We start from the raw sequence: 57,671 nt of genomic DNA, 5'->3' as shown, positions 1-57,671 counted from the left end.
GACGGCGAAGTCGCCCCAGTTGAAGTCGTCCTGGTGGGTGAGGGCGTAGATGCCGCCGCCGAGGACGCCGCCGATGGCTGCGCCGATGCACATGGGGCAGTCGCCGGAGGGGTCGGACTCGTCGGCGGGGTCGTTGTCGGCGTAGTTGTAGTCGGAGTGGTTGGGGTCGCCGAGCCCTGCGGGGAGGGGGTCTTGTGTGGTGAAGCGGCGCTGTGAGGGGTCGTAGCTGCGGTCGCGGAGCTGGAGGCGGCCGGTGAGGTATTGGTCTTTGTATTGGCCGGTGTAGCCGAAGATGCTGGTCTGTCCGCCGGTGATGGTGGCTTTTCCGGTGGAGGTGCCCCAGGCGCTGTAAGTGTAGCGGTAGTTGTCGGTGCCGGCTGCGTCGTAGACGGTGCTGACGGAGTCCTGGCGGTCGTGGGTGAGGTAGTAGGTGCTGTCGCTCTTGTTCAGGGCGCGGGCGGTGCCGTTGGGGTCGTACTGGTAGTCCGCGAGGAGGCCGCCGGTGCTGTCGGTGTCGGTGGCGATCTGCGGGAGCGCGTTGTTGATGTCCCAGCGGGAGGTGCGGGCGAGGGTGCCGCTCTTGTTGGTGGTGGTGCGGTTGCCGTCGGCGTCGTAGCCGAAGGTGTAGGCGCTGGTGCCGATGGTGGCGGATTTGACGCGGCCCAGGGGGTCGTAGCCGATGGTGTCGGCACCGTCCTTGGTCTGGTTTCCGTCGTCGTCGTAGCTGTAGCTGGTGGTGGTTGTGCCGGAGGCGGTGGCGGTGAGCTGGTCGGCGTCGTTGTAGGTGTTGGTGGTCGTGGACGTCGAGGTGGCCGATGTGGCGAGGTTGCCGACCTTGTCGTAGCTGTAGCGGCTTCCGGTGGTTCCGGCGACGCATGAGGTGGTGGATGTGTCGGTGCACTGGCGGTTCATGCGGCCGGCATCGTCGTAGCCGTAGCGGACCGGGTAGCCGGTGCCGGGCTTGTCGGCGGTGAGGCGGCCGTTCTCGTCGTAGCTGAAGCTGTGCGTGCCGGCTGCCGGGGTGGTCATGGTGGCCAGCTGGCCGGCGGTGTCGTACGTGCGGGCTTCGCTGCGCGCGGTGGTGGTGGGAAGCGTGACCGAGGTGAGGTTTCCGGCCTTGTCGTAGCCGTAGCCGGTGGCCTTGCCGTTGGTGGTCTGGGACTTGGTCCGGCCGTCCTTGTCGTAGGCGTAGCCGGTGGTACGCCCGTCGGGGTAGGCGCGGTTGAGCAGGGTGTCGTCGGAGTTCCAGTTGTAGGTGAACGGCTTGGTGGCGCCTGGTGCCGTGATTGTTTTGATCTTGTCGTCTTCGTCGTACGTCACGGTGCGCGAGCCGGTTGCGTCGGTGACACCCGTGATGCGGCTGGCGTCGTCGTAGCCGTAGCTGACGGTTGGTGTGCCGTCGGAGTAGGCGACCTTGGTGGGCAGGCCGCGGGCGTCGACGGTGGTGGTGATGGTCTGCTTACGCGCGTTGGTGACCGTGGTGCGGTTGCCGTCAGGGTCGTAGCCGTAGCCGACGGTCTTGCTCAGTGGGTTCTTGACCGACTTCAGACGGCCCTCGTCGTCGTAGCCGTAGGTGGTGAGGTGGGTTTTGGCGTCGGTGCTGGTGTCCAGGAATCCGGCGAGGTTGTAGGTGGTGGTGGTGCTTCCGGTGTCCGGATTGGTGACCTTGTTGGGACGGTTCAGCTCGTCGTACCCGTACACGGTCTGCTTGCCGCGGGCGTCGGTGGTCGAGTCGATGTTGCCGACGGCGTCGTAGCCCGTCTTGTGCTGGTGGCCGAGCGGGTCGGTGACCGAGGTGGGCTGTCCGGCCGGGTCGTATCCGTAGGTCCATGTGTACTTTGCCGGGTCGGCGCCGGCGACGTTGCCGCGCGGGTCGACAGTGGTGCTGTGATTGCCGTCGTCGTCGTAGCCGTATGTCGTGCGCTCGTCGGTCTCCGGGGCAACCTGGGCGGACAGGTTGCCGTCATCGTCGTACTCGTAGGTTGTGGCTTAGCTGTACTGCGTCTTGGACGAGGCGAGTCTGTTGTCGTCGTCGTAGGCGAGGGTTGTGCCGTGATTCAGCGCGTCAGTGGTTTTGACGACGCTGCCGTTGTCGTCGTAGGTGACGCTGCGCGTGTGGTTCAGCGGATCCGTCGTGGACAGAGGCGGGTTGTCGGCGTCCCAGGTGAATGCGGTGGTCTTGGTGCGCGGGTCCGTGACCGTCTTGCGATTGCCGACCTTGTCGTATCCGAAGGTCCAGGTGAACGCCTTCGCGTCTGCTCCGGTCGCGTTGCCGCGGGCGGTGACCATCGTGAGCCGGCGGCCGGCCTTGTCATAGGTGTAGGAGGTCTTGCCGAGCGTGCGGTCGGTGACCGAGGCTATGCGGCCGACCTCGTCATAGCCAGTGACGGTGGTCTTCTTTGCCGGGTCGGTGACCGTGGAAAGACGCCCGTTGTCGTCGTAGTCGTAGAGGGTGACGCGCAGCTTGGCGTCGGTGACCTGGTGCAGGTTTCCTGCCAGGTCGTAGTCGAAGACGGTCTTGTGCTGCTTGGCGTCGGTGACGGTCTTGAGGCGGTCGGCATCGTCGTAGGTGTAGACGGTTGTGTACTTCGTCGGGTCTCCACCGCTGACGTTGCCGCGCGGGTCTACCGACGTTTTGAGACGACCGTAGTCATCGTAGGCGTATGTGGTCTTGTTGCCCTTGGGCGTCGTGACCGACTTCAGCTGGCCGGTGGTGTCATCGACGTCATAGACGGTGGTCTTCTTACGCGCGGAGGTCGCCGTCTCGAGCATCCCGCTGGTCGGGTCGTACAGGTACGTCGACGTTTTCTGCAGCGGGTCCTTGACGGAGGTCAGCTGGTTGTTCGTGTTGTATCCGAAGATGGTGGTGTTGTACTCGCCGTCCTGGTGCGTGGCGACGTTGCCGTTGGCGTCGTACGTCCATGCCTCGTCGGAGGCCCCCGTGGCCCGGCTTCGCATCCGGCCCGTTGTGTCGAAGTCCCACTTTGTCTCACGCATCTCCGCATCGATAGCGCTGGTGCGGTTGAAGTGCTGGTCGTAACGGAAATACGTCTTGTTACCGAGGGGGTCTATCTGGGTGAAGAGGACGCTCTTGTAGTAGAGGTCCGTCCACACGCCTTCGTCCGCGGCGGTGGTGTCGACCTGGTCGAACTGGCCGTTCTTCGTGTACGCGAACTTCGTGGTGTGCTGCAGCGCGTCGGTCTGGGTAGAGACGCGGCCCTGGGTGTCGTACACATTTTTCGTGACGTCCTCGCTCCGGGCGTCCGTGACCTTGTTCAGAAGTCCGGCTGTGTCATACCCGTAGTGCTCGGTGGCGCCATCGAGCGCCTTCACACTGCTCAACTGGTCGTTGGTGTAGTCGTAGTCGACCAAGCGGCCGTCCGCGAGTGTCACCGTGTCCAGCCGGTCCCCTACATAGGCCAGGACCGCAGCATGCCCCGCCGCATCCGTGATCTTCGTGGGCTTCGTGCCCGTGTAGGCCAGGGACAGGCCACGACCGGTACGGTCCTTCAACCCGGTCAGCCGGCCGCCGGCGTCGAAGCCGTAGGTGGTGTGGTCGGCCGTGGTGAGTCTGTATCCACTGCCGTCGACGGCGAGTGTCGAACGGACCTCACCGGGTGCGGTGAACGCTCCCCCGGAATCGTTGGTGTACGTGTGGCGTGCTCCGCCTTCGCCGGTCAGGACCGCGTCCCCGTCAGCTTCGATCTGGAGCCTCGTCTCCCAGGGGAGTTGCCAGCCCTTGCCCAGAGCGCCGGTGGTCGTGTTGTCCGAGGAGTACACGCGCGATGCGGCGAACGGCACGCCGGGGGCGGGGACCTGCGCATCGGTGAAGGCCTCGCTGAAGGCGCCGGTCGCGGTGTTCACCGGGTCCGCACGGGTGACGGTCGTACCCGGTGCGCCACTCGCGTCCCCGCACAGCGACCCGCAGGCCGCGCCCTCGGGGAGCACAGGGACGATGTAGAACTGGTTGTAGGAACCGCAGGACTCCGTGTCCGCAGCATCATCGGTGACTGTCGTGCAGACATAGACGAAGTACGACGGGGACGGGTTCGTACAGCCAGTTGCCGGGAGCGTGACGGAGGCGTTGGCCACGGGGAACGTCCGGCCGGTATTGAGCGTCGGAGCCTGAACCGTCTGCCCGAAGTCGAGGATTTTGTCGGCCGCGTCGGTGCAGTAGTCGACGACCTTCCAGCGCACCTTGACCGGATGCACCTCACTGTCGGCGCCACCGGTCTGCCAGATCGCAGCCGACAGTTGCAGCGGTTCGCCCGGTACCGCCGCACCGATGTGATTGCCCAACGACTCCAGGAACCCGCCCTGCTGCGCCGCCGCGTTCCCAAACGGATCCGCTGTGACCTGGTACAACGCACCACTGGAATAGGACCCGGCGGCAGCGGTCTGCGCCGCCGCGGACAGCGTATTCGCAGCCGTCCGGCGAGGAGCTGTCGCGGCGTTCGTCCTCAGACCGACAGCCTTCATCCGCTGCTGATCCTTCGTCAGCAACGCCAACTGCTTCGCCGTTGCGGGCCTGCTCCGTGCGGACGCCAGCGCATGCAACTTCGTCGCCTTGGCCCGATCCTTGGTCTGCGCACGCCGCTCTGCGAGCGACACCGGCCTCTGATGCCCCGTCGGCCGCGGCCCACTCACCGCACTGGCCGTCGTCGCCGCCACAGCCTCATCCGATGAAACCTGGACCAGCCAGCCACCAGCCGCGACTACAGCCAGCACCAACACCATGACCAGCACACGCACACGCGCCGACGCAGCCGAAAGCACAACTCCCCCTCAACGCCACCTTCCGGCGACGCCCCCCGAACTTCTTCACACATAGCAAGAATCTGTGACGATCCGTGAAGACCGCGAGATGAATATATGCATGCGCCATCGCAAGATCAAGAGTCTCGAGCGGACTTAAACCAAGAAAGCGGGACTTAAAGCGGCTAAGTTGGACATAATACATAAATAACCTAAAGAATGCCTCTACGGGCGACGCTACGGTGCAGCGAATGCGTCAAATACCACGCAAGGTTGCCCATTCATGCCTTATGCACTTCAATCGCTCCAAGCAATCACCCCAGCACAACGAGTGATACAGTCACGTCTTCTGTACGCTATGTACACGAACAACTGAAATCGAAACTCCTGTACGCTCTGAGCGGAAAGCCACTATTGCCCGAACTCACCACTGGAAAACGTGGCCATTGCCGCCATATTCGCGAAGACGCCGCGCTACGAAGCTTTCACATCGGCGAAAAAGCTGCTGGGCGAACTAGACGTTGCGCCAGAAGCATCAGACACAGGCTCTCTCCAGTGGCCGCCAAAGGGTCGCTGTCGCCCCTGCGCTGATCAACAAGCCATCGCTGCTACTCGCCGACGAACCCACCGGTGCCCTGGACACAACTGCCCGCCACGCGGTCGCCGATCTGCTCTACGCCCTGCCGGAACGCTGGCAGTGCGGGCTGGTCCTGGTCACGCACGACGACATGGTGGCATCACGCGCACAGCGCCAACTCTGACTGCATGACGGCCTGCTGTCGCCCTGCCAACAAGGCGCGGAAGCGGGGACAGACAAGTGAAGCACCGAAGCTTCGCCCTCCAACTTCTGCGCGCTGGGCTGCAACAACGATGTCAGCAGATGGAGGACGCCTGCGGTTCTGGGGCATTTTTCTTGCAGAATGTTTCTTCACGCTCGCACTGGCGAGCCCCGTGCTCGCCCACGCGACGTACGGCGGACGCGAGATGCGCGGTGCGCACCGGGCCCCACTGTTCCTACAGAACAACCAGGGGGGAGGCGATCGCCCTGTGGGCGTGGGCACCGACGACGTCGCCGGGCGCCAGCATTCAGTGGTCTACATTGAGCCCGAGACAGCCACTGCACCCCCACCGCCGGGCCTCACGCACTGGCCGCGTCCTGGCGAGGCTGTACTGTCCCCGGCTTTGCTCAAGGCCGGAGACCGCGAGGGAATCCAGCACCGGTACGAACACCTCTCAGGCACAATCGGCGAGGCTGGTCTAGAAGCCCCTGAGGAGCGCTTCGCCTATATCCGACCTCGGGTGGCCCGCCTCGATCGGGCAGATATGCATCCCGTCCGGTCCTTCGGCGCGCCGCGCGACAGTACAGCACCTTTCGGTGAAAGCATGTTCATTCCAGCCTTTCCAATCTTTACAGTCGGCCTAGCGGGCCTGATACTGCTACCGGCTGGCGCGCTCGTGATCGCCAGCGTACGTACGGGCTCGGCCGCCAGGGTGAGAGGGCTGGTTCTCTTCGAGGCGCTGGGAGCAACGAAGACCGCACGCATCTTCTTCACGGCAGGGGAAGCAGCTGTTCCCGCGGCGCTTGGCCCTGCCGCAGCATCCGCGCTCATCAGCCCTGCATTCCTTGTCGATCTCCCTTTCCCCTGGGTCGATTGCACCCTCAGCAAGTACGACGTACGCAACGCAAGCTGGCCACTGGCAGGCGCTGGTCTGTCGCGCCGTGCACCGTCATAGCCGCAGCCGTACTACTGCACCCCGGCGTCCTCACAGACACGGGAACACGCAGCCCACCGCCAGGTTCCAGCGTCAAAGGGCCTGGCTTCCGTGGCTGTTCCCCCTTGCCCTGCTCCTGGCCGTGCGCGGCTCGGAACTGGCAAGCGACGATCTGCGGCTGCCGGTCTACGCAGTCGGGGTAGCGGCTGTGCTGGCAACTCTGCCCTCCGTCATCGCCGCGCTCACAGGCTGGAGCGGAGTGCGAATCGCTGCAATAGGCCGAACGGCCGGTCAACCGGGCATGATCATTGCAGGGCGCCGACTGGCCGCCCAGACACGAGTCGCGGCCCGCTTCGTCGCCGCGCTGGTCGTGATGATCGGACTGGTTGCACAGATCCAGCTCTGGACCGGGCTGCTCGGCGAGAACGCAGCCAACGCGCTCTCCACGCAGGGACGCGTGGGGTCCTCCCTGGTCACCCTCTCCTCCCCCACGCCATCCCGCATACATGACTTCGCCACCGCACTTCCCGCTGAGATCGAATTGCTGCTCGCCAGCAGTGATCAAGCCGGAGCAACCGCCTTCACCGGCTCCTGCTCAGCCCTCAATGCAGTGAACCTGCCGTACGCGAAACACGCCGCAGCGATCAACCCCATGGACCGCGATAATCGGATCGCTGAACTCCTTCGCTGGGCCGTCGGTGGCAGCCACGGTCCCGTCACGGCACGAGTCGCGCCGATCGAGAAGACAACACAGAACGCGCCTGACACATCAAATTCTGATCGCCGTCTCCGTTACCGGCGACGATCTCTCAGTGCCTCAGTTCAAAGCGCTGGCCCATGCACATCTCGGCATGCGAGCGACAGCCGAGCCCCTCGGCAACAGCTGGCTCCTCGGATCCAACGACCTGGCCTCCTCAGCACAATGGGTTCGCCTCCTCGGCCTCATCGGATCAGCCATCACGATCCTCGCCATCGGTTTCAGCGTGCTGGCAGAGCTTCTGCGACTGGGACGCGACGTCACGCCTCTGTCAGTCCTCACCGACGGCCACCGGACCTACGGGATCATCGCCGGCTGGTACGTGCTCTTCCCTTCTATGCTCGCCAGCGCTGTCGGAAGCTTTATCTCTGTCTGTCTCACCGCCCCCATATCCGTCGGCGGCAGACAGCCCGTGCCCACAAGCCTCTACGTCGTCCTCGCCAGCGGGGCGACAACATGCACTCTTCTGCTCTGCCTCTGGGGCTGGCGCATGGCAAACACCGCAGCCACTCGCTGGCGCCCAACCGCCGACTAAGAGGTCCTGACAGAAGTCACTGATGGTGTGACTGCCGAAACTGGCTGCTCGTTTGCCTGTACTTGGACAAGAGGGAGTCGCGTCCGTGGGTCGTTTCGGATGAACTGTGGGCGATGATCGAGCTGTTGTTACCGGAGCAGGGGCCGAAGCTGATGGCCGGTCGGTCGAGGGTGCCGGACCGGCAGACGCTGTGCGGGGTGCTGTTCGTGCTGCAAACCGGGATTCGGTGGGAATACCAAGCCACCTCTCGCCTCGGCGGAGATAGCCGTACGCGAGTGTCCGTCTTCCGGGACTGCAAAACGAACGGCTGCGCTCCGTACGACGGGCGCCTGACTGACCGCCATGTCCGGTTTCCGTAATCGGTGTCCAAAGATGGGCGAGTTGCCCGTAATATGAGCGCCTGCCAGGACCTATGGGGGGTGCCTGGCCCAAGCTTCGAGGAACGCTTGATCCGTAACCGCGCTGTCGCTAGTCGGCGGACGCGGCGACAACTTCCCCATCGAGCACCACACCTGCGGCAGGCCCGACAGGGCGTCGATCAGTTCAGGGAAACGGGAGCGTGCCCCGCCGCGCATGCCGTCCTTACGGGGCAGCACATTGGGCCGGGGCCGGCCGCATCAACACCACCGGCCCATCCCACACTTCAACCAACTGGACCGGACACCACGCGGACGCCCGGCGGCCCGCAGGTCAGCGCCGCAGCCCACAACGTGCGCATGGGCCGGCCCGGCCCTATGGTCGGGCCCGACCACGCTGGTCAGCTCACTAGTTCTGGCGGAGGTCGGCTGCGCGCCGACGATTCGAAACCCGTCAGCCGTCGGGGCAGGCACGCTCGGAGCCGGCCCCGGAATTCGGAGCCACGGGCGGCGCCTGGCTCCTCACAGGCCGCCAGAACGGGCGGCCGCGCACAACGAGGGCCAACTACACCTCGCCGGTGGCGAACAGCTCAAGGTGCCCGCACTTGGGGCAGCGGAACGCCTCTATCTGCCGCCGAGGCCGGCCCATCCGCTTGGCACCCCCGAAAACCCCTCGCTCCAACGCGCCCTCGATCCAGCGCGCGTAGCCGCTCGAGTGCTCTCCGGCGTCCTCGATGAATCCATCCATCAGACCGACAGTGCCGCAATGGGTACACGTGTAGTTATTCATCCCGTGAGTGTAGGAGTATCAGACGCGCCTCCAGGACCCGGACTCACCGAAGGGCAGGAGCCCCACACCAGGACCGCCAGCGGATCTCTTCCCAACCCACACGATCCCCTCCGCGCACCCCAAGTGGGCATTTCCGGCCCGCGACATGGTCAGTAAAGCCCTCAACTGGTGTGTACAGCAAACAGTGGGGCCCGGTTGGGCGGTGGCGGGGCTGCGCCGTACAGCTTCGCCCTTTCCGGGAACAGGTGGGCGACTTGGGGGCTGATGGAACCGGGGGGCTGGTCAGCCATGCCTGGATAGCCGGAGTCTCGTAGGTGCCGTACCCATGTCCTACATGGTGAGGTTGAGGAGCCGTTTGTAGGACATGGTCTAAGAACTCCTAACGAAATGATCTTCCAGGTCATTGGATCACTTCGGGAACGTTGATCCGGGGGTGTGGGATGGCTCGGCCGAAGCCATGGGACGTCGATGACGAGCTGTGGGCGGTGGTCGACCCGCTGTTGCCCAAGGTGGAACGCAGGGTATGTCATGCGGGGCAGGGGGCATCCGGACCGGCTAGTGGTCCAGCGGATCCTGTTCGTACTGCATACCGGGATCGCCTGGGAACACTTGCCGCAGGAACTCGGCTTCGGCTCGGGCATGACTTGCTGGCGCCGCCTGGCCGAGTGGACCGAGGCCGGTGTGTGGCCCCAGCTACACGAGGTTCTCCTCGCTAAGCTCCGCGGCGCCAACGCCCTGGACTTTTCCGGGCGGCGGTCGACGGCTCCTGCATCCGGGCCTTAAAAGGGACTCCAAGACGGGAAGAAGCCCTGCTGACCGGGGCAGAGTCGGCAGCAACCACCACGTGATCACCGACGCTTCCGGCATCCCACATGCGGCCACGCTGACTGGCGGGAACCGCAACGATGTCACTCACTCATCCCGCTTCTGCAGGCCGTACCGCCCGTGCGCGGCAAGCGCGCCCGACCGCGCCGCCGACCAGAGGTTGTACTCGGGGTCCGCGGCTACGACCACGACACGTACCGCAAGCGTGTCCGGGACCTCGGCGTGAAGCCGGTCATCGCCCGCCGCGGCACCGAGCACGGCTCCGGGCTCGGCACCCAACGCTAGGTTGTGGAGCGTGCCTTCGCTCGCCTGCACTGGTTCCGCCGCCTACGGATCCGCTGGGAGATCCGCGACGACATCCACGAAGCCTTCCTCACCCTCGGATGCGCACTGATCTGCTGGCTACGCCTGACGACGCTCTAGCCTCAATCGCTGCTGTCCAAGGAGGCGCTGAAGCCATGGTCCTGAAGCACCGGGAACGTCTGCACTGCGCCGGCTAGCCATGCGTCCATCTCTTCGTGGGACGACCTGATGGCGCTGATCAGTTCCATCACGACGTCCAGCTTCTGCTGGCCGACATTCAGGGCCAGTTCCGCAACCGATACCTCCTGGTACGGCATGCTCAGCTGCCACCAGAAGCGCATGAGATATCGAACCTCCTGCGGCTCGCGATCATCCGCAAGGCGACTGGCAATCATTGCCTGAACACACTGCCGCTGCTCAGCGTCGCGGAATCCGTCTCCAAGGTCCGTCAAAGTCACTGCCGGACAGTACCAAGCGCGCTCACCAGCCAACCCAGTGAGGTCATTCCGTTAGGGGTTCTAAGACCCACAGCGTGTGCGTAGCGCGAAATGCTCGCACTGATTGCCGCAGTTCGTGAGAGTCCGGCATCGTGGCCGGCCGTCGGGGTGAGAACCTCGATAAGGCCTTCGGCTCACATTGTTGGATCTGTTATGTGGCCATCGCGGGGAGTCAGAGGTACGCGACATCGGATGGTTGATGTAGCGCAAATCCGTTGGCCGCTCGGCGGATGCGCGCCTGCGGAGCCGAGCGGGCCCGCAGCAGCCACCTCCTCCAGTACCTCGTCACCCGCCTCGGCTGAACCACATGCCCCCATTCCGCCCCAGGAGGTCCCGTGCCCATCGAGGACATCAACACACAAGCTTGGACCGTCTACGGCCAGCGCCAGCTCACACGCGCCTACACCCCGCCCGTCCCCCAGCAGATGAACTGGGCACCCTGGGAGGGTGTTGGCCCGGGGATCGAGATCCTCGGCGATATCGCCGGCCGGCGGGTCCTGGACATCGGTTCCGGAGCCGGACATCACGCCGTACACCTCGCGCAGGACCATGGTGCGCACGTGACAGGGATCGAGCTGTCGCCCACACAGCACGAGCGCGCCACCTCTACCCACGCGCACGTAGCCGGCGCGGAGTTCGTCGAGGGCGACGTGGTCGACTACCTCGCAAGCACCGAACCCTTCGATGCCGCGTACGCCATCGGCACCCTGGCCTTCCTCGACCCGCACCGTGTCCTGCCCGCCCTCCACGCCGGCCTGCGCTCCGGAGCGCCGCTGATCCTCTCCCTCCTGCACACCGACCTGCACGACCGCGGCCCGTCCACAACGGTCGAACCGCGCGAGCAGATGATTCTGCTCCGGGACGACCCGCCCCTCCCCACCCAGATGTGGGTCCTGGCACCACACCTATGGGACGGCCTCCTCACCGAGTACGGCTTCCGCGTCGAGGCCATCGACCTGCTGCACCATCCCGACCAGAGCGCGCCCGTCGTGCAGCAGCTGATCCGTGCCCGCCGCCTGCCCGCACGGCCCACGCGCCTCTCCAGCCGCCCCCGCACGACGCGCCCGCCCGTGCCGCACGCCGCCATCGGCGTAGGCGCCATCGTCCTGAGCGAGCAGGGCGTACTGCTTGGCCGCCACCACCGCGGCACACTCGAACTTCCGGGCGGCACCGTCGAACCAGGCGAGTGCCTTGAGCAGACCGTGGTCCGCGAACTCGCCGAGGAGACCGGGCTGCACGCCCGGCTCGAAGACGTCACGCTCCTGGGCACGCTCGTCGATCATGTCGAAGACATCGTGCGCCTCACCGTCGGCGCTCTGGTCAACGTCTGGCAGGGGAAGCCGTCCACCCAGCCGGACGAGACGGTCGGCGACTGGGCCTGGTACCCGCTCGACCAGCTCCCCGACGGCCTATTCGTGTGCAGCGCCCAGATCCTCACCGCCTGGCGACCGAATCTGCCCATCGACCACACCCCGGCACACTTCACGCCCTACGCGTACAGCACACCTGCGGCAGCGACTGTGGCGGACGGCAACGCATGACCTCCGTCAGGCCAACCTATGGCGGCGGCACCGCGACCTCCGGCACTACTGGACCAGCCAAGCCAGCGACGTGCGCGGCTCCTCGCTCAGCTGGGTAGCCATTCCGCTGGTTGCGGTCATCACATTGCTTCCCACGACCTGGCAGGCCGCCGTCCTCTCGGCCATGCAGCGGACGCCGCCCCTGCTGTTCTCGCTGCCCGCCGACGCCTGGTGTGACCGTGTCACGAAAGGCCTTGATGATAGCCACCAGTCTGCTCTGTGCGGCGGCGATGGGACACATCCCATGACAGCCACACACGGCAGCCATCAGCCCGCCGTCGGTGTGTTCGAAGGCGAGCGAGCGGGTCAGGCCGCTGCTGTGGAGACGCAGGGGGACGACAACGTGGCCGGCGATGGCAGGCTGAGACCACCGGGCAGTGGAGATCCCCCAGGCGCCGACGGTGACGATGATCTCTCGTATATCTTGCCGCTCGGGTCACCGAGGGCGCCGTCGCCGCAGACCACCTCGACCTGGTCGTAGCCGGCGGCGGCCAGGCCGGTGCGGGCGGCGCCGAGTGAGGTCCTCGTCGCGGTCCGGTGGTCACCACCGAACCGCAGGCGGGCTATTTGACAAGTTTCCATTCACCGGTCTGATCGGCGAATCCACTGTCCATGGTGAACTGCATCGTGACGATTCTCGAGTTGCTCGGGACTTGGAAGACCGCCCAGCCCAGCGCCTTCTCCCCCTTCGAAAGCTTGACGCCGGAATCCAGCGTAGGTCCGGCCGCCAGCTCCGCTCCGATCCACGTGTCGAAATGCTGGCCCTGACTGTCGGCGACCTGCATGCCGTTCGTAGGGCTGTCGGAGTATTCGGCACTGCCGGTGTTCTTCAACTCAACTTGCGCTGCGACCCACTTCTTGCCGGGCGACGGCTTGTTGAACTCGTCGGCGCCGACGGCAGGCGCTCGCCACTGCCTCAGAGTGACGGTGATCTTCTCGTTGTCCTTCATACCGTGGAGAGTGAGCGTGTCGCCGATCTTCACCTTGCCTGAACCGGGGGCTGTGGCGTGCGGAGCCGGTTGGTGGGCGGCGGCGGGAGCGCCGCTCCCGCCGACAAATACCGCCCCAGACAGCACAGCGGCCGCGGGGAGTACTGCGAGTCGGTAGCGCATGGCGGCCTCCGCAGACCGGGGTCGGTGCCCGAGTAACCCAATTGGACCACCGCTGTCCAGAGAGCGCACGGTGAAACCGCGACGGCCGCTAGAAGCCCGCGTCCGCGCCGCCTGGGGGACGGATGGTCCTGCTTTGCCGGTGCCTCAGCTGACACCGCCGCAACGGCCCGCTGGCGAGCCGTGAACGCCCCCCCACCTCGTGGCACTCGTTCGGCCGGAGCCCAATGCGAACGCGGCTACGTCGTCGAACGCCCCGAGACCTACGGCATGAACAATTTTAAGGCCTCAAAGGCTGCTCAGAGGGGACCCGCGGGATCAAGCATGGCGGCTGTGCTTCCAAACCTTGGCCCTGCTGGCCACGAGCCGGTTGGTTGGAAATCAGCAAAGTACTACCGGCCGGGCGGGACCCGGTTGGACGTAGATGCGCGCGACGGCCTCACCGGCATAGGCAGGGAAGACGGTAAGCACGCCATGGCCGCGAGCATGCGACGCCAGGGCCGTCATGACGGCAGCGCCTAAGGCTTGAAACCGAGCTGCCAGTGGCCGGCGTCCAGCTGAACCACACTGCCGTCTACGCAAGCGACCGGCACCTGCCTGCCGAGTTCCTCGCCGCGCTCATGGGCTTGAAGGTCGGCGCCCCGTTCGGGCCGTTCCTGCCCCTCGAATGCGACCACCAGAACGAGGAGCGGCGGTCAGCCTGGACCACAAGCGAGCAGCCCGCACATGGGACGAGTCGATCACCGCCCTCGACCGGTCGAGCTGCTTGGCCGCCCGGAGTCTGGCCAGCAGCACGAGGAATTGAGGAACGCTACCTGCACGCACCCTCTTACAGATCCCACGGTGCCGAGGCCTAGTGCGGACCTGCCCTGATGCCCGAACGCACCCTGTCGGCCCGGCGCTGCCTACGGCGTTGCGCACGGGCGAGGGAGCGGAGGCCGTCTAGTCTCGGCCTGTGGGACAGCCCGAGAAGCGCGCCGACGGCGCGGGACCGTTCACCACCCGGCTCACCTGGCACCCGCCCGGCGGCGGCACTGCCATCTGGGAATCCCGGCTCGCCCGGCGCCGCGGACTCATCGCCGTCCACCCGCGCGGAGCGGCCACCGCCCATCACACCAGCGCCGACACCACCGCCGTCGCTCGCTTGCGCAGCCTCAACGCGATCGCCGCCACCGCCTTCATCATCGGCGGGGCACTCTTCGCGGCCGGCGCCGCCGTCGCCCAGTTCGGCTCCGGCGACGCCACCACCTGCGCGTCGATCTACTTCGCCGGCGGCCTGTTCTTCAACATCGGCGGGTACGTGTCCCTGCTCCAGGTCATCAACGCCCCGCGCCCCGTGTCAGGGGGCGAAGGCGCCCTGGTCACCCGGCGCTGGCGGTGGTGGAGCTACGAGCCGAAACACGTCGACTGGCTGAGCGCGTTCGTCCTGTTCGCCGGCACCCTGGTGTTCGCCGTCAACCTGCTGGACTCCTTCCTGCAAGGCCTGACCGCCCAGCAGATCAACCGACTGGTCTGGTCTCCCGACGTGATCGGCTGCGTGCTCTTCCTCATCTCCGGCCACCTCGCGTTCGTCGAGATCTGCCACGGGCGGCCGTGCATCCGACAACGCAGCCTCGGCTGGTGGATCGTCGCCGTGAACCAGTCCGGCTCCGTCCTGTTCCTGGTCTCGGCATTCGCCGCCTACACCCGCCCTGCCACCGGCAGCCTGATCAACGCCGACATCGCCAACTGGGGCACCCTCACCGGCGCCCTCTGCTTCTCACTCGGCGGCATCCTCCAGCACGCCGAACACCCCTGACCTGGCGCCGTGACGAACAGGTCCGAGGCCGGTTCCTCTATCACCGAGGTTCCGCCGGCCATGATCACGCAGCCGCCGTTGGACCCCGGATAGTGCCAGGCGGCGCACGAGGTGCCGCCGCTGGCGACGCGTACTTTTTCCCGTTGCTTGAACGCGGGCACTTGGGCCTCCGTGGTGGATCCGTCGTTCTCGAGGTGCTGTGAAAAACGGGGGCCTGCAGCGTCGTCGCACCGCAGGCCCCCATCGCCGGACCGCCGGCTGCCGCACTGGACGTGCCGGCGGTCAGGCGGTCAGGCGGTCAGGCGGTCAGGCGGTCAGGCGGTCAGGCTGGGAAACCAGATGCGCGGGTCGAGGATCATCGATTGCTCCTTCCGTAGCTCGGGTCCGCCGACGTTCGTCAGGGACGGGCGGAGTGGATGACATCCATGCTTGGGGCCTTGTCCCCGGATCGGCTGCCACAGGGCGACGGAATGGGCGAAACTTGTCTTCATGGCGCGCACATCGGCGGATCCCGTACTGAACCTCATGGATCAGCGGCTGGTGGCCGCGTTGCAGTGGGACGGTCGCCTCACCGCGGAGCGGGCGGCGCACGTGCTGGGACTCAGCCCCGCCACCGTGCGCCGCCGCCTGCACGCACTCGGAGCAGACGGCACCATGCGTGTAGTGATCTCACCAGTCGCGCGACCGCGCAACGGAGGATCGGCCGGGGCCCTGTTCCTGCGCATCCGGGTCCTGCGGGGAAAGCTCGACACGATCGTGGCCGCGCTCGCCGCACGCGAGGACATCCCCTTCATCGACGTCACCACATCGGGCGACGAGATCTTCGCCGTCGCCCGCACCGAACCGGGCTCACGTGACCCGTTGGTCTTCCGCCAGCTGCCCTCCACTCAGGCGGTGACGTCCCTGGAGAGCGCCACGATCCTGCACGTCTTCCGGCTCACCTCCGAGTGGCGCCACCAGGTACTGACCGCGCCCGAACGCGCGGCGCTGAGCTCCGGTGGGCGGGCCCCCGGGCCGACCGCTTCCGGTGCCCCGGGCCCGTACGGCGTCGACACCGATGTTCTGGAACAGTCCCTCGTCGACGCCCTCACGCCCGACGCGCGCCTGACCGCCGCGGCCCTGGCCGCGCGCACCGGCCACCCGGAGAGCACGGTGCGCCGGCGCCTCACCCAACTGGCCGCCCAGGGCCGTCTGATCACTCAGGTCCTGGTCGATCCACGCCGCCTCGGGCTGGCGATCGAGGCCAAACTCCTGCTGCACGTGGCCCCCGACCATCTGGCCGCCGCCGGGCAGGCGCTGGCCGACCACCCCTCGGTGCACGGCGCGTTCGCGACATCGGGGCCCTCGAACCTGCACGCGGCTGCGTACTTCCGGGACCTGACGGCCCTCTACGGCTTCCTCTCCCGCGACCTGGTCGGCCTGGGCATCACCCACGTCGAGACGTCCATCGTCAGCCGAGCCGCGAAACGCACTCCTGTGCCCGTCCAACCCGTCCCATCGAGGTAAGGGCACCGCCGTGAGGTCGACTGCTCCGACCCCACCCGGACGTCTCCTACAACGGCTTCGGCCGCACCAAGTCCCGCGCCGATGGGCTGGTCTGGGCCGCAGCGGCAGACCGTCGTCCGCCGTCGGGTGTCCGTGCAGCGGGCCACAGTGCAACGTCGGCGCGTCCGTCCAGCAGGCGGTCGCGCTGGTCGTCGGCGGTGCTCACGGCCCGGGCCGGAGCCGCGGGCGGAGTGGCGGCCGGTTACAGCTGCCGTGCTGCCTGGCGAGGACGGCATGCGGGACGGTGGCGGCATCCGGACTTCTTGACCTGCAGCGCACCAGCCAAGCACGGAAGGCGGCCGGGTCCACTGTGATGCGCAGGTCGACCCCGTCGAGGAGGAGCTTGTCGCCGGTACGACTTACGCAAGTGAGCGTCCACGGCCTTCGCCGCAGGACGATCCCAGGTACGAACGACCCGCTGCCTGGCCGGCGACTCCGTTCCGTGCGTGACCAGCCTGCCGGCCGGCGGCATCAACTGCTTCGTTACCCTCAACCTGCAGTATCAGTGACATGTGCCCCTGGCCGTGGAGGATGCAAGTGTCGAACGGCCGAGGGTTTGGCGATCGATCGAGGATCGCGGAGCGCATTCAGCGGGACTGGGGCATCGAGTTGCCCGATTCCATCTTCCGGTTCTGGGAGTTCTGCGCCGTTGTGGGGCCGGCCGAGCAGCAGGCTCTGGCGGACATCTCGGTAGGGCCGGCGGGGATCCTGGATCTGTTCGCGGATGATCTGCAACCTCGTGCGGGTCTTGATGTTCGGCTGCACGGCCGCTTCTACCGGGACCCGCCGGAGTTCCTGACATTCATGTACGGCAACTCCGACGGCCTGCACTACGGGTTGTGGACCGACGACGGGCGCACCTGCGACGCAGTCGCGTCGTACTACACCCATGACGGCGGAGGGATCGACAAGCGAGCCGAGACGCCCCTGCAGACGGTCCGTGCCATCCTGGAACGCTGCTGGACCGACGTGGCCGACGACGACCAGGAGGACATGGAGGTGGCTGCGAAGCTGGAGCAACTCGGGTTGCTGCGCCGGGCTCTGGCCGGCTACGAGAGCGAGCACCGCCCTGAGATCGGGATCAGTTACTCCCACCGGTACGACTTCGTCCGCCAGGCCGTCGACAAGAACCGGGTCACGACCCTGGACGATGCCGGCGCCCTCGTGTCCGGCGCGACCGCCCTCGACCGGCCGGCACACAACGCGGCCGACGAGGCCCGCTTCGCCACCTACATGCACAGCGTCTTCGAGGACCCGGTAGCCCTGGAAAGCTGCGCCGCGGAAGCGCGACGTCGCTGCGCTGCGGGAGACCCCGCGGAGGCCCTGGTGCTGGGGCGCGATCTGCACTGGGCGTCGGGCGACGACCCCGTCCGTGAAGCGCTGGCCGCCGAGCTCCTCGGCGCCGCCTACCTCGCCCTCGACCGGCTGTCTCTGGCCGCGACCGCAGCCGCTCATCACCGACATCGGCACCTGTCCAACGTTGAGATTCTGCAGAGGGGCAGCGCCTGAGCCAATCTTCGGATCGCGTCGGGCCGCTCCTCACTGGTGGTGGCATCCAGGCGGGAAGCCCGCATCCCCGCCCGCCGTGACGAACTCGCGAACACCGAGCAGGTGAGCCGACCACCGAGACGACGGTGCCGGCCGTGTCCATGCGCCGGATGTCACAGACAGGTCCTAGCCTCCTCCTCGAGAGACCAACGCCTGTACCCGGAGGGCAGCACCATGGCGTCAATGCCACAGAAGATCACCACTTTCCTCATGTTCGAAGGCAGGGCAGAGGAAGCACTGACCTTCTACACGTCGCTGTTCGAGGACGCCGAGATCGTCGACATCTCCCGCTACGGCGCCAACGGCCCCGGCGCGGCAGGCACAATTGAGCGCGCCACGTTCTCGCTCGCCGGACAGCGGTTCATGTGTATCGACAGCTACGTCAAGCACGACTTCGGGTTCACCCCTGCGGTGTCGCTGTTCGTCGAGTGCGACACCGAGGCCGAGATCGAGCGCCTCTACGGTGCCCTCGCCGAACGGGGCACGGAGCTCATGCCACTGGACTCGTACGGCTTCAGCGCCAAGTTCGGCTGGATCAACGACCGCTTCGGCGTCTCCTGGCAGCTGAATCTTCCCGAGTGACCATGGCTCAGGCTGACACCGTCACCAGCGGTCTTGCCCTGGGCACCTGGGCCGCACAGATGCGATCCCGTCATCGCCACCGGTGGGCCTGGCGAATCGAACCGTGATCGCGCGCTGTCAGTCGTGGTCGGGCTGGAGTCGGCGATTGGTACCGGAGCGGCCGATGTCCAGGTCCAGGAAGGAGGTCAGGGCGGTGCCGCTGTTCCAGAAGCCGAGCAGGTTGACGTCGATGAGCGTCAGGTGCTGGCGGGCGGCGAACTTGCGGGCGGGATCGGTGAAGACGCAGGAGGCGACAAAGATCGGGACGTCGGCGCCGTGTTCGGCGCGGGCGGTGCCGTTGAACGTCTGAATGTCGCGGCTGCCGACCGTCCGATGCCTGGCGTAGCGCTTGCACTGAATGACGATCTTCCGCCCGTCGGGCAGGTACCCAATCACGTCCGCGCCCAGATCACCAGCGCCGCCGACCCGTTTGACGTCGGTACAGCCGTCCCGGCGGCACAACTCCGCGATGTACTCCTCGAACTCCCGGTCGTCCATTGCCCAGACCGCGTCCAATGACCGACGCGCGTGCCGCCGCTCCTCTTCAGCGAGCCGCGCTTTCTCGGCCAGTGCTTCGCGTCGCCCTTGCGCGTACCAGGCCCGTGACGACGACCGCGGCGCCCAAGGCGGCCAATGCCATCAGCAGCGCTGTCCCCATGCTCCCCTGCCTCCACTGTTACGGCGGTATGACGCCTTGTTGCTCCCCATCCGACGGCGGGTCAATGCAGCGAGGTTGGCCAGGTAAGAGCAGCCGGCGTTCCACGGAGTGAATTCGACGCCGAAGCCAATGTGGTGGAGGAGGACGAGGTTCCGGCGGCGTGCACGGTGTCGCCGGTGTGGAACAGATCGGGGGGGCCAACTGGCTTGTCCAGAAATATGACTTAGCTGATGCCCTGACAATCCAATTAAGTCCAGATGGCTGACGGCCCGAGCGCCGCGCTGATACATCGTCGTCCGCGGTGGCGCTTCAGTTGGCCCGGTCGGCCAATTGAAGCGCCAGGAGCCTCTTGCTGGAGCCGAGGTGCCAAGGGAAGGGGTGTAGTTCTTCGGACGAATGGGCTGGGTTGACCCGGCACATCGGCCGGGCCGGTCGGCCGATGGTTTTGGCAGCACGGGGACCGTACATCCGTGCCGGTCGGCGGAGCGGGTTGCGAAGCTGCGCAGGTCGTCGCGGTTCTGTGAGGTGATGCGGTCTGCCTCTCTCGCCGATACCACGCATCCACTCCCTGACTCCCGACAACCCGGTAGCTCCAGGACAACGGCGCGAACGCGCGATCCTTGCCCTGCTGACCCGCCGCGGAAGGGAGCCGACGTCGCGCATGCCATGCCAACGTCTGCGGTCACGCTTCGTCACCCCCAATTATGGGGCAGAGCCGTTGACTGGACAGTCCCCCAGAGGTTGGCCTGCGGAGCCGTCAACTGGGCGTCATGGCGGTGCTGGTCGGGAGCACTGCTGCGGCGAGGCCAGGCCGGCGACCAGGGGTTCCGAGATGACGGAAACAAGTCCGAGAGGTTCGGTGTGAAAGCGGGTCGGTTCACGGCGGGGCGGAGGTCGCGGGCCGCCCAACCAATCACGAGAACCCTCGGCCTGGAGTTCCGACCGGGTCCCCACGAGTGGAATCCCCGGGCGTACTGTCGAAGGTCGGCGAGCGGTGTGGCCAGGCACACGGACGAGTGATCGCCGGGGCCGACCCCGCTCGTGTGACTCGCACGTGGTGTCGGAGCTGCTATCACGGGGGCGAGAACGAAGGCAACGCCGCGATGGACGGCGAAGCAGGCGACAGAATTGATGAGGAACACGTCATGACGCATAAGATCTGGTTCATCACCGGTGCTTCACGGGGTTTCGGGCGCGAGTGGGCGACCGCGGCGCTAGAACGCGGCGACTCGGTGGCTGCGACAGCGCGCGATCTGTCCACGCTGGACGATCTCGTCGCGACCTACGGAGAGCGATTTCTTCCCCTGCGACTTGACGTCACGGACCGAGATGCCGACTTCGCCGCCGTGCGGCAGGCCCACGAGCGCTTCGGGCGCCTCGACGTGGTGGTCAACAACGCGGGCTACGGCCACTTCGGGATGGTGGAGGAGCTCACCGAGGCAGAAGCCCGCGCGCAGTTGGAGACCAATCTCTTCGGGGCACTGTGGGTGACGCAGGCAGCCCTGCCGTTCCTGCGCGAGCAGGGCAGCGGTCACATCCTGCAGGTCTCCTCGATCGGTGGGATCAGTGCCTTCCCGCTGGTCGGCATCTACCACGCGTCGAAGTGGGCGCTTGAGGGGATCAGCCAGTCGCTTGCCCAGGAGGTGGCGGGGTTCGGCATCAAAGTCACGCTGATCGAGCCCGGCGGTTTCGCCACCGACTGGGCCGGTTCCTCATCGCGCACTTCGGCAGAGTTGCCGGTGTACGCCGACTACCACCAGCAGGTCCAGGAGCAGCGCCGCAAGCGTGTCGGCGCTCCTGGTGACCCGCAGGCGTCCGCCGCCGCCGTGTTGAAGATCGTGGATGCCGACGAGCCGCCGCTGCGGTGCTTCTTCGGTACGGCACCGCTTGGCATCGCGAAGGCCGACTACGAACAACGCATTGCGACGTGGGAGAGGTGGCAGCCGGTGGCGGAGTCGGCGCAGGCCTGAGCCCACGGTCTGCTGCGGGCCGCCGGTCGGCCAGGGGCGAGACACCCGCAGTCGCTTTCACGTCTCCACGCCCGCGGCCGGCCCGCCGGGGCCTGTTTATCGGCACCGACCGATCCGACCGTGCCGGCAGCTTGGCGGCCCCGGACCGGATCGCTCAGCGGCGCATTGAGTGCCGCATGAGCAGGGCCCGGACTTCCCCGGACCACCTCCACGCCAGCGGGGCCCTGCATGCCCCAAAACCGGCGACCGGCGAACAACTGCCCCCGAGCCCCTGACAACAAGAAGGCCAGGAGCCGGCAGACGGCCGCTGGCCACGCCCGACCTGCAGCGGTCGCCCCGCCACCACGTCCCACCTCGCGGTCCTGAGCCCGGCGGCGGCAAGCTGGCGACCCCCTGCGTTTCACACCGGTGGTGAAGCGGGTAACGCTGTGCCCGTGCTCACACTGCCCTCACACCCCGTACCGCTACGCATCCGCTTCGCAGAGACCGGCTACCTGCCGCTCCCCGGCCTCCTCACGAGCCGAGGGCTGCAGACGCTGCGCGAGGAGACAGACCGGCTCGAGGCCGCAGCAACCCGCCGCGACTTCCGCATGGAATGCATGGACGACAGCCCCCGGCACATGACCACCCTGGGCGGCCACCACATCGCCCAGGAGTCCACACTCATCAGCACCCTGTACCGCGACACCGCACTCCTCGCGCTCCTGGCCGCCGTCCACGGCACAGACGTGCTGCCTGTGGAGGAGGAGGTGGAACGGCACGTGCTGAACATCCTCCACAACCCGGGCGACACCCACGGGGCCCATACCGACGACTACCCCCTGGCCCTGGTCCTCTTCATCGCGGCGCCACCAGAGACCGCCGACGGCGGTCTGCTCGAGTTCAACCCCGGCCACCAGGATCTGACCGCACTGGACGAGCCCGGAACACGGCAGATCCACCACCAAGCGGGGGACGCCTACCTGCTGCGCAGCGACCTCACGGCCCACCGCGTCACACCCCTGAACCGCCCTGGCTCCCGCCGGACCGTCCTGAACTTCGCCTACACCACCGAAGACCACCAGGCGCCGGCCACCGACTCCGCACACCGTCTGTACACCTGACAACGGACGCGGGCCGACAGCGCACTGCCCCCGATCGACAACCTTGGCCGGCCGCGGCCGACAGGCCTCGGATGAGCCGGACCGCAACGTCCCGGTGGTGATGCACGACAAACTGCCAGCGCGGGTCGCAGGAAGACACCGGCCCCGGACCGGACCGGGGCCGGTGCTGCTGGGAGCTACTGCGCTACCGGTGCCTCCCGGATACAGCGATACCGGCCTGGCGGAAGTCGTCCACGGCCGCGGCCGTCGTGTCCGGTGCGACACGGACCGAGTAGTCCAGACGTACGCGGGCGCGGAAGCCGGCCTTCACGGCGTCCAGCGCCGTGGCGCGCACACAGTGGTCCGTCGCGATGCCCACCACGTCGACGTCCTCCACCCCCCGCTCGCGCAGCCAGTCCACCAGATCGGCGATCTTGGTGGCAATCCGGGCGCCTCCCGCCACGGGGACACTGCCTCCCTCGCAGAAGTCTTTCTGCACATCCACGACGATCAAGCTTCAGGATGAACGGCGGGTTCTGCCACTCGTCCTCTGCCTCCGCCTCGTCGTCAGCCTCTCGGCCGGCTGCCGCCTCGTCGTCGGAGGCCTCGCCCGGTTCCGCGCCGCCGCCCCCGGTGAGCGCGTCGACCTGGGCCGTCAGCTGTGCGAGCTTCGCCTTGCGGTCTTCGATGTCCTCGAACTTGCCGACCGGCACGTCGAGCCGTGGGGTCTTGTCCGGTTCATCGGGCATCGCGGACCGCCTTTCGCTCCTCGTACGCCGCGACGGCGCGCTTGGTGATGGCGTGCTCCTCGTCCTTCATCTGCGCGCCGATGTGCGCCATCAGCCTCTCCGCGTACCAGGGGCGCAGGCCGATCTGCGCGACGGGCATGCCGGTGGCCATCAGCAGGGCCGTGCCCTTAGAGACGTGTCGCAGTCCGGACAAAGTCGGCGACGGCTCTGGACCGGCTGTGCGGGGGCCAGGCGATGACGGTGGTGACTTTCGGCGCGTCCAGCACGGGCACGGCGGCGAGGTCACTGTGCAGTTGGGCTCGGCACGACTCCGGTGAGACCGCGCAGGCCCGGCCGAGCGCGACGAGCTGCAGCAACTGTGCGTGGTCGCGGACCTGCGGGCCGGGGCCGGGCGGGTAGGTGCCGTCGGGGTCGGGCCAGCGTGGCAGAGGCAGGCCCGGCAGGCCGGTGATGTCGGCCATGAGTACATGGGCGCGGACGGTGAGCGGATGCCCGGCCGGCAGGACCACCACCTGGCTCTCCGTGCTGAGCTCTTCGGTGTGGAACCCGGCTGTCGAGTCGAACGGCCGGTGCAGCAACGCCACGTCGGCCCGGCCCTCGCGCAGGAGTCGTTCCTGCTCGGCCGGGCCGCACAGGATGACATCGACGGGGACTGCGCCGGGTTCGGCGGCGTACGCGTCGAGCGGTTTCGCCAGCAGTTCACGGGACGCGCTGGCTTTCGTCACCAGGACCAGGCCGGGACCGCCGGTCGCGGAAAGGGCGGCGCGGCGGGTCCGGCGCTCGGCGGCGTCGACTGCAGCGAGGGCCGCCCGGCCCTCGACCAACAGCACTGAGCCGGCCTCGGTCAGCGTGACGGTACGGCTGGTCCGATCCAGCAGCGCTGCCCCGAGTCGGCGTTCGAGTTGCTGGATGGCCCGTGACAAGGGCGGCTGCGCGATCCCGAGTCGCTGCGCTGCGCGCCCGAAGTGCAGCTCCTCGGCGACGGCGACGAAATACCGCAGTTCCCGGGTCTCCATGAAGCCACGCTACCCCAGTTCAATACCCTGTCGGTATCGTTGACCATCCGATCGGTCTTGGACCCCCGGCGGGGTCCGAGGGCAGCATGGCCCCTATGAGCGAACGAACGATTGCGCTGGTCACCGGTGCGAACAAGGGAATTGGCTACGAGATCGCCGTGGGCCTGGGCGCCCTCGGCTGGAGCGTTGGTGTCGGTGCCCGAAACGATCGGCGCCGTGAGGCAGCGGTGGAGCAACTGCGCGCGGTCGGCGTCGACGCGTTCGGCGTACCCCTGGACGTGACCGACGACGCGAGCGTGACCGCCGCCGCGCGGCTGATCGAGGAACAGGCCGGGCGCCTCGACGTGCTCGTCAACAACGCCGGTATCACCGGCGGGATGCCGCAGGAGCCCACCCGGGTCGATCCCGTCACCATCCGGACGGTCGTGGAGACCAACGTGATCGGCGTCATCCGCGTCACCAACGCGATGCTGCCTTTGCTGCGCCGCTCTGCCTCGCCGCGGATCGTGAACATGTCCAGCAGTGTCGGCTCCCTCACCCGGCAGTCAGGAACCGCCGCTGAGCTGACGACGGGGCCGGTGGCCGTGGCATACGCGCCGTCGAAGACGTTCCTGAATGCCGTCACCCTGCAGTACGCCCGGGAGTTGAGCGGCACGAACATCCTGATCAACATGGGCTGCCCCGGCTACGTCGCGACCGACCTCAACGGCTTCCGCGGCGTGCGCACCCCCGAACAGGGCGCGGCGATCGCCATAAAGCTCGCGACCCTGCCCGACGACGGACCGACCGGCAAGTTCTTCGAAGACGCCGGCGTAGTGCCCTGGTGAAGCGCACGGCGGTCATCACCCGCCGGGGTGAGGCGCCTTCGCTCGCGCGTCTCGAACAGGTCTATCGACACTGATTCGCACATGAATGGCAATTCACCGCGGGTTGCGAGCAGCGTGACCATGGTTCCAACAAGCGTGACCTACGGGATCCGGATCGCAAGGACACCACACCCCCATGGTTCCAACTACCGTGTCACGGCACAGAAGTCAGCGCGTGCCGTCTCGACTGCCTCCGGGTACGCCTGGGGCTTCTCGTGCTCGGCCAGCGCCCGGTAGATGCTGGCGAGGGATGGGGTTCTGTCCCTTGCGCTTGCCGGTGGGGATGATCAGGTCGGGCTGGATCTGCTCGACGGACTCGACGGACTCGCCGCCTGCGCGGCGCCGGACGCTACCTGCACCCCGAGGTGGAGGAGCTGGAGCTGTACGCCGAGATGCTGTTGGATCCGGAGCAGTGCCACATGCTGCTGGTGTTCACCGCCGTGCCCGGTTCCCCGAGCCACGGCAAGCTTCAGCGGGCATGGTTGCAGTCGGATCGGACGTCACCGTACATGCAACCGCCGAAGCCGCCGTCCCGGCGGACTTGTGTGGTCACAGCACTAGCCAGGGACAACTTGTCCGGGGTTAGAACTGCCCTTCATCCGGTCTCCGGTTCGCGCCAAGATCGTCCTGTCGAACAGAGGAGGTCGGACGATGGACCGGGCGTTGCCGGCGGATTTTCTTCGAGCGCGTCGTGCGGCGTTGCAGCCGGAGGATGTCGGGCTTCCCCGCGGGCAGCGGCGCCGCACCGGCGGGCTGCGGCGCGAGGAGGTGGTGGTGCTGGCCGGGATGTCGGTCGACTACTACAGCCGAATCGAGCAGCGAGCAGGGCTACCGTCGGGGGCATCTGCAGCAATGCCTCGCCGACCCGTGACAGCACGATGGCGGGCATGTCCGAGAGGAGGGCGACGATCCGCGTCATCGTGGGACCGATGAGCGCGGCGACGGTCTTCCCTAGATTGATCTTCACGGGCGATGACCGGGACGGTGTTGCCGCCCGCAGAGGCCAGCAGCTCGCCCGCCGGTAGCGCACGCTGTTCGTGCTCCCCCGCCGGACGAGCTGCTGCAGCTTCCGCCCCTCGTAGTCGGCGCTCCTGGGACTTGAACTCGTGCTGCCACCAAGCCTCCTGACGCTGGATCGGGTCGATCGAACCCACCCAATCGCATCGGCAGCCAGACAGGACACCCGTGAACCGGTGAACCTTCCCGGTCGCAGCACAATCGTGTTGACCGCCCCCGGCAGGCAGTGCTTGAGTCGGCGCGTGGACAGCATTTCTGCCAACCGGCGGTTCTGGAACCAGATCAGCGGCGCCTACCAGCACGAGCACGACCCGCAGATCGGCGCAACGCCCCGGCTGTGGGGCACGTACGCCATCCCCGACGCGCACCTGCACGCCCTGGGCGACATCACCGGCAAGCGCGTACTCGAACTCGGCTGCGGCGCCGGCCAGTGGTCCAGGGCGCTCGCCGCTGAGGGCGCCACCGTGGTCGGGCTCGACCTGTCCGAAGCTCAGCTCGCCGCGGCAGCTCGCGCGATGGGAGCGGCCCGCTACCCGCTGGTGCAAGGCGCCGCCGAACACCTCCCGTTCGCCTCCTACAGCTTCGACCTGGTGTTCTGTGACTACGGCGGGCTTAGCTGGGCGCCCCCGCACCTGGCTGTCCCGCAGGCCGCACGCATCCTGCGCCGCGGTGGGCGCCTGGTGTTCAACGTCGCCAGCCCATGGTTCGAAGCCTGCTACGACGAAGCCGCCAGCCGCGTAACCACGACGCTGCACCAGGACTACTTCGGGCTGGACACCATCGCCGAAGGCCAGGGCGCGGTCAGCTATCAGCTCACCTACGGCGACTGGATCAAGGTCCTGCGCGGCGCAGGTCTCGTCATCGACGACCTCATCGAGCCGCGGCCCGAACCCGGAACAGCCAACGGCTACAACCAAACCGACCCGCCTGACTGGGCACACCGCTGGCCAGCAGAAATGCTCTGGGTAACCCACAAACCGTAGCGCCGACGCACCGAGACGTGAGGGTATCCCCTCCCCGGTTGGCCCCAGAAGGGGTCCTCGAAGTTGACGTTTTCGCGATGCGTAAGGCGGGCGAGGTCATGTAAGGGGCCTGAGCCACCACACGAGGAAACCACCGAGCAGGAGGATCAGACACACGGCGAGGTTGGTCCGCCGGTAGAGGACAAACAGTGCGACGAACTCACGGATCGTCGCACTGGGCCAGAAGTATGCGGCCGTCGGCGCGCCCACTACGTGCCCCCTTACCCCTGCCCGGCGGGCGGACACGGCAGCGCGAAAGGCGTGGTAGTTGCTGGTGACGATCACGCATCGGTAGTTCGGATTTGCTCTCTCCATGATCGTCGCACTGAAGCAGAGATTCTCGTCGGTGCTCGTCGACCGGTCCTCGCGCTCGATCGCGGCGGCTGGGAATCCACGCTCGACGAGGTAGTCGGCCATGGCGTGCGACTCGGGTATCCCCTCGTCGGGCCCCTGCCCACCGGAGACGAGAAGTACAGGCCGTCGGCCCCGTGCCGCGATGCGCTCGTAAACCTTGCGGCCCCGGTCGAGCCGGCTCGTCAGCAAGGGCGGCGGCGTCGCTCCGCCGACCAAACCCGATCCGAGAACCACCACATAGTCGGCCTTGCGGGTGATGTGCAGCTGTCCGTAGACAAACGCATACACGAGATAACAGAGGAACAAGAAACCGATGTAACTCGACAGTGCGGCAGCCGTCGCCGCCACGACCAGCAGTGTGCGCTGCTGCGTGATCGCCGCTGTGACCAGAAGGGACAGCACGCACACCAGTGCTGTCCCGGAGAGCAGGGACAGCAGATTCCCCGGGCTCGCCCCCTCCTTGCGCACCATGACCACTCCGTTGGCCAGCAGGCAACAGGCAAGCGTGACTACGCCCAGCGCCAGCAGGGCAACCAGTGCTACCGCGACATGCTTCGCGAGGACGGGATGATCCCGGGAAAGCTCGATCAGCCACGCCGCAAGGGCGAGGACGAGCAGGAGCCCGAACAGAACGGCGTTGCCGATCCGGCGGCGGTCCCCCAGCACCCGGGCGCAGAGCAGGAGGAGGAGCAGTGCCACCGGGGCATAGATCAGCATGCCCACAGGGTATGCGGCGTGACTGAGGACCCGGAAATAGGACTGGAAGCCTTCGCGCGCAGGAAGGGATGTGGAGTTTTCTCAGGCGACCGCGGTGACTGGGAGCTACTCGGGCAGGACGACAAGGAACGAGTCGGATTCCAAGTCCATGACCACTTCGGCGGGAATCCCCTCACCACGTCGCTCGGCTGCATAGGCTTCCGCTGGCCATGCGCCACGCGGAGCCCGCGCTGGGAACTTCCGAAGGACGTTTCCACTCATGACCAGAGCCCGACTCGTGGATCTCCAGTACGCCAGTACGGGGCGGGTTCAGGCCGATTCACCTGCCGCCACGTAACCGCCGGCCCGCTGCCCCGGCGGATGGTCCGCAGCAGGCGCTGTCCCTCGTCGTCATCGCTCTCGCGGACGCGTACTCGCCCAGCCACCAGCACAGCTCCCTGACGCGCGCTGACGACGAGTGTCATTCCGTCGGCGTGCCGCCGCCCAGGGCGAACCTTGCCTGATGCGGCACTGGGTCGGCTGAAGTCCGAGCACGAGCCGTGCTCCACACTGCGGCCGCGCCTCAGAGCCGCTCTCGCTCGGGGTTCTCAGCGTCGCGTGAGGGCCGGGTCGCCGGCCGGCGCTCTGTAACGCCACCGCGCTTGTCGTCCTACATCGACGGCGCCGACCGCATGGCAACAGCGCGGTTCACTACAGCGGGGCGGCCTGGGCAAGGTCAGTCTTGGGTGAGAAGACCGTCGCGGAGCCTGGTGATGATGCGGCTGAGTATGCGTGAGACCTGCATCTGGGACACTCCCAGGCTCGCGCCGATCTCGGACTGGGTCATTTCCTGGCCGAAGCGCATCTGCACGATGGCACGCTCGCGCTCGTCCAGGGTCTCCATCAGGGGGGCCAGTGCGTGCAGGTTCTCAACCAGTTCCATACCGGGGTCACAGCTGCCGGTGATATCGGCGTAGGTGCGGCCGGCTGTGCTGGGACCGGCGTCGCTGCCTCCCTCGATGGGCAGGTCGATGGAGCCGGCAGTGTAGCCATTGGAAGCGATGAGGCCTTCGGTGACGTCCTCTTCGCTGATCTCGAGGTACGCGGCCAGTTCGGCGATCGTGGCGTCCCTGCCCAGGGTGGTCGCGAATTCCTCCTTGGCCTTGGCGAGGGTGACACGCAGTTCCTGCAGGCGCCTGGGAACGTGGACGGACCACGTGGTGTCCCGGAAGAATCGCTTGATCTCACCAACAATGTAGGGGATCGCGAAGGTGGTGAACTCGACTTCGCGGGTGAGCTCGAACCGGTCGATGGCCTTGATGAGTCCGATCGTGCCGACCTGGACGATGTCTTCCATCTGGCCGCTGCCGCGGTTGCGGTAGCGGTTGGCCGCGAATTGCACCAGTGACAGATTCATCTCGATCAAGGTGTTGCGCACGTACTGGTATTCCGCCGTACCCTCTTCGAGGACCTGCAGCTGGTCGAAGAACAGCTTGCTGATCGCGCGGGCATCCTTCGGGGCGATCTTCTGCGGATCCGTGACCTCTGGGAGGGTTGCCGGAAGACCGGTCTTTGCCGCCGTGGCCTCTACAGATATCGCCATGGTGATCGTGTTCCTCCAGCTGACAACCGCTACGGATCTGCACGCGCGACGCGCCGTCTACCCGGGCCTCTCCGTCTCACACCTGTACGCCGACAAAGGAGCTTAGCTCTGCGGCCGAGCTTCGGTACCAGTGGCAGGAGCAGAACCCCTCCGCAGTGCTGCCGAGGGGGGCCGGGCCTGGGGTTCCGTCAGAACTGCGCCATCCGGGCGTCTGCTGCCACCCTCGAGCCGCGGGCAAAGGTCGAAGACCGGCGGTGGACGTCCTGGGTGGTTGCGGCATACCAGCGGTACCGGCGGCCGCGTCGTTTACCGTCGGCCCTCGTGGGACGGATCACGAAGCCAAGAAGCCAACGATGAGGGCGATGAGAGCGATGATCACGGTCCACGAGGTGAGCCTGCCCGGCTGGGCGCCCCGAACATCCTGATCCCCATCCCTTACGCAGTTCCTACAGGGCGTGGATTTCGGAGCGCGGTGTTTGGATGCGGCGATGGCGGTGAGGCGGTGGTTGTTCCTGAAGTCGACCACAGCAAGGTGTGAGTGACATGGCTGCCAACGAGAAGACCCAGGCCAAGACCGAGCAGGCCAAGGGCAAGGTCAAGGAAGCCGCCGGCCGCACCGTGGGTAACGAACGTCTCACCGCCGAAGGCCGTGCCGACCAGGCCATGGGCGACGCCCGCCAGGCCAAGGAGAAGACCAAGGACACCTTCAAGCGCTGACCTCAGCGACTCCTGCGGCCGTGCTTTCCCGAGGCCGTGTGATGTGTGTGGCCCGGCACCCGTGCCGGGCCACACCCTTGTCTGCTGGCTGGTAGCCCACCCGCGCCCCAGCCCGAGCGGGCATCAGTGATGCGTCCGCCCCGCTACTCAGGTTCAGACGTTCAGGACAGCGCCATCGTGGGGTCCGCGCTCAAGGGCATCCAGCCCTCCCAGTACCAGGAGAGATACGCCTTGCTGTTCGGGCGCGCCGAACTCACCCAGGCCGCCTGACCAGTCCCCGGCCCGAGAACGTCCGATGTCGTCTGCTGGCGGTGACGGCGTTGAACATGACGGGGCTCCGACGATGACATCGTCGGAGTCCTGCCTGCGGGCTGCTGTCCGCCAGCCCGGGCGCCCTCCTGCTGGAGACGCCGTCACCTCACTGCTGGCTGTAGCGCGAGCACCTGGATTCGACCGGGGCGAGGAAACGCTGCGACGCGGGGGCCTGCGGGGCGTGCACGGTGCTCGTCGACGAGCACAGGCAGAACGCCTGCCTGACCCTCGCGGTCCGGCTGGAGGTGCGCCACGGTCGCCACGATCGAGGGCCTGACCGGCAGCGGCCAACTCCACCCCTGCAAGCAGGCTTTCATCGACGAGAACGCCTTCCAGTGCGGCTACTGCCCCCCTGGCCAGATTGTCTCCGACGTCGGCTGCATCCAGGAAGCCACACTCACTCGCCGGAGGAGGTCCGGGAGTGGATGAGCAGTTACAGGAAGTAGCTTCGGACGCCCCTTTCGGCTGTAGCGTCGGGGTCAGCGAGTCACCGCGGCGCGTGGCTTCGACGGCGCGCGGGCTCGGCACACTGACCGGCAGCACCGGCTCGAGTCGCCTGTCCATGTCGAGACGAGAGGTGTCGGCCCTCTCGACGTCGGTCCCCGCCGGTGTGTCCGCAGCGCCTGCAGGAACTAGCCCTCGGCCTGTACGTGCAGCGGTAATCAACGCCCTCGCCCCGGCGCAGAGAACTCAGTCCTGAGCGAGCATCCCCTTGCGGAGTTTGGTCAGCGTTCGGGTCAGCAGCCGGGAGACGTGCATCTGGGAAAGACCCAGTTCTGCGGCGATCTGGGACTGGGTCATTTCCTGGCCGAAGCGCAGGGTCAGGATGGTGCGGTCTCGTTCGTCGAGCGTGGTCAGGAGGGGGGCGAGTGCCTGGAAGTCCTCGACAAGTTCGATTGCTGGGTCGCACGCGCCGACGACATCGGCCAAGCCCTGTGTACGGCCCGAGGGCCCCTGGTGCTGAAGGTTGTTGTCCTGGGGCAGGTCCAGCGACCCGGCGGTATAGCCGTTGGATGCGATCAGCCCCTCGACGACCTCCTCTTCGCTCAGCTTCAGATGCGCGGCGAGCTCCGCCACTGTCGGCTGGCGGTTCAGGTCAACGGAGAGGGAATCCTGCGCCTTGGCCAGGTCGACGCGCAGCTCCTGCAAGCGGCGCGGGACGTGGACGGACCAGCTGGTGTCGCGGAAGAACCGCTTGATCTCGCCCACGATGTACGGGACCGCGAAGGAGGTGAACTCGACTTCGCGGGACAGGTCGAAGCGGTCGATGGCCTTGATCAGACCGATTGTGCCGACCTGGACGATGTCCTCCATGGCGCCGCTGCCCCGGTTACGGAACCGGGAGGCCGCGAAGTGAACCAGGGAGAGGTTCATCTCGATGAGTGTGTTCCGGGCGTACTGGTACTCGTGCGTGCCTTCTTCAAGTACCTGCAGCCGGTCGAAGAACACCTTGCTCAGGGCCCGCGCATCCTTCGGCGCAACCTTCAACGGGTCTTCGACTGGCGGTAGTTCGCCGATCACAGGGCTTGAGACAACTGAGGAGGCGGTCTCAGCCGGCGGTACGGGCAACGACTCTGCGGTCAGCGAGGACGACACGAAAATCACTCCCTAGACGGCTCGAGGTAGATCGCGCGTGCCCAGCTCGTACGCAGGCGCGCCTACCGCTTTCTATAACCCTCGCGACGCCCGGTTGCCCAGTTCGCGAGTGACTTCCCGATCTTGCTCCCGGTCATACTTGACGTGCATGCCCTCGCCACTTCACCTTCTGGCACCGGCGGCGCTGTGGCAGCTGTCCTTGTCGGCGTGATGTACCGCGGGTGGGCGCAGGAAGTACACGAGAAGCTCCGGCACTTCGACGCCGACTCCCCCAACCAGCCCACGGATGTTCCGTTGCCCTCAAACGAGGCCGACGGTGACGCCCTGTGTGTCTGCGGTGGGTGGGCCGGGTGCTACGAGGGCAAGGATCTGCCTCGCTGCGGCTGGTGCCAGTCGGCTTCGCGGATCCGGCCACGTACAGGACCGTGGTCCAGTAAGAGTCGCCAGTAGCGGTGCTCCCGTCAGCCAGTGACCCTGCTGCCCGAACTCTGCGCGCAACCTGCGAATGTGCGGGTCGAGCTGGAGTCGTGGGTGGTCGACGCGGACAGGGCTCCGACGTCCCCGCCGGAGCCCCCGTACCGTTCAAATCCGCCCCGGACACAGCAGCTGCCGCTACAGGTTCCCGCCCGAAACGGTCATGCTGCCTGAATGAGTTCCGCGCGGCCGAAGAGCAGCGCCCATCCGGAAGGGAGTTGCGCAAGGATACGGTCCATGAGGCCAGGGCCGGCCAGGTGGCCGACGGCGGAGAGGACGGCCCCGGTGTCCCAGCGGGTGGTTGCCGGCGTGCCGCCTGTGCGGGTGGCCAGGTCCTTGACGAAGCCCCAGCCCGTGAGCGGCTGGCTGTCGGGGATCTGGCCGGTGAAGACGAGGGCGGCCTCGACGGGCAGGCAGGCGGCGAGGTCGACGCGTTCGTCACCGGTCAGCTGGCGCCCCAGCGCGGCCAGCACGGCGCGTGTGACGTCCTCGGCATGTTCTCGGGTGGGATACGCGCCTTCATAACGGACTCTTTCCAGCATCTGGTGAAACGTCATGTCCGTCCGGGCGGCGGCCGGTTCACGCAGCGGGAACATAGCGGAGTGATCGCCTTTCTCATTCAAGGGCGTTTTGCTGCCAGGAAGGGTTACTGGCACTCGTGTCTGCCGTCCCGGCTGATGCCGGTTGGGCTGTCGCGCCTGGGCTCGGGTGCGCTGACGGGCGGCCGCAGAGGAGGCCGTAGCCCGGGGGCGTGAGCAGGTTTCGGCGGACGGGTTCCGCACCTGGTGCGCGGAACGGAACGCGGAGGACGGGATCAGAAGGGGACAGGGAGCGATGCCCGTCCTCCGGCGTCGGCGTGGCCGGGGAGCCGGCTTCTCAGACGCCGATCTCCGTGTGCGCGGGTCGCCCGCCGATCGAGATCTTGCGGGGCTTGGCGCGCTCGGCGATCGGGATGCGCAGCGTCAGCACCCCTGCGTCGTAGTCGGCCGTGATGCGCTCGGTGTCCAGGGTGTCGGCCAGCACCAGCTGACGGGAGAAGACACCCAGCGGCCGCTCGGAGAGCTCCATCTGCACGTCGTCCGCCTTCACCGCCGGTCGGCGCTCGGCCTTGACGGTGAGCATGTTGCGTTCGACATCGATATCGATCGCGTCCTTCGCGACACCGGGCAGGTCGAGGGCGATCACGTATTCCTCGCCCTCCCGGTAGGCGTCCATCGGCATCGCCGAGGGCCTGGACCAGGTACCCGTCACGCCCGTCAACTGCTGGGCAAGCCGGTCGAGTTCGCGGAACGGGTCAGTGCGCATCAACATCGCGAAAACACCTCCACAGGTCTGGCAGAAACTGCCAATGCGCTTCGTGTGCCACTGTTGTAACATGTCATCCAGACGATGACAAGTTCAGTGTCACCCAAAGGGCGACAACTGAGAAGAGGCCCCGTGAACGCATCCCAGTCCTCCAGCAACCCCCCTTCCTTCCTCGCAGCCGCGGAAGCGCTGGACGCGATCGACGAAGCCGTCCGCAGCGCCCAGAACGCCCGGCCTCCGGCACGCCCAGAAGGCACTCAGGCCAGTTCGGAGGAGACCCTGGCTGCCCTGCTCATGCTGCGCGAACTCCGCGAGCAACTCGCCGGATGGGAGCCCGGACTCATCGAAGCGGCCCGTGACGCGGGCACCAGCTGGGCCGACCTGGCCCACCCCCTGGGCGTCGCCAGCCGGCAAGCCGCTGAGCGGCGCTATCTCCGCGTACGCCCGGGAGCTCCCGGCAGCACGGGCGAACAACGCGTACAAGCCACCCGCGATGACCGCGCCGCCGACCGCAGCGTCACCGCCTGGGCCCGGGACAACGCCGCTGACCTGCGACAACTCGCCGGCCAGATCACCGCACTCACCGACCTCCCCGCGCCGGCGCACACGCCCCGGGCGAACCTTGCCGAGGCACTCGCGGACGACGACGCCGCCAACCTCATCAAGCCGCTCGCCGACACCCACACGCACCTCGCCGGCCACCCCGACCTCGCCGCACGCATCGACACCATCACCCACAATGCCGACCGGCTTCGCCAGGCCGGCAGGGGCGGCCGCTGAATCAGCAGAGCTCTTCGAGCCCGTACGCACCGAGCCGCTCGGGGAAGCGCACCGGACCTGACGCCGTGCTGGGACGGTGCGCCTCGCACCCCTTCGCCCGTCGAGGACGACTGCCCACCCATCGAAAACCCGGACATCTACTCCGGCCGGAGTAGACATTATCGCCATCGCGGTAGTCGTCTTTTTTCGCGAACGTGATCATACTGTTCTTCTGCAACGTTGCGCTCCGGGAGGATCAATAGCTATGACCGCGACGTGAGGGTTTAGGATGCCATGCTGGGAGTGTTCTTATCGCAACGAACGGATGGAGTTATTTAATGCGTCCATGACGCTTTGGCATGCTACTGTCGACCGCAGTTGTGGTTCCCCAAGCGCCTCCGACGGTACATTCGCCGCTGGAAGCGCTTTTGCATTTCCGGTCACTTTTCGGTCGGGGCACCATCGCGGCGACCCGGTATCCGCAATTTACGGCGCCGGCACACTGCCCCAAAGGAGATACGTCATGGCGTCTGGCACCGTGAAGTGGTTCAACGCAGCCAAGGGCTTCGGTTTCATCGAGCAGGATGGCGGCGGCGCTGACGTCTTCGCCCACTTCTCGAACATCACCGCCCAAGGCTGCCGTGAGCTGCTTGAAGGCCAGGTGGTCACCTTCGATATCGCGCCGAGCCAGAAGGGCCTGACCGCCGAGAACATCATTCCCACCTGATACAGCATTGTGACTGTGGTGCGGCACCTCTGGGGTCATCACGGATTTCAGCTACAAGCTTTTCCCGCACTGGCCTCAGCCACGGGATCACTACTATCCCGGGACCTGCACCATGGATGCGAGCCGCTCCAAAGATACACGCAGCTAATTCTTGATATCTGATCCGCATAACGCCACCCATTTAAGCATCTACATCCGCACCGAATTCACCACAAGACAGATTTTCTTTCGCATTCCATTACGGCCCGTTCTTGTGATTACCCGCACTTCCCCTCCGCTGCGGGACCCTTCCTTGATACGTGCCGTATCAAGGAAGGGTCCCGAATGAACCCCACACCTACGAACGATCGCGACACCCGCAGCGGGACCGGCGGCCCCGCTGTCGGCGCCGGCGCCGATTCGGGCCGGGGCGGCCACCCCGGCCCGCCAGCCCCGAGCAGTGGAAGACTGCAGAGCGTGGATATCCGTCGCAGGAATAACGTCACCGTCACCGGCCGTGCGGACGGGCCGGTGCTCGTGCTTGTGCACGGGTTCGGCTGTGATCAGAACATGTGGCGCCTGGTCGTCCCGGCACTGGCGAAGGATTACCGGGTGGTGCTCTTTGACTACGTGGGCTCAGGCCGCTCGGATGCTTCGGCGTGGAGTGAGCAGCGGTACAGCTCACTGGGCGGGTACGCCCGGGATATCGTGGAGGTCCTCGAAGAGCTGGACCTGCGGGATGTGGCGCTGGTGGGACATTCGGTCAGCGCCATGGCCGGTGTGCTCGCGGCGGCCCAGGCGCCGAAGCGGATCTCCCGGCTGATGATGATCGCTCCTTCCCCCCGCTACATTGACGAGGACGGCTACCGGGGCGGGTTCAGCGCCGGGGACATCGATGAGCTGCTGGAGTCGCTGGAGTCGAACTACCTCGGATGGTCGGCGGCGATGGCTCCAGTGATCATGGGTAACGCGGACCGGCCGGAACTGGGTGAAGAGCTGACCACGTCCTTCTGCGCGACCGACCCGGCCATCGCGCGGGTCTTCGCCCGCACCACGTTCCTGTCCGACAGCCGCAAGGATCTTCTCAGCGTGGCGGTACCGACGCTGGTACTGGAATGCGTACAGGACGTGATCGCCCCGCGAGAGGTGGGCGCCTACGTCCACGCCGCGATCCCTGGCAGCCGACTGGTCACGCTGGACGCAACCGGGCACTGTCCGCAGCTGAGCGCACCGGAGGCCACGGCAGAGGCGATCATCGGCTTCCTGGGTGAGTGCCGGTGATGTGCCGCACCGGCCAGGAGCCCAACGAACCGAGCACGGGTGAGGACGTAGCCGCTACCGACGTGGCCTTCTCCGCCCTGCTGGAGGACAGTGCGGAGGAGCTGTACGAGCAGGCTCCGTGCGGCTACATGTCGACGCTGATGGACGGCACCATCGCGAAGATCAACACCACCTTGCTGGAATGGCTGGGCCTCTCCCGGCAGCAGGTGGTGGGCCGGATGCGGTTTCCCGATCTGCTCACCGTGGGCGGCAAGCTCTACCACGAGACGCACTTCGCCCCGCTGCTGCAGATGAACGGCGAGGCCAGCGGTATCGCCCTGGACATCAAAGCCGCCGACGGGCAGCGGATGCCGATGCTTGTCACCTCGAAGGTGAAGACCAGCGATGCCGGGGAGCCGATGCTCATCCGCACCACGATCTTCGACGCCCGTGACCGCCGCGCCTACGAGACCGAGCTGCTACGCGAACGCCGGGCAGCCGAAGAAGCGCGACTGCAGGCCGAGGCCGACCGCCAACGCCTCCAGGAAGCTCTCGCCGTCCTCCAGCAAAGCCTGCTGCCCGCCGAGCTGCCCACGGTTCCGGGCCTGGAAGCCAGTTCCTACTACCACATCGCCTCTCCGGATCTTCTTGGCGGAGACTTCTACGACCTGTTCCCGCTCGGTGCCGGCCAATGGGCGTTCTTCCTCGGCGACGTGTGCGGCAAAGGTCCCCAGGCCGCCGCGGTCACCTCCCTGACCCGCTACACCCTGCGGGCGGCCGCTCTGCACGACCCAGACCCCGTCACCGTGCTGACCACCCTGAACACCGTCCTGCACGAGCGGTACGCGAGCGGCGAGGCCCGCTACTGCACCGCGATATTCGGCGTCCTGCGCCCCGGCAGCGACGGTGTCAGCGTGCACCTGGCCTCCGGCGGCCACCCCTCCGCTCTGATCCAACGCGCCGACGGCAGCGCGCACTTCCTGCCCACACCCGGCGGCATGCTCGTCGGCGCTCTGCCCCAGGCACAGTTCACGCCCGCCAGCACCGCGCTCGCCCCCGGGGACACTCTGCTCCTCTACACAGACGGTCTGACCGAAGCGAGGGTCGGCCCGGAACGCGACCTCTATGGTGAGGATGCCTTGCACGCCTTCACCGCTGCCCTGGCCCCGGCCGGCCCCAAAGACCTGGTTTCCGCTCTGAAAGGGCTGCTCACCAGCTTCGGCGACGGACTCGACGACGACACCGCGCTCCTCGCCCTCGGCATGCCCGCCTCGCTGCCTATCCCTGCGGGTGAAGACCGGATATGAGCCTGCTGACCGTCACTGATCCTGCAGCTGCTGGGAGCACACCGGGCCCGGCGGTGGTTGCCGCCTCTGTGCCCGTGTCACCGGGCACAGAGAGGAAACACGGGCACCTTCCAGCAAGGTCGAGGTCGGCCAGCGTCGCTGCTGCACGGGACGCGAGTGCGGAGCCGGGCTGCACCAAGGGAGAGCGCGCCCGAAACCAGGCTCGTGCGGCAATAGAGACCACGAACCCCCCGGCACTCGATCCGGCAGGCGCACCGGGATTCTGAGTGATCGAACCACCAGCTCGCTATTAGGCGCCCACATTCCCACGGCCTCCCTTAGCCCATCACACGCTTCGGCAAGGCAGTCAAGTCGGCGGAAGCGGCAGCCATGATGTGCATCGGGGTGGGAACGACTCCGATGCACCCTCACTACGCAGAGGCCCGGTGTCTTTCCTGGTCGGCTTCGCCAGTCATCATCGGGCCGGCAGAAGGCGCGGTCTCAGAAAGGTGCGGGCCCGCTTCCGAGTACGCCCATCGCTGTTTGGCCCGGTGCGAGCTTGCCCTCCAGTACGAAGCGGCCTTGCTTCCCGTCGGGAAGGCGCATGAGGGCCGAGTCCGAGGCAAGCACCTTGAACATGTCGGCGTCTTCGTAGTCGGACAGGCGACCACCCCAGTGGCCCTCCTTTGCAACGGACAAGTCAGCTTGCATCGTCACATCCACGTCGTCAGCCACTACGGTCACAGGCCCCTGGTAGGTCGTCATACCCCATTGTCAGCCTTGGAACGCCAAACCCCGGCGCGCACACAGTCGTGGCGGTCCCCCGGATGTGCGTGCAGTCGTCCCGAGAGCCGGAGGCCGACAGGCACAGCGACTCCCGCGACCGGGCAGATAGTCCAGTTCGTGCTGCACGCATTCCAACCCGGCCGTCTCGCACCGAATCTCTTCGGGCCGGCGCCTTGACCTCGTTCACCAGTAGTGCCTGCGCCCTCCAACCGCGCGGCCCACCGCACCCAGAATCCACAGGGCCACCCCGATAACCGCCAGGATCATTCCGATGGTCCACAGAATGCCCAGCCCAGTCACCAGACCGACGATAAGGAGAATGACTCCGAGAATGATCACGCCGAACCTCCAATCACGGATCGCCCAGTCAATAGAATGGTAATGCACCCATTTTCAGGTCGTGCTGGCCGCGCAGGACGGGCCCCTGGATACATCTCAGCTGAACGGACACTAGGGCCGGGGATGAGAGAAGCCCGCCTTGGTCCGTTCGTAGTGAGCCTGTGCTTTTTCAGCCCTCAGTGCGAGGCCTGCTGTTGTGCGGCGTGGTCGACGCCGTGCTGCAGGACGTCGCAGGTGTACTGGAATTCGTCCGTCAGCCGGGCCGCTTCCGCAAGGAGGATGCCGTAGGGGCAGGACGGGTCGCTGACGCGCAGTGAGCCGGCCTGTGCGTCCTGGGCGAGCTGTTGGTAGAGCTCTTGGGCGTCGCTCGCGGTCTTGCACAGTTGCCGGGCCTGGTCCTTCAGCCGGTCTCCGTCGATGTCGCTGAAGAGGCCGGTGATCCGGGCGAGGGAGGCCAGCAGGTCTCCGTAGGCGTGGTAGAAGCGCCGTTGCTCGTGATCGGTACGCTCATCCTCACCCTGCTCCTGGTCGAGGCTTCGGGTCATCGACGCCACCTGGTAGGACACCCGTTCCAGGGCGTCGACCACTGCCTGGTAGCCGTCGAAGGTCACGTGGTGGCCGTGCTTGCGCCGCAACACGTGGCGGGGGTTGTAGTAGATGCTCTCCCTCGCGGTGTTCATCGACGATTGCGCCTGAGTGACGATGGAGCCCAGCGATGCGGCACGTTGCCGCCATTGTGCGGTGCGCTCCTTATCCAGCCCCTCCTCTTCTCTCAGGGCGGGGTAGATATCGCTGATCAGGTCGCACAGCGACTGCGCAAGGGTGTGAACCCCGTATTCGGCGCTGCGGTAGCGCAGTGGCGGCAGCACGAGCAGGTTCACCAGGACGCCCACGCCGCATCCGATGAAGACGAGCAGGATGATCTGGCCGAGCTGCGTGAGTGCTTGTCCCGAACTGGACGCGGATACGTAGGTGGAGAAGGCGAAGAGGGCCGCAGTGGCTACCTGGGCCCCCTGGGAGCCCAACGGCCGCCACCGGCCGATACTCAGGGCGACGAGCGCCACCAGCGCGAACGTCAGCACATCAGGGCCGGCCAGCAGGCCGAGCACGGCCTGCAGTGCCACACCCGCCGACACTGCGCAGACGTAGCGAAGCGCCTGTGTCACCGACTGGTACACCGTGACCTGCATGATCAGGATCGCTGAGAACGGGGCAAAAGCCGGGGACGTCGCCTGCATCACGCCGTAGGCGATCACCCAGGAGATGGTGGCGGCAAGGGTGCTTTTCCCGATCAGCTCCAGGGTGTGCCGCTCATGTCCGTCCGAACCCGCAGCCCGGCGCAGCCACTGCCTCGCCCGGGCGGCCCGTCCAAGCGCCGCTGCCCGCGTCCGTGGCGGCGATGCCGCTGACTGTGTCATTCCTGTCTCCTGACCAACGCCGTACTCCGTTCAGTCCCCGCCTGCCCCACTCCCCCGTTCGCAGCCATACGTAAACAGCACCCACAACAGCCCCATGCGGCACGATCCAGTTGAACAGCTCTGCCCGGCACTGCCCGCGATCGTGCCGCGCAAGGCGGCCGGCTAAGGGGGCGCGAGGGGTGAGCATGGTCATTGGTCGTGGGCTGTCGTGGAGGCGGCGAACGCCGACGCCATCCGGGCCTGTCCCGACGGTTCGATCTCCGGCCGGGCTTCGGTCAGCCGCATCCGCAAAAGCCCTGTGCCAGTAGTGCGGGCCCGAGGCCGACGCTGACACCCGGGCCCGCACATCCCGAGCAACAAATCGGGCCGGCCGAAGGTACGACCAGCTCTCGCCGGGCATCGGGCAAGTCGCTGGGATATCAGCGACGTTCACGTGTGATTCCGAGCTGCCCACCCGAGGCCCCGCCGGCCGGGGCGCAGACTCCGGCGCCCGAATACACGGCACGCAACCTGGCGCCGTGGCGCAGGAGCAGCCAGGCTCCGCCGGACGGGGCGGCTGTGGTGTTTGCGGCGTCGAGGTCGCGTATGGCCTGGCCGGAGTGGGTCCGCTGGGCGCCTGTTCCGTGGCCGAAGCCGACTATCTCTCCACCCGAGCTTCAAAAATCTATGTCGGCTGGAGTAGACATTGGGTGGTGGTGTGGTTATGGTTTCTCCCGTAGCCAGAGAGACCGCAGGGTCCGGCAGAAACGAACTGCCGGGCAGCAGTACCCGTAGTTGCAGTGCGCAGGACGGTGCGGTGGTGGAGTTTCGAAGCCAGGATTGCTGCAGGACGGCGACGGGGCTGACGACCGGACCGGGTGGCCCGCAGCGATCAGGGGCTACCGACAGCAGTACCGCAGCACCCGCAAGTGCAGTACCCAGCAGTGAAGTCACGTGAGCAGCACCTTGGTGAAGGCGTCGGCTGCGGGCGCGCGCACCGGGAGGTTCGGCAGCGGGGTTCCAAGCCAGGACAGACGCAGGACGGGCGACGGGGCTGGCTGACGGAGAGTGGCGCTTTTCGCAGGCCACAGGGCAGTACGCGGAAGAGCAGTACCAGGCATGTAGTTGATCAAGAGGGAAGAACGGAGGAGTCAGGCGCCATCAGGATCGCCCGGGCAGAGTCTCGAGCCCGGGTACCGCAGGACATCGACAGTGAGGTGGTCTCCGGTCAAGCAACCGCGATCCCCGCATCCCACACCCTCTCCCGGGCGGGCATGCGGAAACAGAAGGCCGGCGCAGTACCAGGACCGGCAGATGGTGTAGTTCCTTCGGGGCCCTGGTGCCATACGGCACCAGGGCCCCTCCAGCGTGTTCCACAGAGAGGTGCAGGGACAGCAGACGACTCGTTCGGTCGTCTGGATGACGCCGACTACCCCGCCAACACCATGGGCCGGGCGGCCGACACGCCCGGCACCACCCAGGATTTCATCCGCGCTATCGGCGAAGCCCGACTCAGCGGCAGGGTTAGCCTTTGGGGATGGAGATCCGAGTGGGCCAGGTGGTGGTCCACTACGTGGAGCACGGGGCCGGTCGACCCGTGCTCGTCCTGCACGGCGCCGGCGTCGACCATCGCGAGGCTGAGGCTTGCTTCGAGCAGGTTTTCGACGGCGTTGCCGGGCTCCGGCGGATCTATCCTGACCTCCCTGGGATGGGCCGGACATTCGCTCCCGAAACGCTGCGCAGCGCCGACGACGTCCTGGAAACCATGCTCGACTTCACCGACGAGGTCACTGGCGGGACTGCGTATCTCCTCATTGGTCACTCGGCTGGCGCGTACTACGCGCAGGCGATGGCCGCGGCGCGACCGGGGCAGGTCGCTGGTCTGGCGCTTGTCTGTCCGTTGTTGCCGGGACTGCGCGATGTCCCGGAGCATCACGTTGTCGCCGGGTCGGGTGAGATCGGCGATGACGTCTTCCGAAGCTATTTTGTGATCCAAACCCTGGAGATGCTCGAACGGTACGAACGTTACGTCGCCCCAGCCGCCGCGCTCGTCGACCAGGCCGCGCTCGGGCGAATCGGCGAACGGTGGGCGCTCACGACCGATCACGCGCCGGCTTACGCGGGCCCGACACTGGTCATGGCAGGGCGCCTGGACTCGACGGTCGGATATGCCGCCGCTGCCGACCTCGTCGACCACTACCCGCACGCCTCGCTCGCCGTGGTCGACGAAGCGGGCACGCCCTGCCCCACGAGCAACCGGAACTCCTGCGCACCCTCCTCGTTGCGTGGCTCGCGTGCGTCGAGCGCTCGAGCTGACTCGAAACAGGCTTGACCCGGATCAGCGTGGTTACCGAGATCAGCGCGGTTGGAATGTAGGGGCCAGCACCTCGGTCGCCCGGGCTGGGCACAGGGAACGCGCTGGTGGTCACGCTGCTGGTGGAGCTCGGGGTGGTGGCGGTAACGGGGCTGCTGCACTGCGGCTGCCCCGGGTAGTCGGCCGAGACGCGGGTGGTCGGCCGAGAGCTGAGCGTATCGGCCGCGCCCGGTACGGCAAGCAGGGCCCGAGCCGCGCGTTGCGGTCCGGACCCTGCCCCGTGCGGCGCCGCCCTGCGGCGGCGGTGCGTCAGCTCTGTGCGGTGTCGTCGCCCGTCTGCCCGGAGCCCTCGGCTGCGCCCGCCTTCTCACGCATCTTGCGCACCAGCTCCGCCTTCTGGTCGGCGGCACCCTGGCGGTCGAGGTTGCGGTGCGGACCGTTGTTCTGCCGCTCGGCGCGGGACAGCTTCTTTCGCTGGCCGCCGCCCATGCCCACGGGGTTGTTGATGTTCTTGCTCACGGTTCTCCCGGAATGATGTGAAGCGATCTACGGATTCGTCGGGTGGGGGACGGGCGGGGCGACATCGAAGGACGTCAGCAGGGGCCCATCACGCTCTCACTCGTAAATCGGAGTCTGGAAGAACATGACCAAGACGATACCCGGTTCCGTCGGCCCCGCACACCAGCTCTTCCGCCGTCCCCGCGTCGGCCGGACCTTCGGCGAGCACCCGGGGCCAGCCGTCTCCTACCAGCAGTCTCAGCGCCGCCAGCACCCGCCGGTGATCACCGCCCGCCCAATTCGACAGGGCGGACCTGCACCCGATATCCGCCCGACGCTCGCCGACCTGGGCCGCTTCCGCTTCACCGCCTAGGCCAGGCCGCGGAGGCGCTGATCGGCACCCGCTTCCAGACCTCCGCCGAAGCCTTGGTCCACCCGCCCTCAGGTCCAAATCGTGCAGGTAGACACCCTCGGGACCAATCTGCTCGCCCTGGTGGTGCCATGTCTGGCGACAACGCGGCTCGGCGCCCGACGAACTCGACACCCCCCGCAAGACCCTCCACGACTATGCAGGCACGGTCCGGAAACCTGGCGCCGAAGCCAGGGAGAACAAACTGTTGGCGCTGCACACCTTCCACCCCACCGACGGACACCTCACCCCCGCCAAGACGCCCTCTGGGTCGGCATGAGGCGAGCGCTGCGGCCGGGCCTTCCAGGCGGCCTTGATGTGCTCATGATGTTCTTGAAGGTCGGCGATCGGGCCTCCGGGGAAAGGAAGAAAGCACGGGGCCCGGCTAGCGAAGTTCCCGGTGCTCTCGCCGTGGCCGGCTCTCGGACTGCGCGGAGGCCCGCGCGAGGTCGGCGGCCTTGTCCCTGTCTCATGCGCTCCTGGCCATCAGCGGACAGCGCCCGCTCCCCCGCAGCCAGCAAGATCACGATCTACAGCTGGAGTAGTGACTGCCCGTCATGTCCGGCTCCACCCGTCACCGGTCAAGCTCCAGCGTGCAGCACTTGACGCTTCCGCCGCCCTTCAGGAGTTCGGACAGGTCGACGCCGATGGGCTCGAAGCCACGGGACGCAAGCCGTTCGCCCAGGCGGGCCGCGGTCTGCGGCAGGACCACGTGTCGCCCGTCACTGACCGCGTTGAGACCCAGCACCGAGGCGTCCTCGGCGGTCGCGATCAGAGCGTCGGGGAAGAGCCGCTCCAGCACGGCCCTGCTGCCGGCCGAGAACGCCCCCGGGTAGTACATGATCTCGTCGCCGTCCAACACGGCCAGCGCGGTGTCGAGGTGGTAGTAGTCCGGGTCCACGAGCCGCAGGCCGATCACCGGTCGGCCGAAGAACTCCTGCGCCTCGACGTGGGCCTCCGCCGTGCTGCGGAAGCCCCGTCCCGCGAGGATCCAGCGGTCGGTGGCGAGGAAGTCGCCCGCACCTTCGTTCACCTGCTCGGGCTCGTGCAGCGTGGTGAACCCTGCGTCCTCCAGCCGGCCCAGGTAGGCGGGGCCCTCGGCCGCGCGCTCGGCGTTGCGGAACCTCGCACCGAGCACCTTGCCGTCGAACACCGTGGCACCGTTGGCCGCGTAGACCATGTCGGGCAGTCCGGCAATGGGCGGTATCAGGTCCACCCGGTGCCCGAGTTCCAGGTAGAGGGCCCGCAGCCGCTCCCACTGGACGACGGCCAGTGCGGTGTCGACCGGCTTCGAGGGGTCCATCCAGGGGTTGATGGCATAACTGACCGTGAAGTGGGTCGGCCGGCACATCAGATAGTGGCGCGGGGTCGCGGTCCGGCCGGTGGTACCGCCGTTGGCGGTGCGGGCGGGCGAGGCGGCGTTCATGGGGCTCCGTTCGGAGGGATCGGAATGTTCGGAGTTTCGGAGTTTCGGAAGTTCGGAAGGCAACGACGGAAGGGCAGAAGAATCAGGCGCGAGGCCGGCGCGCCGTGCCGGGCGGCGGCGCATCCGGTGACGCGTGTCCGGCGGAGTCCCCCGGCAGGAAGGTGATGGGAGGCGCTCCGCCAAGGGAGCCGGCCGGGCTCAACTCCCCTGCCAGGTATCAGGGTTCGGTGGACATGGTGCGGATGCCGCTGCCGAAGGTCGCCGTGACCGCAGATACGGCGAGTATCAGCGCGAAGACCAGCATCACGGTCCCGCTGGAGAAGTGCGCCAGGAGCAGCCCGGCCAGCCCGGGTGCGAGCGCCGTCGCCGACATGGCGACCAGGAGGATCACGCTGACCACACGGCCCTGGAGGTGGTCCGGGGTGATGGCCGCCTGGTAGCCGAAGAGGGCGGAGTTGGCCGTCGGACCGAGGAAGACCGCAGCGGCCAACGGCACGGCCGCCAGCACACCGGTCGAGAACAGCGAGCTCACCGCGATCAGCCCGGCGCTGACCCAGCAGAGCACCAGGATGAGTGTCGGCAACCGCATCCAGCGCTGGAGGGCGGGCGCGGCGAAGGCGCCCAAGAATCCGCCCAGACCGAAAATCGTGCTGGCCAGGCCGACGACGAACGATGAGGCCCCGGCCCGCTGCAGGGACACGACGATCGCGAACATCATGCCGGTGAAAGCCATGTTGAGCGGCGCGGCGATCAGCAGCAGGGCACGCAGGAAGGGGTTGCCCAGTACGAACCGCAGCCCCTCGACCCCGGCCGCGCCGCCGGACTGGGCCGACTGCTCCCGGGGCTGCTGCATCGGCTGGCGGATGAGCAGCACTGCCACCAGCGACAGCAGGTAGCTCAGCGCGTTGCCGAGGAACGGCAGCGACCGTCCCAGCCCGAACAGCAGGCCGCCCAGCGGCGGACCGGCCAGTGAAGTCCCGTACGATCGAGCCTCGTTGCGGGCCACGGCCGTGGCGAGCTCTGTCGAGGGGACCAGGTTGCGCACCGCGGCGTGCTCCACGGTGCTGAACAGCGCGTTGGCCGCGGCGCCGCCGACCACGACGACCAGCACCATCGTCACGCCGGCCTCGCCCGCCAGGACCGCGCCCCACAGCACCGCGTACGCGACGATCCGGAACCCGTCGCAGACGATCATCAATCGGCGCCGGTCGAGGCGGTCGGCGAGCACGCCGGCCGGCAGCCTGCAGACCAGGCCGACCAGCAGGCTGGTCGTGCCGACCAGACCCGCCTGCGTCGGGGACCCGGTCAGCTGGAGCACGAGCAGCGGCATGGCCAGGTTGGCCATGGCGCTGCCCAGGTCGGAGAGGCACTGACTGCCCCAGAGCAGGTTGAAGGCACGATTGCGCCACAGACTCGGTGGCCGCTCGGTCCGTGTCGTGGCGACGGCGTCCTCGCTGTTCGGCCGCATGATGGCTCTCCAGGGCGTTCGGGATCGGGGATGGCCCCGGGCGCGGTGGCGCCGGGTCCGGACGGAAGGGCGGCTCACACCGGCCACCATGAGCCGAGCGCCGGCCGCAGGTCGTCGAGCCATTCGGCGCCCGGGTCGTGATGGGCGAAGAACTGCCGGCCCACCAGGAGGGGGTCGCGGGCCTGCAGCAGCCGCAACGTGAACACCTCGGTGCCGCCGATGTCGGCGATGCCGTCGATGAGCACCTTGCCGGGAGCGGCGGACATCACCGGCCCGCGGGCCGTCCGGGCCAGCCCCGACACGCTCCGGACGGCCTCCGTGTAGATGTGCAGGACCCGGGTCAGCGGCACGCTGAAATAGCTGTGGGCGCCGGTGTCACGCTCGACGAACATGTAGTACGGCACCACGCCGAGTTCGACCAGCCGCTGCCACATCTCAGCCCAGTCCTGGGCCCGGTCGTTGACGTGCGCGATGACCGGCGCCTGAGCCCGGATCACGGCGCCGGTGTCGCGAATGCGCCGGATCGCCTCGCGCACCGCCGGATTCTCCAGTTCGCGGAGGTGGGAGAAGTGGGCCATCACGGCCACGTGCCGGCCGGCGGCCACGATGCGCTCGAACATCCGGAGCACGTCGTCGGCGTCGCGGTCGGTGGTGAAACGGGCCGGCCAGTAGGAAAGGGCCTTGGTGCCGAATCGGATCGTGCGGATGCGCTCCAGGGCCGGGTCGAGCAGGGGGGCGACCCACCGGTCCAGCACGGTGGCATTCATGATCATGGGGTCGCCGCCGGTGAACAGGACATCGGTGACGGCCGGGCTGCCGGACAGGTAGGAGACCACCCGGCTGATGTCCGAGGCGGCCTGGCGGATATCGGCGTTTCCGACGAACTGGGACCAGCGGAAGCAGTAGCCGCAGTAGGAGTGGCAGGTCTGCCCCTGCGACGGGAAGACCAGGACCGTCTCGGCGTACTTGTGCTGGACGCCGGTCAGCGGCTGTCCCTCGTGGGTCGGCACGTTGGCGTCCAGTTGGTCGCCGGGGTTGGGGTTGAGCCGGTCATGGACCTCCCGGGCGGCCTTGCGGATGACGTCGGCCGGTGCGAGGGCCAGGTGCAGGGCCGACATACTGTCGAAGATGTCGGGCGGCAGCATGTCCCGGTGCGGGAAGGTCAGCCGGAAGATCGGGTCGTCCGGGGCTGCGGACCAGTCGATGAGCTCGTCCGCGACGTACTGGTTGACTTTGAACGGCAGTACCGAGGAGACCACCCGCAGTTCGCGCAGGTACTCCTCGGGCATGCCCCGGTCACGGGCAAGTCGCTCCAGACGCTCGTGCGAATAGACCCTCATCACTGCCGCCTTACTCTGTGTGCTGTGTTTCCGGTGGATGCTTCGACACATGGGTGTCGGGTTCCGGCGCCCCTGGCCGGCGGACCGGGGGCGGGTGGCGCTGCCGGGCAGCCGGCCACCCGCCCGGTCCTTGGCGGGATCACCTCTCGGCGTCGGCCATCCGCAGACGCAGGCTCAGAGGCCGCATGTCCGTCCACACTTCGTCGATGTGAGCCAGGCAGTCGGCCTTCGGCCCCTCGAACCCGGTGGGCGCCCAACCCGTCGGCAGCTCACGCCCGGTGAACCAGATCGAGTACTGCTCCTCGTGGTTGACCACGACGCGGTAGGTGCGGTTGTCCTCGTCGACGGACATGTCGTTTCTCCTTATTTCGTGTTGCGTGTTGCGTGTCCCGGCGGTGGCCGGTGACGGGATGACGGGACGGCCGGGTGGCCCGTCCCGGGTGATCGCACAGACGGTGCGGCCGCTACAGCCGGACCGGCAGCGACTCGAGGCTGCGGTTGAGCAGCGAGGGCTGCCATCGCGCCGCTGAGCCGGTCAGGGCCAGGTCCGGCGCGGCAGCCAGCAGGTCGGTCAGTGCTGACCCGGCCACCAGCCGTGCCAGCGGCGCCCCGAGGCAGAAGTGCGCGCCCTGTCCGAATCCGAGGTGGGGATTGGGCTGCCGGCGAAGATCGAGTTCGTCCGGGTTGTCGAAGCGGGATGGGTCCCGGTTGGCCGCCGCGGTGACCAGGTAGAGCCGCTGCCCGGCCCGCAGGAGCCGGCCGCCCAGTTCGAAGTCGGTCTTCACCTGCCGGACGGACATCTTGGACGGCCCGTCGAAGCGCAGCAATTCCTCCACCGCTACGGGAGCCGACTCGGGATCGGCACGCAGCAGTTCGAGCTGGTCGGGCCGGCGCAGCAGATTGAGGGTGCCGACGGCGATCAGGTTGCTGGTGGTTTCCCCGCCGGCGAAGGCGATGTGGGTGAGCATGGCGACGAACTCGTCCTCGCTGACCGAGTCGCCTACCGGTCCGGCCGCCAGCGCCGCGCTGATCAGGTCCTCCTGCGGTGCGTCCCGGCGTTGCCGGACGAGCCGCCGCAAGTAGTCGAAGAGGTCGAGCAGGGCCCGTTGGGAGTTCTCGTGCTCCTGGGCGGACTGCACCGAGCCGAGGGCCAGATCGCCGACCTGGAGGGCCCAGCGCTGGAACTGCGCGGTGTCCTCCACCGGAACCCCCATCCAGGCCGCTGCCACGGTCGCCGGCAGGGGGCGGGCGAAGTCGGCCACCAGGTCGGTGACGGTGCGGCCGTCTCGGGCCCGGGCGGCCAGCCGCGCCACCGCCTCCTGCACCATGGGCCGGTTGCGGCGTACCTGGCGGGCGCCGAACGCGCCGCGGAAGGCGCCGCGCAGCCGCCGGTGCTCGGGCGGGTCGACGAAGACCATCCAGCCGGCCATGATCTTGAAGGCCCGGGCGGCCTCCGGGCTGAGCAGGTGCAGCGGTGTCTGGGCGAGCATCGGACCGATCCGGTCCGCGGAGACCGCGGGTTCGGTGAAGCAGGCGGCCACCGGGGCGTATCCGGTCACCAGCCAGGCCCGGTGCACCGGGCTCCAGTGCACCGGTGCGGCGCCGCGCAGCTGCGCGAGGTAGGGGAATGGATCGGCGACGTTCTCGTCGTCCAGCAGGTAACGGTCGGCGACCTGGCCGGCGGTGGTCATGTCGTGTGCTCCATCAGCTCGGCGGCGACGGCGGCCACGGCCGCCACCTCCGGATCGGTCACCATGCTCCGGTGGGTGCCGGGCAGGTGGTGGACGGTGACGTCCGGGAACAGCTCCCGGCAGCGCCGCTCGTAGGCCGGGTAGTTCGCGCCCGCGACCACGGACTGCCGGTCCGGGCCCGCGTGAGCCGCCTCGGCGGTGACCATCAGGTGCGCCGGTCCTTCGTACACCTCCGGGCGGTAAGTGGCGGCGGCGCGCAGCAGGGCCGTCCACATCGCCACCGGCCAGTCCGAGCCCAGATCGGCCTCCGCCTCGCTGACACCAGCGGCGCGCAGTGTCGCCACCAGCTCCCGTTCCTGGCTGAGCCGGGCCGGGGACCCCGGGGAGAGTTCCCGGATGGCCTCGCGCATGGCCACCGCCCGGTCGAGCAGGTCGAGGGCCTCGGTGACGGCGAACATCCCTGCCTCGTCCGGCACTGCCGGCTCCAGCAGCAGCAGGGTGTCGACCTGCTCGCCCAGTTCGGTGAGCTGGATCGCCATCTCCTGGGCGATGTTGCCGCCCATCGACCAGCCGAGCAGGGCGTACGGACCCTTCGGCTGGTGGTCGCGCAGCTGGCGGACGTAGTCCTCGGCCAGGCCGCGCATCGAGGTGGCGTCGACGCCGCCGTCCATGCCCCGGGCCTGCAGCCCGATCACCGGCCGGCCCGGCGGCAGTGCCTTGGCCAGCGGGAGGTACCAGGCGACGCTGCCGCCGCTCGGGTGGACGCAGTAGAGCGGCCGCTCGGTGCCGTCCCGGAGTACGACGAGCACATCGCCTTCCCGGCGCAACGCGTCGCCCGCCCGCGCCGGTTCCCGATTCGTCACCGCGGCGGCCAGCGACGCCACGGTGGGGTGCTCCAGGATGTCGGCCACCCCGACCGGCAGTCCGAGGTCGCAGGCCCGGGCCGCGACCCGGACGATGGCCAGCGAGTTGCCGCCCAGGTCGAAGAAGTCGTCATGCAGGCCGACCCGGTCCAGCCGCAGCGTCTGCGCCCACAGCTCGGCCAGCTGCTTCTCGGTCCCGGTGCGCGGTGCCACGTACCGACGCTCCGGCTCGACGAGCCGGTCCGGCACCGGCAGGGCCGCCCGGTCGAGTTTGCCGTTGGCCGTCACCGGCAGCTGGGCCACCGGTACGAACGCGGTGGGCACCAGGTAGGCGGGGAGTCGGTCACGCAGCCAGCGGCGCAGTTCGGCGGCGGTGGGTGCGGTGGCGCCCGTCGCCGGCACCGGATACGCGATGAGCCGGGCGTCTCCCGGGCCGTCGGTGTGGGCGAGCACGGCCGCGGACGCCACGTCGGGCCGTGACGAGAGCACCGCTTCGATCTCACCCAGCTCGATCCGCCGGCCGCGTATCTTGACCTGTCCGTCGAGGCGGCCGCCGAACTCGAGGCTGCCGTCGGCCCGTCGGCGCCCCCGGTCGCCTGTGCGGTAGAGCCGCCGGCCGTCGGGGGCGGGGACGAACCGTTCGGCGGTCAGCCCCGGTCGGCCGAGGTAGCCGCGGGCGAGCGAGTGACCGCCGAGGTGGATCTCGCCGGACACGCCGACCGGAACCGGACACTGCGCCTCGTCGAGAATCAGTGCGGTCGTCCTGGCCAGTGGCCGGCCGATCGGGATGCTGACGGCGTCCGCCGGGACGGTGTGCACCTGGTGGCAGGTGACGATGAAGGTGCACTCCACCGGGCCGTACCCGTTGAGGACGTTCATGTCTGGCCAGCGGGCGTTCAGTTCGCGGACGTGGGTCGGGGAGGCGGCTTCGCCGCCGAGGATGATCTGCCGCAGCCCGCCCAGGTCCTCCAGGCATTCCTCGACGACCAGGTTGAACAGGGTGGTGGTGAGGAACACGGCGGTGATGCCGTGCCGGCGGACGGTGGCCACGATGCCGGCCGGCGTGACGGGTTCCGCCGGGTACAGCACGCAGGCGCCGCCGTGCAGCAGCGGCCCGAAGATCTCGTAGATGGCCGCGTCCCAGTTGAAGCTGCTCAGGTGCAGGACCGTCGCGGCCGCGTCGAGGTGGAGTTCGGGCTGCTCGACAAGGGTGTCGACGACCGCGCGGTGCGGCAGCGCGATCCCCTTGGGCCGGCCGGTGGAGCCGGAGGTGTGCAGTACACAGGCCAGGTTTTCGGCGTCCGGACGCCGATCCGGGTTCACGGTCGGCTCACCGGTGAAGGTCTCCTCGGCGAGGATGACGACGGTACCGACCCGCGCGGGTACCGAGGGGAGCCAGATCGGCTGGGCGAGCACCAGGTCCGTGCCGGTGCCCTCGACGAGTCCGCCGAGTCGGCGGCCCGGGTCCCGCGGGTCCAGCGGCAGGTAGGCGGCACCGGATTTGAGGATGCCCAGCATGCCGACGACCAGGTCGGCCGAACGTTCGGCGCACAGTCCGACGGTGCGCTCCGGTCCCGCGCCGTGCCGGCGCAGGTGGTGGGCGACGCGGTTGGCCCGCGCGTTGACCTCGGCATACGTCAGCGATCCGTCAGCCGTGGCCAGCGCCACCCGGTCCGGGTGGACGGCCACCTGGTCCTCGAACACGGCCACCACGCTGCGGTCGTCCCGGGCCGGGTCGGCGCTCTCCACCGCGCTGGGGCCGGCCGTCTCGGCCGGGATGCCGGGACGGCCCTCCGGGGTGGCGACCATATCGGTGAGCAGTGCGCAGAAGGTGTCGGCGAGCCGTTCCACCTCGTCCTGCGACATGCGGCCGGCGTCGGCCTCGAAGGAGACGCCGGTCGGCCCGGTGGTGACCATCAGCCCGAAGTTGGTCCGGGCGATCTCCTCGATCTCCTGCTTGTGCTCGTTGTCCAGGCCGTGGAAGTGGACGTAGTTGAAGGCGGTGTCGACGAGTACCTCACCGGCCCACCGGCCGCGCTGCAGTTCGGCGAGCGGGAAACGGCGGTGCGGGATGACGTCCCGTTCAGCGGCGAAGACATCCCGGAGCAGGTCCAGCCAGTTGGTCGCGGCCGACCGGACCCCGAAGGGAACCACATTGAGGAACACCCCGCGCATGGCTTCCGAACCTGCCTGCTCGGGACGGCCGTTGGTAGCCATTCCCGTGGAGTAGGCGTCGCTGTTGGCGAGTTGCCCGATGAGGCGGTAGTAGGCGGTGAACAGCACCGACTTGCGGGGCACTCCGGCCCGGGCGGCGAGGGCGTCGATGCCGGCGCACAGGTGGCCGTAACTGCGCAGCGCCTCGCAGGTGGAGGTGTCCGCACCGGCTGCGCCGGCCGGGCGGGGCAGCCGTACCGGCGGGAAGTTCTCGACCATCGTGTCCCAGAAGGCGCGCGCGGCCGGGTCGGCCACGGCGTCCTGCTCCAGCGCCACGTACTCGGCGAAGCGGGGCACCGGCGGCTCTTCCGGATCAGGCGCGCCGGTCCGGTGCCGGTCGACCAGCTCGGCAATGAGCGAGGTGAGACTCCAGCCGTCGAGTACGGCATGGCAGTCGGTGATGGTCAGCCGGTACTCGGCGTCGTTGAGCACGTGCACGTGCAGGCGGATCAGCGGCGCCGCTGACAACTCGAACCAGCGGCCCGCCTCGGCACGCAGGTATCCGCGGACCCGATCGGCCTGACCGGTCTCGTCCGAACCGCGCAGGTCGTCCACGCCGACCGGGAGATCGGCCTGCGGGTACACGAGTTGCAGGGGCTCGTCGTAGTGGCTCCAGTCGAAACCGGTGCGCAGGATCTCGTACCTCCGCACCACCGCGTCGGCTGCCCGCTGCATCGCCTCGGCGTCGAACCCGGCCGGCTCCTGGATCCGGAAGCTGGTCACGTTGTGGTAAGCGCCCTTGCCGGCATCGGCCAGCAGTTCGTAGAGCATGCCCTGTTGCATCCGGGTGAGCGGGTAGGCGTCCTCCAGGCCGGCCGGGAGGCGGTCCTTGTCCCCCGGCGCCACCATGACGAACGGCTCCACCGGTCCGGCCGGTGCCACCGCGCCGTCCGGGCCGGAGGACTCGTCCACGGCCCGGGCCAGTTCGCCGAGTTCCTGGTGGGCGAAGACGTCGCGCAGTGCGACGCCCACCCCGTGCCGCTCGGCCAGCCCCACCACGCGCAGCGCCAGGATGGAGTCGCCGCCGAGATCGAAGAATCGGTCGGTGAGACCGACCTGTCGCACGCCGAGCGCGGTGCACCACACCTCGGCGAGGACCTGCTCGGTGGGGGTCGTGGGCGGGACGTGCCGGCGGGCGGTGTCCAGTTCGGCGCCGTCGGCCGTCGGCAGCGCCTTGCGGTCCACCTTTCCGTTGGCGGTCAGCGGCAGCGCCGCCAGCACGGTGAACGAGGCCGGCACCATCGGCTCGGGCAACCGGCCGATCAGCCACCGCCGCAGTTCGTCACGTGCCGGCCCACCGTCGACGACCAGGTAGGCGTGGAGCCGGTATTCGCCGCTGCGCGCACCGCGGGCCACCACGGCGGCCTGCTGGACGGCGGGGTGGCGCAGCAGCGCCGCCTCCACCTCGCCCAGCTCGATCCGGTGCCCGCGGATCTTCACCTGGTCGTCGGCGCGGCCCCGGTACTCCAGGCTCCCGTCGGGCAGGTGCCGGGCCCGGTCCCCGGTGCGGTAGAGCCGGGCCCCTGGCCGGTGGTCGAACGGGTCGGGGACGAACCGGTCGGCGGTCAGGCCGGGCCGGCCGAGGTAGCCGCGGGCCGCGCCGGCGCCGCCGACGTACATCTCGCCGATGACACCGGCCGGAACGGGCCGCAGGTGCCGGTCCAGGACGTGGATCGTCACGTCGCCCAGCGCCCGGCCGATCGGCGAGGTGGCACCGGAGATGAGGTCGGCGGAGGTCACGGTGTGGTGGGTCACGTGCACCGTGGTCTCGGTGATGCCGTACATGTTGACCAGTTGCACGCCGGCGCCGGGGCCGTCGAGCCAGCCGTCCAGCTCTGGCAGGTCGAGCTTCTCCCCGCCGAGCACCACGGTCCGCACGCCCAGGTCGGCCGGGCGCCGCTCGCCGAGGGCGGCGCGCAGGTTACGGAACGCGCCGGGGGTCTGGCTGAGCACCGACACCCGCTCGGCCGCCAGCAGCGCGGCGAACCGATCCGGGTCGCGGGCGGTGGCCTTGTCGACGATGACGACGCTGCCGCCCCTGCTGAGCGCTCCCCACAGCTCCCAGACGGAGAAGTCGAAGGCGTACGAGTGGAACAGGCTCCACACCCCGGCCGGCGGCAGGTCGAGGGCGTCCTCGCAGGAGTCGAGGAGCCGGATCACCTGCCGGTGCGGGATGCAGACGCCCTTGGGCCGGCCGGTGGATCCGGAGGTGTAGATGATGTATGCCAGAGCGTCCGCGTCGCCGGACGGTGCGGGGTCGTAGGTCGGTTGACCGGCCAGCGATGCGTCATCCAGCGGCAGTTGACGGGAGGCGTCGACCGGTATTCGCTCGGTCGGTCCCGGCGAGACCACCACGAGATCGACGCCCGCGTCGGCGAGGACGTACTCAAGCCGCTCTCGCGGGTGCTCGGGGTCCAGCGGCAGATAGGCGCCACCGGCCTTGAGAATGCCGAGGACACCCACGGCGAGGTCGGCGTCCCGGTTGACGCAGAGCCCGACCCGCGTCTCGGGACCGACCCCGGCGGCGCGCAGCCGGTGGGCCAGCTGGTTGGCCCGCCGGTTCAAGGTGGCGTAGTCGAGCCGGTCTCCCCCGGCGACCACGGCGACGGCATCCGGCCGGGCGGCGGCCTGCCGGGAGAATCGCTCTTCGAGCCGATCGGGGCAGTCGTACGACCGCACCGGGGCGGCCCATTCGGCGAGCCGGCGCTGCTCGGTGCCGGGCAGCAGGTCGAGGCCGGACAGTGGGATGTCCGGGTGCGCGACGGCCTGCTCGAGCAGGCGGACGTACTGGTCGGCCCAGCGCCGCACGGTCCCCGGGTGCCACATGTCGGCCCGGTGGAAGAACGCGGCGGCCACCCCGTCGGGGCGCCGGGCGGTCTGCAGCAGCAGATCGAACTTGACTGCGTCCAGGTCGAGTTCGTATCGCGATCCGGTCACATCTCCGAGGCGGACGGGCCGGTCGTCGGCGTCGTCGTCCAGGCTGAACATGCTCTGGAACAGCGGGGTGCGGTCGAGCTCCCGGTCGGGGCTCACCTCGTCGACGACCCGTTCGAAGGGGACGTCCTGGTGCTCGTAGGCTCCTAGGGCGTCGTCGCGGACCCGGCCGAGGAGATCGGCGAAGGACGGGTCGCCGGCCAGATCGGCCCGCAGGACCACCGTGTTGACGAAGAACCCGATGAGGTGCTCCACCTCGGGGCGGCTCCGCCCGGCGACCGGGGTACCGACGCCGAAGTCACTCTGTCCGCTCCACCGGCCCATCAGAACCTCGAACGCGGCCAGCAGCGTCATGAACAGCGTGGCGCCGCGCTCGCGTCCGAGTCGCTCCAGGGCTGCGACCAGCTCGGGCTCCAGCCTGAACTCGCAAATGGCGCCGGAGGTGTCGCGCCTGCCCGGACGGGACCCGTCGGTGGGCAGCTCCAGAGGCGGCAGACCCGCCAGGCGCTTCCGCCAGTGGTCCAGTTCCCCGGCCTGCCTGCTCCCGGCGGGTTCCCGGCGCTGCCACGCCGCGAAGTCGGCATAGCGGATGGGCAGTTCCGGCAGGGTCTGCCCGGCGTACAAGGCCTCCAGGTCGCGGACCAGGATTCCCATCGACCAGCCGTCGGTGGCGATGTGGTGCATGGCCAGCAGCACGACGTGCTCGGCGGCGCCCAGCCGCCAGACCGTCACCCGGAGCACTGGCCCGGCGGCCAGGTCGAAGGGTTCGCGGGCCGCGGCCCGCACCGCGCGGGCGGTCTCATCGGGAGTGCCGGCGTCGCGCCAGTCGATACCGGCCCAGTGCGGGTCGATGTCCTGGCGGACCACGCCCTCGACGACGGTGAAACGGGTGCGCAGCGTCTCGTGCCGGGCGACCAGGGCGTCGAACGCGGCGGTCAGCCGGTCGCGGTCCAGCTGTCCGGTCAGCCGCCAGGCGACCGGGACGGTGTAGGCCGGTCCTGGCCCCTCCAGCTGGTCCATGAACACCAGGCGCTCCTGTCCGAACGACACCGGCAGGCCGCTGGTGCCGGCACACGGGGTGATCCGGTCCGGGGCCGTGCGGTGCTCGGCGCGTCCGGCCAACCGCTGGCGGAGCAGTTCCTGTTGCACGGATGAGAGGCCGTTCACGTGGTCTCCTTCGCATTCTGGTCGTTCAGCTTCTGTGCGAGCCCGGCGATGGTGCGGGCCTCGAAGAAGGCACGGAGGGTGAGGGTGGCGTCGAGCCGGGAGCGCAGCCGGGAGATGACCCGCAGAGCGGTCAGTGAGTGACCGCCGAGGGCGAAGAAGTCGTCCTCGACGCCGACATCGGGCCGGTCGAGGAGTTCTGACCAGACCTCGGCGATGATCTTCTCGGTGCCGGTGCGGGGGGCGGTCCGCACGGTGCTGTCGCTCTCGATCGGGGCGATGTCGGGCAGCGCGGACCGGTCGACCTTGCCGTTGCCGAGCAGTGGCAGGGTGTCCAGGACCAGCAGGTCCGCCGGGATCATCGCGTATGGCAGGCGGGACTCCAGGTGGGCCCTCAGCTCGGTGGCCGATACGTGTGCCCCGGGTGTGCGCTTGGCGTAGCCGCTGAGCTTCGTGCCGTTGGGACCGTCGGGTCGGGCCACCACGGCGGCCGCGCCCACCGCCGGGTGGGCGGCGAGGGCCGCTTCCACCTCGCCCGGCTCGATCCGCACACCGCGGACCTTCACCTGGCGGTCCAGCCGGCCGCGGAACTCCAGTGTTCCGTCGGCCAGTCGGCGGGCCAGGTCGCCGGTTCGGTACATCCGGGTC

The 57,671-nt window shown here is 68.0% G+C and carries 46 protein-coding genes and 5 pseudogenes (2 of these 51 running past the window's edge); 25 read left to right on the top strand and 26 right to left on the bottom strand.

Annotation, left to right across the window (positions count from 1 at the left end; genetic code table 11):
* Both OHS16_RS31540 and OHS16_RS31535 read right to left on the bottom strand, forming a co-directional pair.
* Positions 1-1,701 carry the 5' portion of an RHS repeat-associated core domain-containing protein gene (locus tag OHS16_RS31540; RefSeq protein WP_443042722.1) on the bottom strand. Its footprint begins 714 nt before the window's first position, so 1,701 of the gene's 2,415 nt are visible here — the first part of the coding sequence; its start codon is at positions 1,699-1,701; the stop codon falls past the left edge of the window.
* 288 nt (positions 1,702-1,989) lie between these two features.
* Positions 1,990-4,611: a DUF6531 domain-containing protein gene (locus OHS16_RS31535; protein WP_328540651.1), complete on the bottom strand. Its 2,622-nt coding sequence runs from the start codon at positions 4,609-4,611 to the stop codon at positions 1,990-1,992.
* A 665-nt stretch (positions 4,612-5,276) separates the two neighbouring features.
* On the opposite strand from OHS16_RS31535, the gene OHS16_RS31530 reads away from it, so the two are divergent.
* The 3 genes from OHS16_RS31530 to OHS16_RS31520 all read left to right on the top strand — a co-directional run bounded on the left by OHS16_RS31530 (position 5,277) and on the right by OHS16_RS31520 (position 8,119).
* Positions 5,277-5,516, top strand: coding sequence for an ATP-binding cassette domain-containing protein (locus OHS16_RS31530; protein ID WP_328540650.1), 240 nt, complete (start codon positions 5,277-5,279; stop codon positions 5,514-5,516).
* Positions 5,517-7,280: 1,764 nt separating this feature from the next.
* Entirely contained in the window at positions 7,281-7,760 is a 480-nt protein-coding gene (locus OHS16_RS31525) for a hypothetical protein (protein WP_328540649.1), read from the top strand.
* A gap of 113 nt (positions 7,761-7,873) precedes the next feature.
* Positions 7,874-8,119: a transposase gene (locus tag OHS16_RS31520; RefSeq protein WP_328540648.1), complete on the top strand. Its 246-nt coding sequence runs from the start codon at positions 7,874-7,876 to the stop codon at positions 8,117-8,119.
* A gap of 562 nt (positions 8,120-8,681) precedes the next feature.
* On the opposite strand, the gene OHS16_RS31515 is transcribed toward OHS16_RS31520, so the two are convergent.
* On the bottom strand, positions 8,682-8,906 hold the full coding sequence (locus OHS16_RS31515; protein ID WP_328540647.1) for a hypothetical protein: 225 nt from the start codon (positions 8,904-8,906) through the stop codon (positions 8,682-8,684).
* Positions 8,907-9,346: 440 nt separating this feature from the next.
* Here OHS16_RS31515 and OHS16_RS31510 point away from each other — a divergent pair.
* Positions 9,347-10,154, top strand: a pseudogene (locus OHS16_RS31510) (IS5 family transposase).
* A 2-nt stretch (positions 10,155-10,156) separates the two neighbouring features.
* Here OHS16_RS31510 and OHS16_RS31505 read toward each other — a convergent pair.
* Entirely contained in the window at positions 10,157-10,492 is a 336-nt protein-coding gene (locus OHS16_RS31505) for a hypothetical protein (protein WP_328540646.1), read from the bottom strand.
* A gap of 374 nt (positions 10,493-10,866) precedes the next feature.
* Between OHS16_RS31505 and OHS16_RS31500 the strand changes: the two genes are divergently transcribed.
* Entirely contained in the window at positions 10,867-12,072 is a 1,206-nt protein-coding gene (locus tag OHS16_RS31500) for a bifunctional class I SAM-dependent methyltransferase/NUDIX hydrolase (RefSeq protein ID WP_328540645.1), read from the top strand.
* 45 nt (positions 12,073-12,117) lie between these two features.
* On the opposite strand, the gene OHS16_RS31495 is transcribed toward OHS16_RS31500, so the two are convergent.
* Positions 12,118-12,297: a hypothetical protein gene (locus OHS16_RS31495; protein ID WP_328540644.1), complete on the bottom strand. Its 180-nt coding sequence runs from the start codon at positions 12,295-12,297 to the stop codon at positions 12,118-12,120.
* A gap of 377 nt (positions 12,298-12,674) precedes the next feature.
* Entirely contained in the window at positions 12,675-13,061 is a 387-nt protein-coding gene (locus OHS16_RS31490) for a DUF4352 domain-containing protein (protein ID WP_328540643.1), read from the bottom strand.
* Between the two features lie 695 nt (positions 13,062-13,756).
* Here OHS16_RS31490 and OHS16_RS31485 point away from each other — a divergent pair.
* From OHS16_RS31485 to OHS16_RS31465, 5 genes and pseudogenes are all read left to right on the top strand, one after another.
* Positions 13,757-13,888, top strand: a pseudogene (locus tag OHS16_RS31485) (VOC family protein); the annotation flags it as partial.
* A 287-nt stretch (positions 13,889-14,175) separates the two neighbouring features.
* Positions 14,176-15,018 (top strand): hypothetical protein, encoded by an 843-nt coding sequence (locus OHS16_RS31480; protein ID WP_328540642.1) that lies wholly within the window; start codon positions 14,176-14,178, stop codon positions 15,016-15,018.
* Positions 15,019-15,507: 489 nt separating this feature from the next.
* The gene (locus OHS16_RS31475; protein ID WP_328540641.1) at positions 15,508-16,524 is read left to right on the top strand and encodes an Lrp/AsnC family transcriptional regulator; all 1,017 of its coding nucleotides are present in this window, start codon (positions 15,508-15,510) and stop codon (positions 16,522-16,524) included.
* Positions 16,525-17,100: 576 nt separating this feature from the next.
* Positions 17,101-18,072 carry an ADP-ribosylation family protein gene (locus tag OHS16_RS31470; RefSeq protein ID WP_328540640.1) on the top strand — a complete coding sequence of 324 codons (972 nt, stop codon included), beginning with the start codon at positions 17,101-17,103 and terminating at the stop codon, positions 18,070-18,072.
* 222 nt (positions 18,073-18,294) lie between these two features.
* Positions 18,295-18,693 carry a VOC family protein gene (locus tag OHS16_RS31465; protein ID WP_328540639.1) on the top strand — a complete coding sequence of 133 codons (399 nt, stop codon included), beginning with the start codon at positions 18,295-18,297 and terminating at the stop codon, positions 18,691-18,693.
* A 117-nt stretch (positions 18,694-18,810) separates the two neighbouring features.
* On the opposite strand, the gene OHS16_RS31460 is transcribed toward OHS16_RS31465, so the two are convergent.
* Positions 18,811-19,230, bottom strand: coding sequence for a restriction endonuclease (locus tag OHS16_RS31460; protein WP_328540638.1), 420 nt, complete (start codon positions 19,228-19,230; stop codon positions 18,811-18,813).
* Positions 19,231-20,535: 1,305 nt separating this feature from the next.
* Between OHS16_RS31460 and OHS16_RS31455 the strand changes: the two genes are divergently transcribed.
* Together OHS16_RS31455 and OHS16_RS31450 are read left to right on the top strand one after the other, a co-directional pair.
* Positions 20,536-21,360 (top strand): SDR family oxidoreductase, encoded by an 825-nt coding sequence (locus tag OHS16_RS31455; protein ID WP_328540637.1) that lies wholly within the window; start codon positions 20,536-20,538, stop codon positions 21,358-21,360.
* A 434-nt stretch (positions 21,361-21,794) separates the two neighbouring features.
* Complete coding sequence (locus tag OHS16_RS31450; RefSeq protein ID WP_328540636.1) at positions 21,795-22,463, top strand: HalD/BesD family halogenase; 669 nt, start codon at positions 21,795-21,797, stop codon at positions 22,461-22,463.
* A 184-nt stretch (positions 22,464-22,647) separates the two neighbouring features.
* Here the strand turns inward: OHS16_RS31450 and OHS16_RS31445 are convergent, their stop codons facing one another.
* From OHS16_RS31445 to OHS16_RS31435, 3 genes are all read right to left on the bottom strand, one after another.
* Positions 22,648-22,947: an isochorismatase family protein gene (locus OHS16_RS31445; protein WP_443042721.1), complete on the bottom strand. Its 300-nt coding sequence runs from the start codon at positions 22,945-22,947 to the stop codon at positions 22,648-22,650.
* 233 nt (positions 22,948-23,180) lie between these two features.
* Positions 23,181-23,342, bottom strand: a complete 162-nt coding sequence (locus OHS16_RS31440; protein WP_328540634.1) for a hypothetical protein — start codon at positions 23,340-23,342, stop codon at positions 23,181-23,183.
* A 16-nt stretch (positions 23,343-23,358) separates the two neighbouring features.
* Positions 23,359-24,207 carry a LysR family transcriptional regulator gene (locus OHS16_RS31435; RefSeq protein WP_328540633.1) on the bottom strand — a complete coding sequence of 283 codons (849 nt, stop codon included), beginning with the start codon at positions 24,205-24,207 and terminating at the stop codon, positions 23,359-23,361.
* Positions 24,208-24,302: 95 nt separating this feature from the next.
* On the opposite strand from OHS16_RS31435, the gene OHS16_RS31430 reads away from it, so the two are divergent.
* From OHS16_RS31430 to OHS16_RS31415, 4 genes and pseudogenes are all read left to right on the top strand, one after another.
* Positions 24,303-25,034 carry an SDR family oxidoreductase gene (locus OHS16_RS31430; protein WP_328540632.1) on the top strand — a complete coding sequence of 244 codons (732 nt, stop codon included), beginning with the start codon at positions 24,303-24,305 and terminating at the stop codon, positions 25,032-25,034.
* 690 nt (positions 25,035-25,724) lie between these two features.
* A pseudogene (locus OHS16_RS31425) lies at positions 25,725-25,901 on the top strand (transcriptional regulator); the annotation flags it as partial.
* Between the two features lie 59 nt (positions 25,902-25,960).
* Positions 25,961-26,098 carry a hypothetical protein gene (locus OHS16_RS31420; protein WP_328541065.1) on the top strand — a complete coding sequence of 46 codons (138 nt, stop codon included), beginning with the start codon at positions 25,961-25,963 and terminating at the stop codon, positions 26,096-26,098.
* A 234-nt stretch (positions 26,099-26,332) separates the two neighbouring features.
* Positions 26,333-27,073, top strand: coding sequence for a class I SAM-dependent methyltransferase (locus OHS16_RS31415; RefSeq protein ID WP_328540631.1), 741 nt, complete (start codon positions 26,333-26,335; stop codon positions 27,071-27,073).
* A gap of 96 nt (positions 27,074-27,169) precedes the next feature.
* Here the strand turns inward: OHS16_RS31415 and OHS16_RS31410 are convergent, their stop codons facing one another.
* Positions 27,170-28,183, bottom strand: coding sequence for a YdcF family protein (locus tag OHS16_RS31410; protein ID WP_328540630.1), 1,014 nt, complete (start codon positions 28,181-28,183; stop codon positions 27,170-27,172).
* 715 nt (positions 28,184-28,898) lie between these two features.
* Positions 28,899-29,765: an RNA polymerase sigma factor SigF gene (locus tag OHS16_RS31405; RefSeq protein ID WP_328540629.1), complete on the bottom strand. Its 867-nt coding sequence runs from the start codon at positions 29,763-29,765 to the stop codon at positions 28,899-28,901.
* Between the two features lie 543 nt (positions 29,766-30,308).
* On the opposite strand from OHS16_RS31405, the gene OHS16_RS31400 reads away from it, so the two are divergent.
* Positions 30,309-30,482 (top strand): CsbD family protein, encoded by a 174-nt coding sequence (locus tag OHS16_RS31400; protein ID WP_328540628.1) that lies wholly within the window; start codon positions 30,309-30,311, stop codon positions 30,480-30,482.
* Between the two features lie 434 nt (positions 30,483-30,916).
* Positions 30,917-31,225: pseudogene (locus OHS16_RS31395) on the top strand ((2Fe-2S)-binding protein); the annotation flags it as partial.
* A gap of 259 nt (positions 31,226-31,484) precedes the next feature.
* On the opposite strand, the gene OHS16_RS31390 reads toward OHS16_RS31395, so the two are convergent.
* The 3 genes from OHS16_RS31390 to OHS16_RS31380 all read right to left on the bottom strand — a co-directional run bounded on the left by OHS16_RS31390 (position 31,485) and on the right by OHS16_RS31380 (position 34,175).
* Entirely contained in the window at positions 31,485-32,363 is an 879-nt protein-coding gene (locus OHS16_RS31390; RefSeq protein WP_443042813.1) for an RNA polymerase sigma factor SigF, read from the bottom strand.
* 662 nt (positions 32,364-33,025) lie between these two features.
* Positions 33,026-33,460 (bottom strand): DUF2267 domain-containing protein, encoded by a 435-nt coding sequence (locus OHS16_RS31385; protein ID WP_328541055.1) that lies wholly within the window; start codon positions 33,458-33,460, stop codon positions 33,026-33,028.
* A 280-nt stretch (positions 33,461-33,740) separates the two neighbouring features.
* Positions 33,741-34,175 (bottom strand): Hsp20/alpha crystallin family protein, encoded by a 435-nt coding sequence (locus OHS16_RS31380; protein WP_328540627.1) that lies wholly within the window; start codon positions 34,173-34,175, stop codon positions 33,741-33,743.
* Positions 34,176-34,301: 126 nt separating this feature from the next.
* Between OHS16_RS31380 and OHS16_RS31375 the strand changes: the two genes are divergently transcribed.
* The 4 genes from OHS16_RS31375 to OHS16_RS31360 all read left to right on the top strand — a co-directional run bounded on the left by OHS16_RS31375 (position 34,302) and on the right by OHS16_RS31360 (position 38,201).
* Positions 34,302-34,949, top strand: coding sequence for a type III effector protein (locus tag OHS16_RS31375; protein WP_328540626.1), 648 nt, complete (start codon positions 34,302-34,304; stop codon positions 34,947-34,949).
* A gap of 502 nt (positions 34,950-35,451) precedes the next feature.
* Entirely contained in the window at positions 35,452-35,655 is a 204-nt protein-coding gene (locus OHS16_RS31370) for a cold-shock protein (RefSeq protein ID WP_328540625.1), read from the top strand.
* Positions 35,656-36,111: 456 nt separating this feature from the next.
* Complete coding sequence (locus OHS16_RS31365; RefSeq protein ID WP_328540624.1) at positions 36,112-36,915, top strand: alpha/beta fold hydrolase; 804 nt, start codon at positions 36,112-36,114, stop codon at positions 36,913-36,915.
* The gene (locus OHS16_RS31360; RefSeq protein WP_328541054.1) at positions 36,915-38,201 is read left to right on the top strand and encodes a PP2C family protein-serine/threonine phosphatase; all 1,287 of its coding nucleotides are present in this window, start codon (positions 36,915-36,917) and stop codon (positions 38,199-38,201) included. The genes OHS16_RS31365 and OHS16_RS31360 overlap by 1 nt, the downstream gene beginning before the upstream one ends.
* Before the next feature lie 480 nt (positions 38,202-38,681).
* Here OHS16_RS31360 and OHS16_RS31355 read toward each other — a convergent pair whose 3' ends face one another.
* The 3 genes from OHS16_RS31355 to OHS16_RS31345 form a co-directional block, all read right to left on the bottom strand.
* Positions 38,682-38,945, bottom strand: a complete 264-nt coding sequence (locus tag OHS16_RS31355; protein WP_328540623.1) for a hypothetical protein — start codon at positions 38,943-38,945, stop codon at positions 38,682-38,684.
* A gap of 204 nt (positions 38,946-39,149) precedes the next feature.
* The gene (locus tag OHS16_RS31350; protein WP_328540622.1) at positions 39,150-39,305 is read right to left on the bottom strand and encodes a hypothetical protein; all 156 of its coding nucleotides are present in this window, start codon (positions 39,303-39,305) and stop codon (positions 39,150-39,152) included.
* Positions 39,306-39,481: 176 nt separating this feature from the next.
* On the bottom strand, positions 39,482-40,723 hold the full coding sequence (locus OHS16_RS31345) for an FUSC family protein (protein ID WP_328540621.1): 1,242 nt from the start codon (positions 40,721-40,723) through the stop codon (positions 39,482-39,484).
* Between the two features lie 1,424 nt (positions 40,724-42,147).
* Here OHS16_RS31345 and OHS16_RS32195 point away from each other — a divergent pair.
* Together OHS16_RS32195 and OHS16_RS31335 are read left to right on the top strand one after the other, a co-directional pair.
* A pseudogene (locus OHS16_RS32195) lies at positions 42,148-42,264 on the top strand (MerR family transcriptional regulator); the annotation flags it as partial.
* Positions 42,240-43,034: an alpha/beta fold hydrolase gene (locus OHS16_RS31335; protein WP_328540620.1), complete on the top strand. Its 795-nt coding sequence runs from the start codon at positions 42,240-42,242 to the stop codon at positions 43,032-43,034. The pseudogene OHS16_RS32195 and the gene OHS16_RS31335, both read left to right, overlap by 25 nt.
* Before the next feature lie 291 nt (positions 43,035-43,325).
* Here the strand turns inward: OHS16_RS31335 and OHS16_RS31330 are convergent, their stop codons facing one another.
* Complete coding sequence (locus OHS16_RS31330; protein ID WP_262041892.1) at positions 43,326-43,535, bottom strand: DUF6243 family protein; 210 nt, start codon at positions 43,533-43,535, stop codon at positions 43,326-43,328.
* 124 nt (positions 43,536-43,659) lie between these two features.
* Here OHS16_RS31330 and OHS16_RS31325 point away from each other — a divergent pair, with 124 nt between their 5' ends.
* Positions 43,660-43,887 (top strand): hypothetical protein, encoded by a 228-nt coding sequence (locus tag OHS16_RS31325; protein ID WP_328540619.1) that lies wholly within the window; start codon positions 43,660-43,662, stop codon positions 43,885-43,887.
* 610 nt (positions 43,888-44,497) lie between these two features.
* On the opposite strand, the gene ddaH is transcribed toward OHS16_RS31325, so the two are convergent.
* From ddaH to OHS16_RS31290, 7 genes are all read right to left on the bottom strand, one after another.
* Positions 44,498-45,349, bottom strand: a complete 852-nt coding sequence (ddaH, locus tag OHS16_RS31320; RefSeq protein ID WP_328540618.1) for a dimethylargininase — start codon at positions 45,347-45,349, stop codon at positions 44,498-44,500.
* 217 nt (positions 45,350-45,566) lie between these two features.
* Complete coding sequence (locus tag OHS16_RS31315) at positions 45,567-46,817, bottom strand: MFS transporter (RefSeq protein ID WP_328540617.1); 1,251 nt, start codon at positions 46,815-46,817, stop codon at positions 45,567-45,569.
* Between the two features lie 74 nt (positions 46,818-46,891).
* Positions 46,892-48,157, bottom strand: coding sequence for a KamA family radical SAM protein (locus OHS16_RS31310; protein ID WP_328540616.1), 1,266 nt, complete (start codon positions 48,155-48,157; stop codon positions 46,892-46,894).
* Positions 48,158-48,296: 139 nt separating this feature from the next.
* Positions 48,297-48,509, bottom strand: a complete 213-nt coding sequence (locus tag OHS16_RS31305) for an MbtH family protein (RefSeq protein WP_328540615.1) — start codon at positions 48,507-48,509, stop codon at positions 48,297-48,299.
* A gap of 112 nt (positions 48,510-48,621) precedes the next feature.
* Positions 48,622-49,848, bottom strand: coding sequence for a cytochrome P450 (locus tag OHS16_RS31300; RefSeq protein WP_328540614.1), 1,227 nt, complete (start codon positions 49,846-49,848; stop codon positions 48,622-48,624).
* The gene (locus tag OHS16_RS31295) at positions 49,845-57,026 is read right to left on the bottom strand and encodes a non-ribosomal peptide synthetase (protein WP_328540613.1); all 7,182 of its coding nucleotides are present in this window, start codon (positions 57,024-57,026) and stop codon (positions 49,845-49,847) included. The genes OHS16_RS31300 and OHS16_RS31295 overlap by 4 nt, the downstream gene beginning before the upstream one ends.
* A protein-coding gene (locus OHS16_RS31290) for a non-ribosomal peptide synthetase (protein WP_328540612.1) crosses the window boundary here: on the bottom strand, positions 57,023-57,671 show its end. Its footprint extends 7,271 nt past the window's final position; 649 of the gene's 7,920 nt are visible here — the last part of the coding sequence; its start codon lies beyond the right edge, outside the window; the stop codon is at positions 57,023-57,025. Before OHS16_RS31290 ends, OHS16_RS31295 begins: the two co-directional genes overlap by 4 nt.

This window comes from Streptomyces sp. NBC_00344, from assembly GCF_036088315.1.
In the GTDB taxonomy this organism is placed as follows: Bacteria; Actinomycetota; Actinomycetes; order Streptomycetales; family Streptomycetaceae; genus Streptomyces.
This window is presented reverse-complemented; position numbering and strand designations above follow the sequence as displayed.

What these genes read in the sequence shown, in the direction of transcription:
- OHS16_RS31305 (WP_328540615.1), bottom strand. Translation starts at nt 48,509, where the DNA reads ATGTCCGTCGACGAGGACAACCGCACCTACCGCGTCGTGGTCAACCAC.
- OHS16_RS31300 (WP_328540614.1), bottom strand. Translation starts at nt 49,848, where the DNA reads ATGACCACCGCCGGCCAGGTCGCCGACCGTTACCTGCTGGACGACGAG.
- OHS16_RS31355 (WP_328540623.1), bottom strand. Translation starts at nt 38,945, where the DNA reads ATGACGACCTACCAGGGGCCTGTGACCGTAGTGGCTGACGACGTGGAT.
- OHS16_RS31465 (WP_328540639.1), top strand. Translation starts at nt 18,295, where the DNA reads ATGCCACAGAAGATCACCACTTTCCTCATGTTCGAAGGCAGGGCAGAG.
- OHS16_RS31435 (WP_328540633.1), bottom strand. Translation starts at nt 24,207, where the DNA reads ATGGAGACCCGGGAACTGCGGTATTTCGTCGCCGTCGCCGAGGAGCTG.
- OHS16_RS31310 (WP_328540616.1), bottom strand. Translation starts at nt 48,157, where the DNA reads ATGAGGGTCTATTCGCACGAGCGTCTGGAGCGACTTGCCCGTGACCGG.
- OHS16_RS31315 (WP_328540617.1), bottom strand. Translation starts at nt 46,817, where the DNA reads ATGCGGCCGAACAGCGAGGACGCCGTCGCCACGACACGGACCGAGCGG.
- OHS16_RS31360 (WP_328541054.1), top strand. Translation starts at nt 36,915, where the DNA reads ATGTGCCGCACCGGCCAGGAGCCCAACGAACCGAGCACGGGTGAGGAC.
- OHS16_RS31440 (WP_328540634.1), bottom strand. Translation starts at nt 23,342, where the DNA reads ATGGCCACCGGCATGCCCGTCGCGCAGATCGGCCTGCGCCCCTGGTAC.
- OHS16_RS31420 (WP_328541065.1), top strand. Translation starts at nt 25,961, where the DNA reads ATGTCCGAGAGGAGGGCGACGATCCGCGTCATCGTGGGACCGATGAGC.
- OHS16_RS31460 (WP_328540638.1), bottom strand. Translation starts at nt 19,230, where the DNA reads ATGGACGACCGGGAGTTCGAGGAGTACATCGCGGAGTTGTGCCGCCGG.
- OHS16_RS31520 (WP_328540648.1), top strand. Translation starts at nt 7,874, where the DNA reads ATGATCGAGCTGTTGTTACCGGAGCAGGGGCCGAAGCTGATGGCCGGT.
- OHS16_RS31400 (WP_328540628.1), top strand. Translation starts at nt 30,309, where the DNA reads ATGGCTGCCAACGAGAAGACCCAGGCCAAGACCGAGCAGGCCAAGGGC.
- OHS16_RS31325 (WP_328540619.1), top strand. Translation starts at nt 43,660, where the DNA reads ATGACCAAGACGATACCCGGTTCCGTCGGCCCCGCACACCAGCTCTTC.
- OHS16_RS31410 (WP_328540630.1), bottom strand. Translation starts at nt 28,183, where the DNA reads ATGCTGATCTATGCCCCGGTGGCACTGCTCCTCCTCCTGCTCTGCGCC.
- OHS16_RS31335 (WP_328540620.1), top strand. Translation starts at nt 42,240, where the DNA reads ATGGAGATCCGAGTGGGCCAGGTGGTGGTCCACTACGTGGAGCACGGG.
- OHS16_RS31345 (WP_328540621.1), bottom strand. Translation starts at nt 40,723, where the DNA reads ATGACACAGTCAGCGGCATCGCCGCCACGGACGCGGGCAGCGGCGCTT.
- OHS16_RS31455 (WP_328540637.1), top strand. Translation starts at nt 20,536, where the DNA reads ATGACGCATAAGATCTGGTTCATCACCGGTGCTTCACGGGGTTTCGGG.
- OHS16_RS31385 (WP_328541055.1), bottom strand. Translation starts at nt 33,460, where the DNA reads ATGTTCCCGCTGCGTGAACCGGCCGCCGCCCGGACGGACATGACGTTT.
- OHS16_RS31515 (WP_328540647.1), bottom strand. Translation starts at nt 8,906, where the DNA reads ATGAATAACTACACGTGTACCCATTGCGGCACTGTCGGTCTGATGGAT.
- OHS16_RS31405 (WP_328540629.1), bottom strand. Translation starts at nt 29,765, where the DNA reads ATGGCGATATCTGTAGAGGCCACGGCGGCAAAGACCGGTCTTCCGGCA.
- OHS16_RS31475 (WP_328540641.1), top strand. Translation starts at nt 15,508, where the DNA reads ATGGCGCGCACATCGGCGGATCCCGTACTGAACCTCATGGATCAGCGG.
- OHS16_RS31370 (WP_328540625.1), top strand. Translation starts at nt 35,452, where the DNA reads ATGGCGTCTGGCACCGTGAAGTGGTTCAACGCAGCCAAGGGCTTCGGT.
- OHS16_RS31490 (WP_328540643.1), bottom strand. Translation starts at nt 13,061, where the DNA reads ATGAAGGACAACGAGAAGATCACCGTCACTCTGAGGCAGTGGCGAGCG.
- ddaH (WP_328540618.1), bottom strand. Translation starts at nt 45,349, where the DNA reads ATGAACGCCGCCTCGCCCGCCCGCACCGCCAACGGCGGTACCACCGGC.
- OHS16_RS31430 (WP_328540632.1), top strand. Translation starts at nt 24,303, where the DNA reads ATGAGCGAACGAACGATTGCGCTGGTCACCGGTGCGAACAAGGGAATT.
- OHS16_RS31380 (WP_328540627.1), bottom strand. Translation starts at nt 34,175, where the DNA reads ATGTTGATGCGCACTGACCCGTTCCGCGAACTCGACCGGCTTGCCCAG.